Source organism: Streptomyces sp. NPDC031049 (assembly GCF_055571015.1).
In genome coordinates this window covers 283,547-331,021 of sequence record NZ_JBVIGC010000002.1, presented here as the reverse complement: position 1 = coordinate 331,021, position 47,475 = coordinate 283,547, and the positions used below count along the sequence as shown (strand labels likewise).

The window sequence follows — 47,475 nt, the reverse complement described above, 5'->3', positions numbered from 1 at the left end:
GCGACAAAACAAACACACCCCACCACCCAAAAACCCCCCCCCCCCCCCCCCCCCCCCCCCCCCCCCCCCCCCCCCCCCCCCTTTCCCCCCCCCCCCCCCCCCCCCCCCGCCCCGGGTTCAGTGGTTGCGCGGGAAGCCCAGGTCCACGCCGGCCGGGGCCTCGGACGGGTCCGGCCAGCGGGTGGTGACGACCTTGCCGCGGGTGTAGAAGTGCGTGCCGTCGTTGCCGTAGATGTGGTGGTCGCCGAAGAGCGAGTCCTTCCAGCCGCCGAAGGAGTGGTAGCCGACCGGGACCGGGATCGGGACGTTGACGCCGACCATGCCGGCCTCGATCTCCAGCTGGAAGCGGCGGGCGGCGCCGCCGTCCCGGGTGAAGATCGCGGTGCCGTTGCCGAACGGCGAGGCGTTGATGAGGGCCACGCCCTCCTCGTAGGTCTCGGCGCGCAGCACGCACAGCACCGGGCCGAAGATCTCGTCCTGGTAGGCCTTCGCGGTGGTCGGCACCTTGTCGAGCAGCGAGATGCCGATCCAGTGGCCGTTCTCGAAGCCGTCGACGGTGTGGCCGGTGCCGTCGAGGACGACCTCGCAGCCCTCGGCCGCCGCGCCCTCGACGTAGGAGGCGACCTTGTCGCGGTGGGCCTTGGTGATCAGCGGGCCCATCTCGGAGGCCGGGTCGTTGCCGGGACCGATCTTGATCTTCTCGGCGCGCTCGCGGATCTTCTCCACCAGCTCGTCGCCGATCGCGCCGACGGCGACGACCGCGGAGATCGCCATGCAGCGCTCGCCCGCGGAGCCGTAGGCCGCGCTCACCGCGGCGTCCGCGGCGGCGTCCAGGTCGGCGTCCGGCAGCACCAGCATGTGGTTCTTGGCGCCGCCCAGGGCCTGCACGCGCTTGCCGTTGGCGGAGGCGGTGGTGTGGATGTGGCGGGCGATGGGGGTGGAGCCGACGAAGGACACGGCCTTGACGTCGGGGTGCTCCAGGAGCCGGTCGACGGCCACCTTGTCGCCGTGCACGACGTTGAAGACGCCGTCCGGCAGGCCCGCCTCGGCGAGCAGCTCGGCGATCCTCAGGGAGGCCGAGGGGTCCTTCTCGCTGGGCTTGAGGACGAAGGTGTTGCCGCAGGCGATGGCGATGGGGAACATCCACATCGGCACCATCGCCGGGAAGTTGAACGGCGTGATCCCGGCGACGACGCCCAGCGGCTGCCGGATCGCGGCCACGTCGACGCGGGTGGCGACCTGGGTGGACAGCTCGCCCTTGAGCTGGACGTTGATACCGCAGGCCAGGTCGACGATCTCCAGGCCGCGGGCGACCTCGCCGAGGGCGTCGGAGTGCACCTTGCCGTGCTCGGCGGTGATCAGCTCGGCGATCTCGTCGCGGTGCGCGTCGAGCAGCGCCCGGAACCGGAACAGGATCGACGTGCGCTGGGCCAGCGAGGACTGGCCCCAGGTCCGGAACGCCTCCTGGGCGGCGGCGACGGCGGCGTCCACCTCCTCGACCGAGGCGAAGGCGACCTTGGTGGTGACCTCGCCCGTCGCCGGGTCGGTCACCGGCCCGTAGGTGCCCGAGGCGCCCTCGACGGTCTTTCCGCCGATCCAGTGGTTGACGATCTTCGTCATGACCGAGTACTCCTTCGCAGATGGCGGCGTCGGGTCCAGACGTGCCGTTCGTACAGCTCGGGGCCTGGTCCGCGGCGATCGGGCCGCGGTGCCGGCCACGGATACATCCCACCAGTCCCGGGCTTGCCCACGCGCCCGACACAGTGTCTGCGGTTCGGGGGCGCGTGTAGACACATGTTCCGGACGGTCGGGCGGGCGCGCGGGCAGGGCGGGCAGGGTGGGTGGGCAGGGGACGGCAGGGCGGGTGGACAGGCCTCCGGCGCGGTGGCCGTGGCGGGCGGGGAGTCGGCGCCCGCGCTCCGCTCCTGCCAGGGCGGGGCGACCTCCCGCGCCGGAGGCGGTCTCCTCCGGCTTTGTAGTGCGGCGCGACAGACCCTGTCAATGCTTTGTCCGGACATTCGGATGACATTCTGGAGTCACCGATACGGCCCGCGTGTCACAAAGGCCACTGGCGTGTCACAGATGTCTCGGCTACGCGGGCCTTCGGTCACGCGTGCGCACGATCCCTCTCCCCCGCTCACCCAGCGTCGTTGACCGGACACAGTCTTGGTGATCACCAGCGCAGCGCCCGGCTCCCCCGGACGGCCGCCCCCGGCCACCGCCGCGGCGCGCGCGGGGAGGTGCAACACATGACCGACCGCAGGCTCTGGTCGTACAAGGACATCGCGGCCCACATCCGGGTGCAGCCGGACACCGTACGGTCGTACCGCAAGCACGGCCTGCTGCCCCCGCCGGACCACGTGGAGTCGGGCAAGCCCTATTGGTACGCCGACACCATCCGCGCCTGGGTGGCGTCCCGGCCGGGCAACCGCGGCCGCAGGCGGGAGTGACCCTCCGGCGGTGTCGCCGCCGCGGCCGTGAACCGCGAGCCCGGTGCGCGGGCTTGTTACCCCCTAGGGGTATGGTGGGTGGGAACCGGTCCCGGGTCGCCCGGGACCGGGCCATGGGTACCCGCCCCCCACGTCCGACGAGGAGTTGCGACATGACCGCCCACACCGACACCACGGGTTCCGTCACCACCGTCTACAAGGTGAGCGGGATGAGCTGCGGACACTGCGAGGGTGCCGTCTCCGGCGAGATCTCCCAGATCCCCGGCGTCAGCTCGGTCAAGGCCGTGGCCTCCTCCGGCGAGGTCACCGTGGTCTCCGCGGCACCCCTGGAGGAGGAGGCCGTGCGCGCCGCCGTCGACGAGGCCGGCTTCGAGCTCGTCGGCACGGCCTGAGCGGCACGCGCCCGACCGCCACCGCACACCCCCCGACCGGGCCGCGCCACGCACGGCCCGGTCGTCCGTCTGGAGCCCGGACATGACCAGCACCACCGAAGGCACCCCCGCGGGCACCACCTCCCCCGTGACCGGCGCCGAGCCCGGCCGCTCGGAGGTCGAACTGCGCATCGGCGGTATGACCTGCGCCTCCTGCGCGGCCCGCGTCGAGAAGAAGCTCAACCGCATGGAGGGCGTCACCGCCACGGTGAACTACGCCACGGAGAAGGCCCGGATCAGCCATCCGGCGACCGTGGAGGTGGCCGACCTGATCGCCACGGTCGTGAAGACCGGGTACACCGCCGAGCAGCCGCCTCCGCCGGCACCGGCCGAGCCGCCCGGGCGGGCCGGGTCGGCCGGGCCGCCCGGGTCGGCCGACTCCGCGCAGGCCGCGCCCGGCGACACGGCCGCGTCCCCCGGCGCCGGAGCGCACGAGGCTGCCGGGGCCCACGGCGGCGCCGGGGCACGTGAAGGCGCCGGGACACACGGCGCCGAGCCGACCGCCCTGCGGCAGCGTCTCGTCGTCTCCGCCCTCCTCGCCGCCCCCGTGGTCGTGCTCGCCATGGTGCCCGCGCTCCAGTTCGACCACTGGCAGTGGCTCTCGCTCACCCTCGCGGCGCCCGTCGTGGTCTGGGGCGGCCTGCCCTTCCACCGCGCCGCCTGGACCAACCTGCGGCACGGCGCGGCCACCATGGACACGCTGGTCTCCCTCGGCACGCTGGCGGCGTTCGGCTGGTCGCTGTGGGCGCTGTTCTTCGGGGACGCGGGCATGCCCGGCATGCGCCACCCCTTCGAGCTGACCGTCTCCCGCGCGGACGGCGCTTCGGCGATCTATCTGGAGACGGCCGCCGGCGTCACCGCCTTCCTGCTGCTCGGCCGCTATCTGGAGGCCCGCTCCAAGCGGCGCGCGGGCGCCGCGCTGCGCGCCCTGATGGAACTGGGCGCCAAGGACGTGGCCGTGCTGCGCGACGGCCGTGAGGTACGGATACCGGTGGCCCGCCTGGCCGTCGGCGACCGGTTCGTCGTCCGGCCCGGCGAGAAGATCGCCACCGACGGGACGGTGACCGAGGGTTCCTCGGCGGTGGACGCGTCGATGCTGACCGGCGAGTCGGTCCCGGTGGACGTGACAGTCGGCGACGCCGTCACCGGCGCCACGGTCAACGCCGGGGGCCGGCTGGTGGTCGAGGCCACCCGGGTGGGGGCCGACACCCAGCTGGCGCGGATGGCGAAGCTGGTGGAGGACGCGCAGAGCGGCAAGGCCGAGGTGCAGCGGCTCGCCGACCGGATCTCCGGGGTCTTCGTACCGGTGGTGCTGCTGATCGCGTTCGCCACCTTCGGGGGCTGGCTGGGCGCCACGGGGGACACCGTCGCCGCGTTCACGGCGGCCGTCGCCGTCCTGATCATCGCCTGCCCCTGCGCGCTGGGGCTGGCCACCCCGACCGCGCTGCTGGTCGGCACCGGCCGCGGGGCCCAGCTCGGCATCCTGATCAAGGGCCCGGAGGTACTGGAGTCCACCCGGCGCGTCGACACGGTCGTGCTGGACAAGACCGGCACCGTCACCACGGGCCGCATGACCCTGCACGAGGTGTACGCCGCCGGCGGCGCCGACGAGGAGCGGGTGCTGCGCCTCGCGGGGGCCGTGGAGCGGGCCTCCGAGCACCCCGTGGGCCGGGCGGTCGCGGCGGGCGCCGAGCGGCGGCTGGGCACGCTGCCGGAGGCCGAGGACTTCGCGAACGTGCCGGGGCGGGGCGTACGCGCGCGCGTGGAGGGCCATGAGGTGGCCGTGGGGCGTCTCTTCGACTCCCTGCCGGAGGATGTCGCCCGCGCCGTGGACCGGGCCGAGCGGGACGGGCGTACGGCCGTCGTCGTCGGCTGGGACGGCGCGGCACGCGGTGTCGTCGCCGTCGCCGACACGGTCAAGGAGACCAGCGCCGAGGCGGTGGCCGAACTGCGCCGGCTGGGACTGCGGCCGGTGCTGCTGACCGGTGACAACCGGCGGGTGGCCGAGTCCGTCGCCCGGAGCGTCGGCATCGACGAGGTGATCGCGGAGGTGCTGCCGGAGGGCAAGGTCGACGCCGTGCACCGGCTGCGCGCCGAGGGCCGGACGGTCGCGATGGTCGGGGACGGGGTCAACGACGCCGCCGCGCTGGCCACCGCCGACCTGGGGCTGGCCATGGGCACGGGCACGGACGCGGCGATCGAGGCGGCCGATCTGACCCTGGTCCGCGGGGACCTGCGGGTGGCGGCGGACGCCATCCGGCTCTCGCGGCGGACGCTGGGGACGATCAAGGGCAATCTCGTGTGGGCCTTCGGCTACAACGTGGCCGCGCTGCCGCTGGCCGCCGCCGGTCTGCTGAACCCGATGATCGCCGGGGCGGCGATGGCCTTCTCCTCGGTCTTCGTGGTGACGAACAGCCTCCGGCTACGGGCATTTCACCGAGCCGATACGGCAACCCCTCTGGAGTCCGACACGGGCCTCACATAAGCTCTTCACAAGGCTCGCGCATCTTCCTTACGCTGGGTCTCGGACGACGAATCGGGCCCCTTGCGCATCTATAGGACATATGCAAGAGACGCAGATCACAGTGATGCGAACGTAACCATCGAAGGGGTTCGAAGGTCTAAGTTGGCGATGTCGGGGAGCGTCTTGGGGGGCGCGATCCGGCATCTGGGGATGTCTTGGGGGACTTCCCCGGAGATGCGTTGCCGGGACACGTACACCGGGAAGCTTTGAGCGGCCCTCCCGGGCGTGCGCTGTCCCGGCAGACCGCACGCCACAACCACACAACAGCAGTACAGGACGAGTGCGACGGGTTTTGCTCGTTGTGCTCATGCAGCGATTCAGGCGCTGTCCTCACAAGCGCCCGGCCGGATCCCGTGGGGGGAATCCGCACCGGGACACGGGAAGGCGCCCTGGTCGCCGGCCCGTGGGGGGACCGGCGCTCCGGGGCGCCTTCTGCTGTCGCCGCCTGCGCGGGGCGTACGACAAGCCCCGCACCGCCTGTGCGGTACGGGGCTTCTCAGCTGCGGTACGGGCTCTTCAGGCCTGGGGCGCTCAGCGCTCCTCGACCGGCACGAAGTCGCGCTCGACCACACCGGTGTAGATCTGCCGCGGACGGCCGATGCGGGAGCCCGGCTCCTTGATCATCTCGTGCCACTGGGCGATCCAGCCCGGAAGGCGGCCGAGGGCGAACAGGACCGTGAACATCTCGGTCGGGAAGCCCATGGCCCGGTAGATCAGGCCCGTGTAGAAGTCGACGTTCGGGTAGAGCTTGCGCTCGGTGAAGTAGTCGTCGGAGAGCGCGTGCTCCTCCAGCTTCAGGGCGATGTCCAGCAGCTCGTCGGACTTGCCGAGGGCCGAGAGCACGTCGTGCGCGGCGGCCTTGATGATCTTGGCGCGCGGGTCGAAGTTCTTGTAGACCCGGTGGCCGAAGCCCATCAGGCGGACGCCGTCCTCCTTGTTCTTCACCTTGCGGATGAAGGTGTCGACGTCGCCGCCGGTGTCGCGGATGCCCTCCAGCATCTCCAGCACCGACTGGTTGGCGCCGCCGTGCAGCGGGCCCCACAGCGCGTTGATGCCGGCCGAGATCGACGCGAACATGTTCGCCTGCGAGGAGCCGACCAGGCGGACCGTGGAGGTCGAGCAGTTCTGCTCGTGGTCCGCGTGCAGGATCAGCAGCTTGTCCAGGGCGGAGACGACGATCGGGTCCAGCTCGTACTCCTGCGCGGGGACCGAGAAGGTCATGCGCAGGAAGTTCTCCACGTAGCCGAGGTCGTTGCGCGGGTAGACGAACGGGTGGCCGACCGACTTCTTGTAGGCGTAGGCGGCGATCGTCGGCAGCTTGGCGAGCAGGCGGATCGTCGAGAGGTTGCGCTGCTCCTCGTCGAACGGGTTGTGGCTGTCCTGGTAGAAGGTGGACAGCGCGGAGACCACCGACGACAGCATGGCCATCGGGTGCGCGTCGCGCGGGAAGCCCCGGTAGAAGTTCTTGACGTCCTCGTGCAGCAGGGTGTGCTGCGTGATGTCGTTCTGGAACCCGGTGAGCTGGTCGACGGTCGGCAGCTCGCCGTTGATCAGCAGGTAGGCGACCTCCAGGAAGGTGGAGCGCTCGGCCAGCTGCTCGATCGGGTAGCCGCGGTAGCGGAGGATGCCCGCCTCGCCGTCCAGGTACGTAATGGCGGATTTGTACGCGGCGGTGTTGCCGTAACCGCTGTCCAGCGTCACCAGACCGGTCTGGGCGCGGAGCTTCCCGATGTCGAAGCCCTTGTCGCCGACGGTGCTGTCGATCACCGGGTAGGTGTACTCGCCGTCGCCGTACCGCAGTACTACAGAGTTGTCGCTCACGTCTTCCCTCACCGACGTAGTGCCTCATCTTCGAGGTGCCCTGACTGTCTCTACCATCCCCCACTTGGCTGAGGAGAGTGCACTCGGGGTCGACCATCGGGCCTATCGGCGGCACTCAGTGCCGTCAACTTGCTCATCCTGCCCCCTTCCTTCCCCGTCCGGAAGGGCTGTGTGACCTTTGCGACTCATTTGATCGATCATTTTTCGGCGAGCCGGAAGTCCAGCGCCGTGCACCGCCGGCCCGCCGAGACCGTGCGCACCGCCTGTCCGATCGCCTTGCGCGAACCGACGAGGACGACCAGCTTCTTCGCCCGGGTGACCGCCGTGTAGAGCAGGTTGCGCTGGAGCATCATCCAGGCGCCGGTGGTCACGGGGATCACCACCGCCGGGTACTCACTGCCCTGGGAGCGGTGGATGGTCACCGCGTAGGCGTGGGCCAGCTCGTCCAGCTCGTCGAACTCGTAGGCGACCTCCTCGTCCTCGTCGGTCAGCACCGTGAGCCGCTGGTCCACCGGGTCGAGCGAGGTGACGACGCCCACGGTGCCGTTGAAGACACCGTTGGTGCCCTTCTCGTAATTGTTGCGGATCTGGGTGACCTTGTCGCCGACGCGGAAGACCCGGCCGCCGAAGCGCTTCTCGGGCAGGTCGGGGCGGCCGGGGGTGACGGCCTGCTGGAGGAGGCCGTTGAGGGTGCCCGCGCCGGCGGGGCCGCGGTGCATCGGGGCGAGGACCTGCACGTCCCGGCGCGGATCGAGTCCGAACCTCGCCGGGATGCGCCGGGCCGCGACGTCCACCGTGAGCCGGCCGGCCTCCTCGGTGTCGTCCTCGACGAAGAGGAAGAAGTCCTTCATGCCGTCGGTGACCGGGTGCTGCCCGGCGTTGATCCGGTGGGCGTTGGTGACGACGCCGGACTGCTGGGCCTGGCGGAACACGCGCGTGAGCCGCACGGCGGGGATCGGGCCCCCGTCGGCCAGCAGGTCCCGGAGCACCTCACCGGCACCGACGCTGGGCAGCTGGTCGACATCGCCGACGAAGAGCAGGTGGGCCCCCGGCGGCACGGCCTTGACCAGCTTGTTGGCCAGGAGGAGGTCCAGCATGGAGGCCTCGTCCACGACGACGAGGTCGGCGTCGAGCGGGCGGTCCCGGTCGTAGGCGGCGTCGCCCCCGGGCTTCAGCTCCAGCAGGCGGTGGACGGTGGAGGCCTCGGCGCCGGTCAGCTCGGCGAGCCGCTTGGCGGCCCGCCCGGTCGGCGCGGCGAGCACGACCTTGGCCTTCTTGGCGCGGGCCAGCTCCACGATGGAGCGGACGGTGAAGGACTTGCCGCAGCCGGGGCCGCCGGTGAGGACGGCGACCTTCTCGGTGAGGGCCAGCTTGACGGCGGCTTCCTGCTCGGGGGCGAGGTCGGCGCCGGTCCTGCCCTTGAGCCAGCCGAGCGCCCGGTCCCAGGCGACGTCCCGGAACGACGGCATCCGGTCCTCGTCGGTACGCAGGAGGCGCAGCAGCTGGGCGGAGAGGGACAGCTCGGCGCGGTGGAAGGGGACGAGGTAGATCGCGGTGACGGGACCGCCGCCGTCCGGTCCCGGGACCTTCTCCCGTACGACGCCGGGGTCGCCGCCGTCCTCCGGGGGCTCCGCCAGCTCCGCGAGGCACTCGATGACCAGCCCGGTGTCGACCTGGAGCAGCTTGACCGCATCGGCGATCAGCTTCTCCTCGGGGAGATAGCAGTGGCCCTGGTCGGTGGACTGCGACAGCGCGTACTGAAGGCCCGCCTTGACCCGCTCCGGGCTGTCGTGCGGGATGCCGACGGACCGGGCGATCTTGTCGGCGGTGAGGAAGCCGATGCCCCAGACGTCGGCGGCCAGCCGGTAGGGCTGGTTCCTGACGACGGAGATCGAGGCGTCGCCGTACTTCTTGTAGATGCGCACGGCGATCGACGTCGACACCTCGACGGTCTGGAGGAACAGCATCACCTCCTTGATCGCCTTCTGCTCCTCCCAGGCGTCGGCGATCTTCTTCGTCCGCTTGGGTCCGAGGCCGGGGACCTCGATGAGCCGCTTCGGCTCCTCCTCGATGATCTTGAGGGTGTCCAGCCCGAAGTGCTGGGTGATGCGGTCGGCGAAGACCGGCCCGATGCCCTTGACCAGCCCCGATCCCAGGTAGCGCCGGATGCCCTGGACGGTGGCCGGCAGCACGGTGGTGTAGTTCTCCACGTGGAACTGCTTGCCGTACTGCGGGTGCGACCCCCAGCGTCCCTCCATCCGCAGGGACTCCCCGACCTGCGCGCCGAGCAGCGCCCCGACGACGGTGAGCAGGTCACCGGCGCCTCTGCCGGTGTCGACGCGGGCGACCGTGTAGCCGTTCTCCTCGTTGGCGTACGTGATGCGCTCGAGCACGCCTTCGAGGATGGCGAGCCGCCGTTCACCGGGGGCGGCGGGTGGCTGGTTGGGCATGATCCGACGGTACCGGCGGGGTGTGACAGCGGAACCGGCCGCTAGGAGTGCTTCGGCCAGACCACCGCCTGCGCGACGATGACCCGTTCACCGTCGAAGGTGACGGCGGGGCCTTCGTGGAGCTCGTAACCGAGCGCGAGCACTTCGCTCACCCGCCGGCAGAACGAGGCGTCGTCCGGTCCGGTCAGCACCCGGTAGGCGGGCAGTCCGTTCGGCGGGGTGCTCATGCGGAGGGTCCCGCGAGCGGGCCCCTCGCGGGGCTGCCGGTCTGCTTGAGGGCTTCGAGGAACGGGGTGAAGGCGGTGGCAGGGAAGGTGAGGGTGGCTCGGGTGGGGGCCTTGGAGTCGCGGACGGCTATGTGGGTGGGGGTGGCGGCGATCTCCAGGCAGTTGTTGCCGTCGCCGCCGCCGGAGTAGGAGGACTTGCGCCAGTGTTCGAGAGCGGTCACGGACCCTCACAGTTCCTTGGCCAGTGTCTGGATGAAGTCACGCGACCGAGCGGGATCGAGTGACACGCCTTCTACTCTACGGAAGAGCGTTCGAAAAACCCCAAGTTGAGCCTCGGAGTCGATGAAGCCGGTCCCGTGGGGCGCATCGCGTACGGCGGTGTCCAGCCTGGGCACAGCCCCACCTGCCAGCATCATGGGGCTCCAGGTTCCCCCGAAGCCGTCCAGGTCGAAGGGGATGACGCGCACGGTGATGTGGTCCGCTGCGGAGAGTTCCAGCACACGGGCCAGCTGGTCACGCGCCGTAGCCCGGTCTCCGACCCTGATACGCAACGCCGCTTCGTGAACCACGGCCTCGTACGGGACTGGCGCGGAGCCCTCAAGCACCTCCTTGCGTCGCATCCGATGGCGGACGCGCAACTCCAGCTCATCGTCGGGCAGTTCAGGGACCCTGGAGGCGAAGGCGGCGCGAGCATAGCTTTCCGTCTGAAGCAGGCCCGGAACGAACAGGAACTCCACATCCCAGCGGTACGTGGAGTGGTGCTCGAGTTCAGCGAGATCCAGGAAGGGCGTGGGCAGCAGCCCTCGGTACTCCTCCCACCAGCCACGCGTCCGGTCGGTCGCCATGGCCACGAGGGCGTCGATGAATTTCGCGTCCGTGCACGAGTAGTTCGCCGCGAGGCGACGCAACCGCTCTTCACTCACGCCCGCGAGCCCGGACTCGATATGGCTGATCTGCACCCGGCTCACCCCGAGCAGCGCCGCCGCCTCGACGGCGGTGAGTCCCGCCGCGTCCCGCAGCCTGCGCAGTTCGACGGCCAGACGCATCTGTCGTGCGGTGGGTTCGCGCCTCAAGACCATCGACGACTCCTCAGTTCAACGGGCTCCCGATGCAACCCGTTCGAGGGCAGATCAGGCAATCGGCTTGCTAGGTATGACATGTTAGCCCTACCGTCGGTGACGTGGCGCACACACAGCGCACCCGGCGTCCGGAAGCGCACCGCTCCGCCCTGCCACGACGGCTGCGGCAATGACACCGGACCACTCGCTCACCGCCAACTCCCCCCTCCACTTCGAGGAGTCCGCATGCCCGAAACCGAACACGAACCCTGGGAGTACTCCCTCTACATCCCCAACGACGTCCGCGCGGTCACCGTCTGCCGCCGCACCCTCCGCCTCATCCTCACCATGCACGGCCTGATCCGCCTCGCCGACACCGCAGAACTCCTCGCCACCGAACTGATCTCCAACGCCGTACGCCACACCAAAGGACCGGCGGCACTCCGCGTCCGCTGGTCGGGAACCGGCACCCTGCGCATCGGCGCCTGGGACGCCGACCCCTCACCCCCGGAACCCCCGCTCCCGCTCCAGCAGGCAGCGGAACTGGAAGAAGGCCGCGGCCTGGCCCTCGTGCGGGCCTGCGCCGACGTATGGGGCTGGCAACCCCTCGCCAGGGACGGCAACCGAGGCAAATACGTCTGGTGCGAGGTCGGCGCCGGCGCCGGAGCGCCGTTACCGGCCGCTTGACGGAGGGGTGACCGTCGGGGCCGCCCGGAAAGGCGGGTGGCCAACCGGCAAGGCCCCTCCCGTCGGCGGAGCAGTGGACCCGGGCTGCGGGGGCGCGATCGCACCTCGTCGGCACGCCGGGACGGCTCAGCGGCTGCCCGCCGGGCAGTGAGCCGGTCAATCGCGAGCCGTGACCAGGGAGGCTCTGACCCTTCTTTGCCTGGTCTGTGACGTTTGCCACCCGTCCTTTACACATGCATGGGCTGCGACCAAGATCAGCTTTGCCACCGGCGCTGACCACGCCGGTGAGGATCGATCGATTGCACATGGGGGAACGTTGCTTCGAGCAACCCTGCACCGAGGTCCACTCGCTGGACTCGCGGTGATGACAACGACAGCTCTGGTTGCGACCATCGCTCCGGCCGTTGCTGCTGATGGGCCGTCGCCCGGCTCCGTCGAGCAGGCCGCGGTAGTCGTGGAACGTGCTACAGGCACGGAAGACCTTGCTTCGTCTCACGAGCGGCCGAACGCCGCCGCGGAAGCGACGGTCGAGAATGACGCGCAGTCAGTCACCGTCACGGCTCCGATCAAGGCCACCGGCAGGGTGGAGGTGGGGAACACCGGCGGTGACCGTGTCTCTCTCACATTGGCCGGCGCCAAGGGCGTGAACGGGGTCAAGGCAGGCACCGGCACCGTGGTCTACCCTGAGGCCGCTTCCAGCGTGGACCTCGCCGTCCAGCCGACGCGCGACGGCTCCGTCCGGACGCTCGTCACACTCAAGAACAGCGCGGCCTCCACCAAGCACCGGTTCGAACTCGACCTCCCGGATGGGGCGTCACTGCGCCCTAAGGACGACGGCGGGTTCAACATCGTTGAGACTGGCGAGGGAGGAGAGGAGTCGGTCGCCGGCTCCATTGCCGCGCCTTGGGCGAAGGACGCACAAGGTCGGCCCGTGCCGACTCGCTACACGGCAGAAGGCAGTGCCCTCGTTCAGGAGATCGACACGACCCCGGACACTGCCTTCCCCGTGGTGGCCGACCCGAAGATCACCTTCGGCTGGGGCGTCTACATCAACATGTGGGGGCATGAACTCGGTGCGGCCGCGCTGGCCGTCGGCTTCGGAGTGGAAGTCGGGCTGGCCTACATCTGCGGCAAGGCGAAGCTCATACTCGGCACCGCCTGCGGCCTCGCCGTCGGCGGCAAAGTGCTCTTCCCGACGTACGCGGAGGTGAAGAAGCTCAAGCCCAAGAAGTGCTACCAGAACAAGTTCGGTTCCAAGCGCAAGTGGAAGATCGTCAGCGACAAGAACTGCAAGTACTGAGGGGCCATGAAAAACAACGTAGCGGCACTGGTAATTGCTGTCGTAAGCGTTCTCTGCGCGCTGGCGCTTCGCGCGGCCGACGCGCCTGTGTGGGCGTTCGTCCTGGTCGCAGCCGTCCTTGCCGCCTGCATCGGCGGAGTCGCCGTCCTCCGTCGCCGGGCGAACGGGTACCGGATGCGGTGACACGCCTGAAAGCGGTCACATCACCCGGGTGAGCGCCGAATGCCCTTCCACTGAAGGAGGCCGCCTCCACGCTGCGAAGTCACGCGGAGGTGGCTTCCTCAGACCCGATTCGAGGCCAGGGCGCCCCGCTCACGGGCCCCGGCATGTCAATCCGGTGATTGCGGCGGAAGTTCGATGTCCGACCAGGCACCGACCTCGCACTGTCCGTCCGCGTTGCTGCCCGTGGCGACGACCGTCCCGTCGGCGCGCAGGCCGAGGGTGTGTGTCGAGCCGGCCGCCACGGCGACGATGCCGCGCCAGCCGCCGACCCGGCACTGGCCGTGGCTGTCGTCCCCCGTCGCGAGGACCCGTCCGGACGCGGTGACGCCGACGGTGTGGTGGCTGCCCGCGCTGAGCGCCACCACCTCCTCCCACGCGTCGACCTCGCAGGCCCCGGTCGTCCGGTCTCCTGTCGCCACCGCCCGCCCGTCGGTCCGGAGGCCGACGGTGTGCAGGTAACCGGCTGAGACGGCGGCCAGGTCGTGCCACCCTTCGACGGCGCACTGCCCTCGTCGGTCGTTCCCCGCGGCCACCGCGGAACCGTCCGACCGGACGCCGACCGAGTGCCAGTCACCGCACGAGAGGCCGACCACCTCGCGCCAGGACCGCACGTCGCACTGTCCTTCCGAACTCCGGCCGGCCGCCAGCACGCGGCCGTCGGCGAGCAGCCCGAGCGTGCGGCGCCATCCCGCGGCCACGGCCGTGACGCCCCGCCATCCGGCGACGTCGCACTGCCCGTCGCCGTTCCACCCCGTCGCCACCACCGTGCCGTCCGACCGGAGCCCCACCGTGTGGGACCGGCCCGTGTTCCTCGCGGTGTGGACGTTGCCGACCGCGACGGCCACGACGTCGTGCCATCGTTCGACACGGCATTCGGCGGCTGCGGAATCGCCCACGGCGACAACGGTTCCGTCCCGGCGCAGCCCGACCGAGTGACGCCTTCCGGCGGCCAGCGCCGACGAGTTGACGAGCAATCCGCCTCCCAGTACTGGCCGCAGGGCCGCGAGTTCGCGACGCGGGCCCCCACCCTACGCCGGAAGGGGATCGGAGCGGGGCCCCTCGTCGTCGCCGGCGGATGACGGCGCACGGCACCGGCAGCCGCCTCGCCGGCAGGAGGTGCTCGTGCCTCGCGGTCACCGGCGATCCCGCGGTCACGATTGGGTCTCGGTCGCCCCCACCCCCTTGCCCGCAGCGCGTGTAATCGTTTCCAATCGAGCGCTGTAAACGTTTCCACGAGGAGGTGGAACCGCATGGCCGGCATCAAGGACGTCGCCGCCGAAGCGGGGGTCTCCGTCGCCACGGTCTCGCGCGTGCTCAACGGACACCCCGCCGTCAGCGACGCCGCACGCGCCCGGGTGCTCGCCGCCGTCGAGGCGCTGGCGTACCGGCCGAACGTCGTCGCCCGGTCGTTGCGGACGGATCAGACCCGCACCCTCGGGCTGGTCATCAGCGACGTGATGAACCCCTACTTCACCGAGCTGGCCCGGTCCGTCGAGGAAGAGGCACGTTCGCTCGGGTACAGCGTCATCATCGGCAACGCCGACGAGCGGCCCGATCTCCAGGACCACCACGTGACGACGCTGCTGGACCGGCGGATCGACGGGCTCCTCGTCTCCCCCACCGACGGCGGCTCCCCGCGGATGCTGGAGGCCGCGCGGGCCGGGACGCCGATGGTGTTCGTGGACCGGTGGATCCCCGGCGTCGACGTGCCCGTGGTGCGGGCCGACGGCAAGGACGCCGTACGGGATCTCGTCGCGCACCTGTACGGGCTCGGGCACCGGCGGCTGGCCATCATCGCGGGGCCGGCCGCCACCACCACCGGGCGGGAGCGGGTGGACGCCTTCCGGGAGGCCCTGGCGGCCCACGGCCTGACCCTCCCGGACGCCTACGTCGGCCAGGGCGACTTCCAGGCCGAGAGCGGGCGGCGGGTCACCGAGGGCTTCCTCGACCTGCCCGAGCCGCCCGAGGTCGTCTTCGCCGCCGACAACCTGATGGCGCTCGGCGCGCTGGACGCCGTACGCGCGCGTGGCCTGCGGGTCCCGGACGACCTCGCCCTGGCCGCGTTCGACGACATCCCGTGGTTCGTGCACACCGATCCGCCGGTCACCGCCATCGCCCAGCCCACGGGCGAGCTGGGGCGGGCCGCCGTGCGCGCCCTGGTCGACCGGATCGAGGGGCGGCCCGGCCGGTCCGTCACCCTCCCCGCCCGGCTCGTCGTACGCCGCTCGTGCGGCGCGCCCGCACAGGCCTCCCCTCCCCCGTCCCCCTCCCCCGTACGAAGGAGTACGTCGTGAGCAACCCGGACGAGTTGCTGCGCATCGAGGGCATCCGCAAGACCTTCCCCGGCGTGGTCGCGCTCGACGGCGTGGACTTCGCTCTGCGCCGGGGCGAGGTGCACGTGCTGCTCGGCGAGAACGGCGCCGGGAAGAGCACCCTGATCAAGATGCTCTCCGGCGCCCACACGCCCGACGCCGGGCGGATCCTCGTCGGCGGCGAAGAGGTGCGCATCCACGGAGCGCAGGACTCCGAGCGCCTCGGAATCGCCACCATCTACCAGGAGTTCAACCTCGTTCCCGATCTGACGGTCGCCGAGAACATCTTCCTCGGGCGGCAGCCGCGCCGGTTCGGCGTGATCGACCGGAAGCGGATGGACGCGGAGGCGGAGGTCCTGCTCCGGCGGGTCGGTGTCGACGTGTCGCCGCGCGCGCGGGTGCGGGAACTGGGGATCGCCCGGCTCCAGATGGTCGAGATCGCCAAGGCGCTCAGCCTGGACGCGCGCGTGCTCATCATGGACGAGCCGACCGCCGTGCTCACCTCCGAGGAGGTCGAGAAGCTGTTCGCGATCGTGCGGCGGCTGCGGGAGGACGGGGTCGGGATCGTCTTCATCACCCACCACCTGGAGGAGATCGCCGCGCTCGGGGACCGGGTCACCGTCATCCGGGACGGCAGGAGCGTCGGGCAGGTCCCGGCCTCGGCCCCCGAGGACGAGCTGGTACGGCTCATGGTGGGGCGGTCGATCGAGCAGCAGTACCCACGGGAGCGGGCCGACGCCGGCGAGGCGCTGCTGAAGGTCCAGGGCCTGACCCGGAACGGGGTCTTCCATGACGTGAGCTTCGAGGTGCGCGCCGGTGAGGTCGTCGGCGTCGCGGGCCTGGTCGGCGCCGGGCGGACGGAGGTCGTCCGTGCCGTGTTCGGCGCCGATCCGTACGACGAGGGCGCGGTGACCGTCGCCGGGACCCGGCTGCGGCGCCATGACGTCAACGCCGCCATGGCCGCCGGTGTCGGGCTGGTGCCCGAGGACCGCAAGGGCCAGGGGCTGGTGCTGGACGCCTCCGTCGAGGAGAACCTCGGGCTGGTCACCCTGAGGTCGGCCACCCGCGCGGGGCTCGTGGACCTCAAGGGGCAGCGGGCGGCCGCGGCCCGGATCGCCGAGCAGCTCGGTGTGCGGATGGCGGGCCTCGGCCAGCATGTGCGCACCCTGTCCGGCGGCAACCAGCAGAAGGTCGTCATCGGCAAGTGGCTCCTGGCCGACACCAAGGTTCTGATCCTCGACGAGCCGACGCGCGGCATCGACGTCGGCGCCAAGGTCGAGATCTACCAGCTGATCAACGAGCTGACGGCGGCCGGCGCCGCCGTGCTGATGATCTCCAGTGACCTGCCCGAGGTGCTCGGGATGAGCGACCGGGTCCTGGTGATGGCGCAGGGCCGGATCGCCGGCGAACTCACCGCCGAGGACGCCACCCAGGACGCCGTGATGGCGCTCGCCGTCAGCGCCCCCACCGGCAACGGAACCAGCAACGGAACGGAGGCCTCCCGTGGCCACTGACACGCTCAAGAGCAAGCCGGGCGCGCGGGGCGGCGCCACGGGCGGCCTGCGCCGCCTGCTGCTCGACAACGGCGCGCTGACCGCGCTGATCGTCCTGGTCGTCGCGATGTCGGCGCTGTCCGGCGACTTCCTCACCGCCGACAACCTGCTGAACGTCGGCGTCCAGGCCGCGGTGACCGCGATCCTCGCCTTCGGCGTCACCTTCGTCATCGTCTCGGCGGGCATCGACCTGTCGGTGGGTTCGGTCGCCGCGCTGTCGGCCACCGTGCTGGCCTGGAGCGCCACCGAGGCCGGGATACCGGTGCCGGTGGCGGTGCTGCTCGCGATCGTCACGGGCATCGCCTGCGGCCTGGTCAACGGCTTCCTCATCTCGTACGGGAAGCTGCCGCCGTTCATCGCGACGCTGGCCATGCTGTCGGTCGCGCGCGGTCTGTCGCTGGTGGTCTCGCAGGGCTCGCCGATCGCCTTCCCGGAGTCGGTCTCGCACCTCGGGGACACGCTGGGCGGCTGGCTGCCGGTGCCGGTGCTCGTGATGGTCGTCATGGGGCTGCTCACGGCGTTCGTGCTGGGACGGACGTACATCGGCCGCGCCATGTACGCGATCGGCGGCAACGAGGAGGCGGCGCGGCTGTCGGGGCTGCGGGTGAAGCGGCAGAAGCTCGCCGTCTACGCGTTCTCCGGGCTGTTCGCCGCCGCCGCGGGCATCGTGCTCGCCGCCCGGCTGTCCTCGGCGCAGCCGCAGGCCGCGCAGGGCTACGAGCTGGACGCCATCGCGGCCGTCGTCATCGGCGGTGCCTCGCTGGCGGGCGGCACCGGCCGCGCCTCGGGCACGCTGGTCGGCGCGCTGATCCTGGCGGTGCTGCGCAACGGCCTCAACCTGCTGTCGGTGTCGGCCTTCTGGCAGCAGGTCGTCATCGGTGTCGTCATCGCGCTGGCGGTGCTGCTGGACACGGTGCGGCGCAAGGCGGGGGCGACGACGCCCGCGGCGGGTGCGTCCGGCGGGGGCAGGGGCAGGCAGGCGCTGACGTATGTGATCGCGGCCGTGGTGGCGGTGGCGGTCGTCGGGGCGACCTCGCTGCTGCACAACGGTTCCCCGGCGGGGAAGACGCAGAAGGTCGGTCTGTCGCTGTCGACCCTCAACAACCCGTTCTTCGTGCAGATCCGGGCGGGCGCCGAGGAGCGCGCGAGGGAACTGGGGGTCGATCTGACGGTGACGGACGCGCAGAACGACGCCTCGCAGCAGGCCAACCAGTTGCAGAACTTCACCAGCGGCAGCCTGTCGTCGATCATCGTCAACCCGGTGGACTCCGACGCGGCCGGCCCGTCGGTGCGGGCGGCGAACAAGGCCGGTATCCCCGTCATCGCCGTCGACCGCGGCGTCAACCAGGCGGACACGGCCGCGCTGGTCGCCTCCGACAACGTCGAGGGCGGCGCGCAGGGGGCCAGGGCGCTGGCGGAGAAGCTCGGCGGCAAGGGCAGGATCGTCATCCTCCAGGGGCAGGCCGGGACCTCGGCCAGCCGGGAGCGCGGCGCCGGTTTCGCCGAGGGGCTGAAGGACTACCCGGGCATCGAGGTCGTCGCCGAGCAGCCCGCGGACTTCGACCGCACCAAGGGCCTGGACGTGATGACGAACCTGCTCCAGGCGCACCCCGACATCGACGGTGTCTTCGCGGAGAACGACGAGATGGCGCTCGGCGCGATCAAGGCGCTCGGCGCCAAGGCCGGGAAGTCGGTGCAGGTCGTCGGGTTCGACGGCACGCCGGACGGGCTGAAGGCGGTCCAGGAGGGCACGCTGTACGCGTCGGTGGCGCAGCAGCCGAAGGAGTTGGGCAGGATCGCGGTGGAGAACGCGCTGCGCGCGGCCGACGACGAGGAGACCGAGGAGACGGTGAAGGTGCCGGTGAAGGTGGTCACGCGGGAGAACGTGGCCGGTTTCGACGGCTGACACCGGCGTCACGCCGGGATGCGGGCGGGCGGTCACAGTGGACCGCCCGCTTCCGGTCATGATGACTGCGGTCACGAGGACCACGGTCGTCAGGGCCACGAGGGCCATGGGGCCGAGAGGGCCGCATGGGGCCACGAGGGTCATGAGCCCGCCGGAGGACAGCGGGAGAGTGGGGAGACAACCCATGTACGACTACGACCTGCTGGTCGTGGGGTCGGCCAACGCCGACCTGGTGATCGGTGTCGAGCGGCGCCCGGGGGCGGGCGAGACGGTGCTCGGCTCCGATCTGGCCGTCCACCCGGGCGGCAAGGGCGCCAACCAGGCGGTCGCCGCCGCCCGGCTCGGCGCCCGTACGGCGCTGCTGGCGCGGGTCGGGGACGACGACTACGGCCGGCTGCTGCTGGAGTCGCAGCGGTCGTCCGGGGTGGACACGGTGGGCGTGCTGGTCGGTGAGGTCCCGACGGGCGTCGCGCTGATCACGGTGGACCCGTCCGGGGACAACAGCATCGTGGTCTCGCCGGGTGCGAACGGCCGGCTGACGCCGGGGGACGTCAGCGCCGCCGCGAGTCTCTTCCACGCCTCGCGGGTGGTCTCCGTGCAGCTGGAGATCCCGATGGAGACGGTGGTGCAGGTGGTGCGGAGCCTGGCTCCGGGCAGCCGCTTCGTGCTGAACCCGTCCCCGCCGCGCGCCCTGCCGCGCGAGGTGATGGACGCCTGCGATCCGCTGATCGTCAACGAGCACGAGGCGCGGGTGCTGCTCGGCGGCTCCCTGGTGAGCGAGGAGCCCGAGGACTGGGCGCGCATCCTGCTGGCCAAGGGCCCGCGCTCGGTGGTCGTCACGCTGGGCGCCGAGGGGGCGCTGGTGGCGTCGGCGGAGGGCGTCACGCGGGTGCCTTCGGTGAAGGTGGACGCCGTGGACACCACGGGTGCGGGCGACGCGTTCACGGCGGCTCTGGCCTGGCGGCTGGGCACCGGCGCGTCCCTCGCCGAGGCGGCGGCGTACGCGGCCCGCGTCGGGGCGGCGGCGGTGACGAAGGCGGGGGCGCAGGAGTCGTACCCGACGGCGGCGGAGGTCGAGGCGCTGTGAGCGGGACGGCCACGGTGCGGGAGGTCCGATGAAGAAGTCCGGCGTCCTGAACCGCCACCTGGCCGGCGCCCTGGCCGAACTGGGCCACGGCGACGGGGTCCTGGTCTGCGACGCGGGCATGCCCGTACCGGACGGACCGCGCCTGGTGGACCTGGCGTTCCGGGCCGGAGTGCCGTCCTTCGCCGAGGTGCTGGACGGCCTGCTGGCCGAGCTGGTCACCGAGGGCGCGACGGCGGCGGCGGAGATCCACCGGGCCAACCCCGAGACCGCGGCCCTGCTGGCCGACCGCTTCCCGGGGGAGGCCCTCGGGCTGGTCCCGCACGAACGCCTCAAGCACCTCTCGGCGACCGCCCGCCTGATCGTCCGCACCGGCGAGGCCCGCCCCTACGCCAACGTCCTGCTGCGCTGCGGGGTCTTCTTCTGACCCGCGCCACACCCCGGACGGCTTCGAGGGGGCCAGGCCACCGACCCGACCCCCTCGGGGTTCCCCTCCCCACCAGGACCCTCGCGATCCCCCCCGGGTCCCCCCCACCGAGGTGTCCTGACGCCTAGTACGACCGGCGGGGCGGGGGGAGGGTTGCACGGCTCGGCGATGATTCTTTGCGCCGGGTTGCACGGGCCCCGCTGAGCCGACTCATAGGATCATGTGTCAGGGGTGGGCCATCCCAGCCGCTGCGCCGCTGATGAGTCGAGAACGGGGGAACATCATGGGGACGCCCAGTACGCCCACTGGCCAAGGTGGTAAACCCGACCTGCGTGCCTCCAGCACGAGCCTCACCAAGCTCGCCGACGACCTCGACGACATGCAAGATCACTTGGAAAAGCAGATCAAGCGTATGGACGCCGTCGTGGACCGCATCGAGGCGGGCTGGCGCGGCCCGGCTGCCTCAACGTACCGGGCTTTTCACCGAGCAGCGGCCGAAGACGCCGTGCGCATCCGTGAAGTGATGCAGCACCTTGAGCAAGCCGTGCGTCTGAGCCGAGACGGTTTCACCCAGCGCGACCTGGATGTGCTCGCCCAACTGATGCAGATCCAAGTGGACGTCGACAGTGAAGTCGACAGGCTCTCCACACCGAATCCAGCTGATGACCCGGGAGCTGCACCAGTTCGGCATCGAAGCAGCCTCGATTCGTTCTGACGGCCCAAGTCGCTCGAAATATCCGCAGACGCGGTTCCACTGACGTACGGGGAATCACATGCCAGGTGAGAATACTGCCGATGACCACATAGCCGTTTCCTTCGCCACCCTTCACGAACTCGCCTTGGAGTTGGAGGACATACTCAAGAAGCTAAGCGGCAAGCTGGACGACCTTTACGATCGTGTCGTGCCCGTCGTCCTGTCATGGGAAGGTGAGGCCCGTGAGGTATTTGTCGACAAGCTCGATGAATGGGACCGGTCGGCGCAGGACCTACAGGCGGCACAGAAGTGGCTGCACGAGGTGGTCACTACGGGGCAGACGAACTACGCGGCAGCACACCAGGCCGTACTTCGCGGCTGGGGAGCGGCCTGATGGCCACCCCCAGCGTTCCGGAAGGGATCGTCGACGTCACCCCCTCCGTCCTGTACGGGGTTTCAACAACCGTGGCGGACCAACAGGACCAACTGCACCGCGGCATCAAAGCATTCCTGGACGAACTGGCACGTTACCCGGACGGCGGCGGCAGGGGCACGGCCGTCTCCGATTTCACCACCGCTTACAAGGACGTGGGCGAGCGGTTTCTGGACGTCTGGGCCAAGTCGGTGGTCAGTGTAGGCGGGGCCGCGGTCGGTTTCACGACCACGGGAAACAACTATGCGGTAGCCGATGCCGCCACCAACCCCTCCCCCACCGCCAAGCCACACACTCAGCCAGCCCCGGCTGTCATCAAGAGCCCTCCCGCTTACGGTCCCATCACCGACTTCAAGTGGGGCGACTTCGATGACGGTCAAGACTTTGTGCAGCGTGCATTGGAAGGCGTGGAGGCCGTTGTACTGACAGTGATGCGGCCGCTCCTGGAAGACGCGTGCCGTTGGGGCAAAGCGGCGGAGATTCTGCCTCTACCGAACCATCACCGGCTCAAGTCCGTTTCCGAAGCCTGGCGCATGCCGCAGCGGACGCTGTCCTGGGTCGAGACCACGTTGACACATCAGTTGACGCGCATCACCTACCAGAGCAACAGCGAGTGGTATGGCGCCATGCGCACCTTCCTCAGCACTCTGTGGGGCACTTCAGCTTGGGGAAAGGACCGGCATGGCTACAACTGGGCGAACGACACTGCCGGCAACCGGGGGGCGAACCATCCCGTATTTGCGGTTCTCTTCGAAACCTGTGAAGTCATGGTCGACGCCGTCGATAACTTTGCAAAGGCCGCCGAAGACGTCCGCGAGGATCTTCATCGGATCTACCGCAAAGCGGTCCTGGATACGCTGCCCCAGATCGACATCAGCGATGGTGTGGATCTCAAGGACGTCAAGAACCTGGGCAAAGGACTTCTGAGACTCGGCAAGAGCGCGGTCACTGACCTCTCGTCCGGAATCGTACTGAATCTCGACGAAGAGGCCATGAACAATGCCGTCACGGCATACAACAACAGAATCGATCGGCAAACACTCCGGGTCAAAGGTCTTCGGGACGCACTGGACGAGGCCTATGACAGTGCACCGACGTTCGATGCAGAGTCAGCCCGGGCGGAAGCGTTCGGTGCGCGAGCGTTGACGGACTTCAAAGGGAACCCGCTATACACTGTCCCAGGAGACGATGAAGCAAGGCACAAATACCCAGTAGATCTGGCAAACCAAGAGGGCAGGCTGGGTGCTCACGTCATCGACAAGCACGTAGGAAAGACAGACGAGCAACTGGCGCAGCGACTACGCGACCAGGCGAGACTCTACCAAGACGGCATCACCAGGCCAATTGCTGTATCCACGTTCCACAGGCTTGAAGACGCCCAGCGCTACACGCAAGCGGTTCTTGACGACCCGGGCAACCAACGCAAGATCGAAAGATGGCTGAGCAGGAACCCAACCCAGCCCAACCAAACAAGAAACATCGGTCTCGACTTCAATCATCCTGTAGGCCGCTCTTGGACGCGAGGGGACTCTCATGCGCACGACTCCGATATGGTGCTGGTGACTCTTCGCCCCGCTCCTGGAGACCGACCTCCATACGTCGTCCTCACAGCGATGCCCAGTGACAAGCTACCGCCAACCTGACGAGGAAATCCTGTGCACCAAGAGCCTGCTCTCGATGCTGCTTCCTGGAAGTCAGCAGTGCTTGACCTTTTCGGTGGAGGCTGGTCCTTTGCAGCCGTGGGGCCAAGAAGCCGCGAAGACTGGCTCCTTGACGTAGCTGCGGTCATGGCCGTACGGACCACTGACCCGCGGCATTGGCTATCCGTCAACTATGCGCCCGAGATCAACGAGAACCGCAGTGGCATCGGGGCCCCCTTCATGCCGTGGAACGCCGACCAGCTGGCGAGCTCGCTGTACGGAGTTGAAAGAGAACCAGCCAGCCAACTGCTTGTGGCTCTCAAGGGCGAGTGGTATCAAGCTTCTGAAATTCCCGACTTCGAGCAGCGGAAAGATGCCCTCATCAGCAGCTCCCGGAAGATCCTCTCTCGGTTCGGACCGGACGGCCGATTCTTCACTAACGCGTCAGACGCCCAAGACAACCCGAAAGCCGATCTGCTGAACCCGAGCGCGGAGTGGGCCTGTCTCTCTGTGTACACCACCGACTGTGGCCTCGTCGCTGTTTCGGACACTGAGGTCGGCGTCTTCTGGGCGTTCTGGGAAGACTGAAGGGACCTCGGGTTGTCATTTTCAACCCTGCCTGTACCCGCCGAGTGAGCGAGCGATGCAAATTATCGAACTACCCGCATGCGCCAGGCAGCACTTCGACGAGCGTAAGACGTTTATCGCGATTTCGAGCCGACATCATGATGACTGGTCCACGGATGTGTCCCGGTCAGCCAGTTCCACACCTGCGCTACGGAATGCAAGCGCTGCAAATATCAGAAGCAGTGTTCTGGAGGTTTCCCGTAAGGGCGCTTTTGATCTCGCAAAGCTCATCTCCGCGGGCTCTCTGCTCTATGGGCATCAGGATTCACTCAGCACTCCGGATGCCACGCGTGACGACTGCTTGCGAAGGGTGCTCGACTCGCTGGGTGATAATGCCAAGTACTTCACCAACCACGGCGAAGCCGAGGAGGGCGACGAGGCCGACTTTTTGGCCTCGTCCTTTTACGTCAACACGCTCGCTGAAACAACCATCGACGTCTGCCTCATCGGAGTTTCAGACTCTTGTGTTCTGATTCTGTGGCGGTTCGAGGACGATTGACATACCGAAAGGATCCCCAACGTGCGCACCCGCTCCGCCACCTACCCCGACCGAGAAACCGCCCAGTGGGCGACTCAGCAGGTCGTCACTGCCAATGAGCAGGTCATTCATCGCTGGCTGGCTCAGTCCACACGGTCACGGCTGACCATCGAGGCCTCCTGGCCCTCCCGTTCCGAACCCGTGGGGCGTGTGCTGCTCCAGGCGATGATGCTGGCCGGGCGGGAACCCGTGGACGTACGTGCGGCCCGGGTGATCCTCAAGCGGGACGCCGACCAGCCCCACGGCTTCGCCGTGCACGCCACCTTCCCCGTCTACCTGTAGAAGCCGGATCACCATGCCTCTGCCTCCCATCGACCACGACCGCCGCTACGGCGAGCTGGACCAGGTGATCCGCGCCTACCTCGGACAACCTGCCGACGACACCGCGGAACACGCCGGGCCGGCCCTGACCGCCTATCTGCGGCACACCTGGCACACCCGGCCATGGGCCCTGGCCATCGCCGAGCGGCAGCTCCGCGACTATGCCGAGCACCCGCCGGGTCGGCTGCGGCTGAAGCTCGGCGAGTTCTACGACGTTGCCGACGTCGGCCTCGGCGACCGCGAGATCCAGCAGTGGCTGCGCTGTCTGGCCGATCACATCAGGCGATCCGTCGAGCAGGGCGAGGTGCCACCCCCGGCCACGCCGGCCACCCACTGGGAGTGGCATGCCCGCTTCCCTGAGACCGGGCAGTTCCTGGGAGGCTGGTTCTCCCAGGACATGCCGGACGAGTTCGCCGGCCACGACGAAGCCGTCGAGGACTACCGCTCCTCCACCGCGCCACAGCTCGTGGCACGCCTCGTGGGCGAGCTGCGCGAACTGCTTGCACTGGGGCTGGACGAACCGGGCTACGCCCTCGCCGTCGCGGAGCTGGGCATGGAGGTCGACCCGCCGGCGCCGTACGCCCCGGGCGCGTGGCTGGAGCTGGTGGCCCACCGGCTCGGCACGCCACCGGCCCAGTACACGCCCGGAGCGTAGGGGCACGGAGTCGGCGGGGTGGGGACGCATCGGCACCCCCACCCATCGACGGGCTACACCGCGTGCGTCAGGAACCGCTCCGCCGTCTCCGACAGCACCTCGCGGCCGTCGCGGGACCACAGGTTCTCGTTGAACAGTTCCACCTCGATCGGGCCCGTGTAGCCGGCCGACTCCGTGTGTCCGCGCCATTCGCGCAGGTCGATCGCGCCGTCGCCGAGCTGGCCGCGGCCGTTGAGGACGCCCTCGGGGAGGGGGGTCGTCCAGTCGGCGAGCTGGAAGGTGTGGATGCGGTTCTGGGCGCCCGCGCGGGCGATCTGGGCGGGGGCCTGGTCGTCCCACCAGATGTGGTAGGTGTCCACGGTGACGCCGACCTGGTCGGCCGGGAAGCGTTCGGCCAGGTCGAGGGCCTGGGCGAGGGTGGAGACCACGCAGCGGTCGGCCGCGAACATGGGGTGCAGCGGCTCGATGGCCAGGCGGACGCCGCGCTCGGCGGCGTAGGGGCCGAGGACGGCGAGGGCGTCGGCGATGCGTTCGCGGGCCCCGTGCAGGTCCTTGCTGCCGGGAGGGAGGCCGCCGCAGACCAGGACCAGGGTGTCGGTGCCGAGGGTGGCGGCCTCGTCGATCGCGGCGTGGTTGTCGCCGAGCGCCTCGGCCCGCGGGACCGGGTCGATGTCGGTGAGGAAGCCGCCCCGGCACAGGGTGGTGACGGTCAGGCCCGCGTCGCGCATCAGCTTGGCCGTCGCCTCGACGCCGTACGCCTGGACCGGTTCGCGCCACAGGCCCACGTTGCGCACGCCGAGCGCCGTGCAGGCGTCGGCGAGTTCGGGCAGCGACAGCTGCTTGACGGTCATCTGGTTGATGCTGAACCGCTCGAGATCGGTCACTGGTCCACTCCGTGCAGGGCCAAAAGGGTGCGCATCCGGTCCTCCGCCCGTTTCGGGTCCGGGAACAGGCCGAGGCCGTCGGCGAGTTCGTAGGCGCGGGCCAGGTGCGGCAGGGAACGGGCCGACTGGAGGCCGCCGACCATGGTGAAGTGGCTCTGGTGGCCGGCCAGCCAGGCCAGGAGGACCACGCCCGTCTTGTAGTAGCGGGTGGGGGGCTGGAAGAGGTGGCGGGAGAGGGCGACCGTGGGGTCGAGCAGGGCGCGGAAGCCCTGGACGTCCCCGGTGTCCAGGGTCCGTACCGCCTCGGCGGCCAGCGGGCCCAGCGGGTCGAAGATGCCCAGCAGGGCGTGGCTGAAGCCCTGCTCGTCACCGGCGATCAGCTCGGGGTAGTGGAAGTCGTCACCGGTGTAGCAGCGCACGCCCTTCGGCAGGCGCCGGCGCAGGTCGACCTCGCGCCCGGCGTCCAGCAGCGACACCTTGATGCCGTCCACCTTGTCCGGGTGCGCGGCGATGACCTCGAGGAACACCTCCGTCGCCGCGTCCAGGTCGGACGATCCCCAGTAACCCTCCAGGGCCGGGTCGAACATCGGGCCGAGCCAGTGCAGGATCACCGGTTCGGCGGCCTGGCGCAGCAGGTGGCCGTAGACGTCCAGGTAGTCCTCGGGGCCGCGGGCGCCGGCGGCCAGGGCGCGGGAGGCCATCAGGATGGCCTGGGCGCCAGCCTCCTCGACCACCGCGAGCTGCTCCTCGTAGGCCGCCCGGACCTCGGCGGGGGTGCCCGCGCTCAGCTGGTCGGTGCCGACGCCGCAGGCGATCCGGCCGCCCACCGACCTGGCCTCGGCGGTGGAGCGGCGGATCAGCTCGGCCGCGCCGGCCCAGTCCAGGCCCATGCCGCGCTGGGCGGTGTCCATGGCCTCGGCGACCCCGAGCCCGTGCGACCACAGGTGGCGGCGGAAGGCGAGGGTGGCGTCCCAGTCGACGGCGGCGGGCGAGTCGGGCGAGACGTCCGCGTAGGGGTCGGCGACGACGTGCGCCGCGGAGAAGACCGTACGGGAGGTGAAAGCGCTTCCCGGGCCGAGGGTGAGGGGGTCGGTGCGGGGTTCGTAGGCGCGCAGGGTGCCGTCGGGGTTCGGCAGGTGGAGGGTCACGGCGTGATCTCCGGTACGTCGATCCGGCGGCCCTCGGCCGAGGACCTCAGCCCCAGTTCGGCGAGTTGGACGCCGCGGGCGCCGGCCAGCAGGTCCCAGTGGTAGGGCGCGTCGGCGTGGACGTGCTTGAGGAACAGCTCCCACTGGGCCTTGAAGCCGTTGTCGAACTCCTGGTTGTCGGGGACCTCCTGCCACTGGTCGCGGAAGGAGTAGGTGGCCGGGATGTCCGGGTTCCACACCGGCTTGGGCGTGGCGGAGCGGTGCTGGACCCGGCAGTTGCGCAGTCCGGCGACGGCCGAGCCCTCGGTGCCGTCGACCTGGAACTCGACCAGTTCGTCGCGGTTGACGCGCACCGCCCAGGAGGAGTTGATCTGGGCGATCGCTCCGCCGTCGAGTTCGAAGACGCCGTAGGCGGCGTCGTCGGCGGTGGCGTCGTAGGGCTTGCCGTTCTCGTCCCAGCGCTGCGGGATGTGGGTGGCGGTGAGCGCCTGCACGGACTTCACGCGGCCGAACAGCTCGTGCAGGACGTACTCCCAGTGCGGGAACATGTCGACGACGATGCCGCCGCCGTCCTCCGCGCGGTAGTTCCAGGACGGGCGCTGGGCCTCTTGCCAGTCGCCCTCGAAGACCCAGTAGCCGAACTCGCCGCGCACGGACAGGATGCGGCCGAAGAAGCCGCCGTCGATGAGCCGCTTGAGCTTGAGCAGGCCCGGCAGGAACAGCTTGTCCTGGACGACGCCGTGCTTGACGCCGGCCGCGTTCGCCAGCCGGGCCAGCTCCAGGGCGCCGTCGAGGCCGGTGGCGGTCGGCTTCTCGGTGTAGATGTGCTTGCCCGCGGCGATCGCCTTGCGGATCGCTTCCTCGCGGGCGGAGGTCACCTGTGCGTCGAAGTAGATCTCGACGCTCTCGTCGGCGAGGACCGCGTCCAGGTCCGTCGAGACGTGCTCCAGTCCGTGGCGCTCGGCCAGCACGCGCAGCGCGTGCTCGCGGCGGCCGACGAGGACCGGTTCGGGCCACAGCACGGTGCCGTCGCCGAGGTCGAGTCCGCCCTGTTCGCGCAGGGCGAGGATGGAGCGGACCAGGTGCTGGCGGTAGCCCATGCGCCCGGTGACGCCGTTCATGGCGATACGCACCGTCTTGCGTGTCACGTCGTTCCCTTCGTACGTGTCGTACGCGGTCCGCGCGCGCAGCGGCCCGGCGTCGGCCGGTCTGACTGGTGAGCGCGGCAGCAAGCGCTTTCTATCTGTGATGAAGCTAGCCTGTGGGCCGTGGTCTGGACAAGACTGCGGCGGGGGGCGAGTTGTTCGAGGGGGCGAACAAAGGCGGTCGGCGGTCGTAAGGTCCCCCTGTGGGCGACGAGGGCGCGACCGCGTACGACGAGACGCGCGACCGGAGGACGAGGACATGACGGTGACCCTGGCGGACGTGGCGGCCCGCGCGCAGGTGTCCCCCGCGACGGTGTCGCGCGTGCTGAACGGGAACTACCCCGTGGCCGCGTCCACCCGTGAGCGGGTGCTGAAGGCGGTCGACGAGCTGGACTACGTGCTCAACGGACCGGCGAGCGCGCTGGCCGCCGCGACCTCCGACCTGGTCGGCATCCTGGTCAACGACATCGCCGACCCGTTCTTCGGGATCATGGCCGGCGCGATCCAGTCGGAGATCGGCGGTCCGGGCGGCAGAGCCGGCGGGGAGCGGCTCGCGGTGGTCTGCAACACCGGCGGCTCCCCGGAGCGCGAGCTGACCTACCTCACGCTCCTCCAGCGGCAGCGGGCGGCGGCCGTGGTGCTGACCGGCGGCGCCGTGGAGGACGCGCCGCACCAGGCGGCCGTGGCGGCGAAGCTGCGCAAGCTCGCGGACGCCGGGACGCGGGTGGTGCTGTGCGGCCGGCCGCCGGCGCCGGAGACCGGGGCGGTGGCGCTGACCTTCGACAACCGCGGGGGCGGCCAGGCGCTGACCGAGCACCTGATCGGCCTCGGCCACCGCCGCCTGGGCTACATCGCCGGCCCCGAGGAGCGCACGACGACCCGGCACCGCCTGGAGGGCCACCGCGCCGCGCTCGCCGCCCACGGCCTGGCGGACGAGCCGCAGCGCACGGTCCACGGCCGCTACGACCGGCAGTCCGGCTACGAGGCGACGCTCGAACTCCTGCGCAGGGACCCGACGCTGACCGCGGTCGTGGCCGCGAACGACTCCGTCGCCCTGGGCGCGTGCGCCGCACTGCGCGACTCGGGGCTGCGCATCCCCTCGGACGTGTCCGTCGCCGGCTTCGACGACCTGCCGTTCAGCATCGACGCGGTGCCCGCCCTGACGACGGTGCGCCTGCCGCTCGCCGAGGCGGGAGCGCGCGCGGGGCGCATCGCGATGGCACGCGAGGAACCGCCGCCCGGGGGGATCGCCACGGTGCGGGGCGAGCTGATGGTGCGGGGGTCGTCGGCGGCACCGCGGGCCGACGCCTGACCCTCGGTCGCGGGGCCCGGCGGCGCCACGGGCCGGCTGCCGCGCCGCGGTCACGGGGGCCGTCGCAGCGGCACGCGCCGACGCCCACGGCACGGACACGGGACCCGCCGACAGCAACACGCGCCGCCACCCACGCCACGGACACGTGACCTGCCGGCACCACCACGCGCCGCCAGCTGACCCGCGGTCGCGGTGCTCGTCGGTAGCACCACGCGCCGACACCCACGCCACAGACACGAGCCCCGCCGGCACCACCACGCACCGACACCTGACCCGCGGCCGCGCGGCTCGTCAGCGGCCCCACGCGCCGACGCTCGCGCCGAGAACGCGAGGGCCCGTCGGCGGCACCGCGGGCCTCCGCCTGACCCGCGGACGCAGGGCGTGACACCCGAGTGAGCCGCGCCCCAGCGGGTAGTGTCCGACGACATGAAGCTGGCGTTCTCCACCCTTGGTGTCCCCGGCCTGCCCCCGACCGACGTCCTGGGGCTCGCGACCGCCCACGGCTACCACGGCGTCGAACTGCGCGCCCACCCCGAGGAGCCGGTCAACCCCGGCCTGGCCCCGGGCGAACGGGCCGACGTGGCCGAGCGGTTCCGTTCCGCCGGCGTCGAGATCCTCTGCGTCGCCGGTTACGCCCGGGTCGCCGCGCCCGGCGACGACGAGCCGGTGCTCGACGAGATCCGCGCCCTCCTCGGCCTGGCCCGCGACCTGGGCGCGCCGTACGTCCGGGTCTTCCCCGGCGGCGGGGAGCAGAGCCCCGACGAGGCCGACACGATCGCCGCCCGCCGGCTGGGCACGGCCGCCGAGGACGCCACCGAGGCGGGCGTGCGCATCCTGCTGGAGACGCACGACTCGCACCGCACCGGCGCCGACGCGATGCGCGTCCTCGGCCTGGTCGGCCACCGCCGGGTGGGCGCGCTCTGGGACGTCATGCACACCTGGCTCGGCGGCGAGCAGCCCAACGAGTCCTTCGCCGCCCTCTCCCCGCACCTCGGCTACGTCCAGGTCAAGGACATCGCCTCCGCCGAGGACACCACGCCGCTCGCCCTGGGTGCGGGCGTGCTGCCGCTGGCCGAGTGCGTGGAGGTGCTGTCCCGGCACGGCTGGGACGGCTGGTTGTGCTGGGAGTACGAGAAGCGCTGGTACGAGACCGCCGCCCCGCTCCCCGACCTGCTGGCCGGGGGGCGGGAGCACCTCACGCGGCTGCTCAGCGAGTCGGCCTGACCGGGTCCCGGGTCACTCCCGGGCGGGACGGCGGGCGGCCCGCGTCCGCCGGGCCGGTCCGGACGTCGCTGATCACGTACGTCCCGGGGCCCGGGTGCGGGGCCCGCGGGGCGGGCCCCTGCGGTCGCGGCCTCGGGACGCCGCCGGCCGCAGCGGACGGTGTGCCCGGCGGCGCCGGGGCGTCCGCGTCGTCGCCGGGTGCGGTCCGCTCCGCGGTCTCGGGGGCCCCCTCCGGTGCGGTCGGCCGCAACCGGTGGCGCGGCGCCGTGCGGCGGGGCGGCCGGGTCAGGGTGATCTGGCGTACGAGCTGCTGGAAGCAGGCCAGGGACGCGAGGCCCGGCAAGGCCGCCGCCGCGATGTCGGTGGCGGTCCTGGGCGCCTGGGCGACGCACAGGAGCATGCCGATCACCGAGAAGGCCAGCACCACGCACCACGAGTGCGTCGCACGGCGCTGGTAGAGGGCGGCCCGCAGCACGGACAGCGAGGCCACGAGCCACGGCCCGAAGACCAGCAGGGGCCACCAGGCCACGGCACCCACCTGGAGCCGGGACTCGGCGACGGCGCGCAGCGGGTCATAGGCGACCGTGGCGCTGAACAGGCTCACCGCCGAGGCGCCGACGGCGACGAGCGCGGCGAAGACCCGGCCGACGGCCCGGACCACGCCCACCCGGCGGCGCTGGCGCACCTTGCGATGGCTGCGAGCGGCCTCCCTCAGCGGCGGCAGCTCCGCGGTGATCTCCTGGAGCACCCCCATGGGGCTGCCGGGGGCCGGGGCCGCGACCGAGACCTCGTCACGCGGCGGGGGGATCCGTGGGCCCTCGTGCTCCATCGCGTCCCGGAGCATGAAGGCCAGTTCTTCGGCCGGGTCCCACAGCGGGTCCGGGGGCACCAGGGGCACCGGGTCCTCCTCGGCGGGTGCGCGATGCCGCCCGGTTCCCGCCGCGCCGGTCCCGCCATAGGGGCCGGGATACTCCGGGGAATTCTCCATGTATCCGTCGTACACAAGGTGACCCGATCACTCGGCTCCGGGGAAGGCGGTCCATGAGTCCGTCTCGCCCCACCGCCGAGTGGCCTCCGCCTGAAGGTCGCCCATGACGTCCAGGAAATCCCGCAGAATATTTTCCGTTTCCATGAGCGTAATGAGGCGTCCGTCTTTTGTGAGGGCCCCTCTCATCGCGCCCGTGGACTGCTTCGGCGCCGGAATGTACACATAGGGCCCCGCCGGGACCGCCCGCGCTGTGGTCACTTTCTCCCGCCCGAAGTTCCGGGGGCGCATTTTTCCCCAGCCGCCATGGTCATATCCCGACTAACGCGGCCCAGATCCCGCAGATGCGCGGCAATCGAGTGAAGGGTTTTGCGGACAAATAGTTTCAGCGGGGCGCACCGAAGACGGTAGGAAAGGCCGCTGATCCATTTCTCCGCGGGTTGTGCGCCGGGCGCGGAAAGGGCGCCGCCGGCGCCGTGGCCGTACGCCCCGGCCGGGGAACCGGGTCCCGCCTTTGCACGTCCAAGCACGGTCCGCCGGACGAGTCCCGTGGTGCGGTGTCGGCCTCGCTGCTGGCTGCGATCGCTGACCACCCTCTCCGCCGTACCGCGGCCGGCGGCACGCCGCCATCGGCGCGCACCCCTCCCACAGCGCCGGTGGCGGCACCGCGCGGCTCCTGTGCGCTCCCTTGACTGGCAGAAACTTCCCGGATATTGGTGACTCCTCGGAAGTTTCCTTCAACCCGGCCCCGGCCGGCCGCCGACCCGGCCCCGCCCCGTCCCAGCACGCTCCCGCACGTATCCAGCCAGCCTCCCCTCCGGAAGGAGCGCACGTGCACGACAGCAGCACGGGAAGCACAGGAAGCACCGCCCAGCCCTCCAGACGCGCCGTCCTCGCCGCCACCGCGGGCCTCACCGCCGCCGTGACGGCCGCCGGCACCGTCACCGCGCACGCCGGCCCCGGCCGGCCCGACGACGACCGGCTCCGCGCCCTCATCTCCCGGATGACCCTGGAGGAGAAGGTCGGACAGCTCTTCGTCATGCGGGTCTACGGGCACTCCGCCACCGCGCCCGACCAGGCCGACGTCGACGCCAACCTCCGGGAGATCGGCGTCCGCACCGCCGCGGAACTGATCGCCAGGTACCGGGTCGGCGGCATCATCTACTTCGCCTGGGCGCACAACACCCGCGACCCGCACCAGATCGCCGACCTGTCCAACGGCATCCAGAAGGCCTCCCTGGAGCTGCCGCGCGGGCTGCCCGTGCTGATCTCCACCGACCAGGAGCACGGGATAGTGGCCCGCGTGGGCCGGCCGGCGACGCTCTTCCCCGGCGCCATGGCGATCGGCGCCGGCGGCTCGCGGTCCGACGCCCGCACCCTCGGCCGGATCGCGGGCGCCGAACTGCACGCCATGGGCATCCGGCAGGACTACTCCCCCGTCGCCGACGTGAACGTCAACCCGGCCAACCCGGTGATCGGCGTGCGCTCCTTCGGCGCCGACCCGCGGGCCGTCGCCGGGCTGGTGGCCGCCGAAGTGACGGGTTATCAGCGCTCCGGCGTCGCCGCCTGCGCCAAGCACTTCCCCGGGCACGGGGACACCGCCACCGACAGCCACACCGGGTTCCCGGTCATCACCCACAGCCGGCAGCAGTGGGAGGAGCTGGACGCGCCGCCGTTCCGGGCGGCGATCGAGGCGGGCATCGACTCGATCATGACCGCGCACCTGATGGTCCCGGCGCTGGACGACTCCGGCGACCCGGCCACCCTCTCCCGGCCCATCCTCACCGGCATCCTGCGCGAGGAGCTGGGTTACGACGGGGTGGTGGTCACCGACTCCCTCGGCATGCAGGGCGTGCGGACCAAGTACGGCGACGACCGGGTGCCGGTGCTGGCGCTGAAGGCGGGCGTGGACCAGCTGCTCAACCCGCCGGACCTGGACCTCGCCTGGAACGCGGTCCGCACGGCCGTCCGCGAGGGCGAGCTGACCGAGGAACGGCTCGACGAATCGATCCTGCGGGTGCTGCGGCTCAAGGCGAAACTGGGGCTGTTCTCGGACGCGTACACCTCCTCCCGGGACGTGGACCGCACCGTCGGCACCCGCGGGCACCTCGCGGCGGCCGACCGGATCGCCGAGCGGACCACGACGCTGCTGGTGAACGAGGGGCGGCTGCTGCCGCTGTCGAGGCGCCGGACGCCGAACCTCCTCGTGGTGGGCGCCGACCCGGCCTCGCCGTCGGGCACGACCGGGCCGCCGACCGGAGTGCTCGCCGCCGCCCTGACCGAGCAGGGCTTCACGGCCACCGCCCTGTCCACCGGCATCTCCCCGTCCGCGGCCGCCGTCGACGCGGCCGTCGCGGCGGCCCAGGACGCCGACGCCGTCGTGGTCGCCACGTACAACGTCACCGCGCGCAGCAGCCAGCGGACGCTGGTCGAGCGGCTGCTGGCGACCGGACGGCCGGTCGTCGCGGTGGCGATCCGCAACCCCTACGACGTCGCCCAGCTGCCCGGCGTGCCCGCCTGCCTCGCCGCCTACTCCTGGACGGACGTCGAGGTGCGGGCGGCGGCCAGGGTGATCGCCGGGCGGGAGAGCCCGCGCGGGAAGCTGCCGGTGCCGGTGGTCCGGGCGGACGACCCGGCGACGGTGCTGTATCCCGTCGGGCACGGGCTGTCGTACCGGTCCTAGCCGCCGGCGCGGGGTGCGGGGACGTAGTGCGCGTACGACACGCGCCGGGAGCGCCCCCCGCACCCTGCGCAAAGCAACCCGCGCGTCTGGCGTGCGCCCGCTGCGGCGGGTCACGCTGGACGCGGGCTCGGGGGAGCCCTCGGGGGGTCGGCGATGCGTGGGCGAGGGACGGCGCGGGCCGCGGGTGCGGTACTGGGCGTGCTCGCGGCGGTGCTGACGGGCTGCCAGAGCCCGTCGGGCGCGGCGGACGGCGTGCGGCCGGGCGGCCCGGAGACGACGGTTCCGGCGGTGAGCCGGCCGTCGGGGCACGGGGCGGTGTTCCTGGGCCCCGACGAGTGCAGTTCGTTCGGGCGGACCAGTTTCACCGAGGTGCCGTGCACCAGCGAGCGGGCCGCGGCCCGGGTGGTCGCCCGGCACGACGGCCGGGCGCGCGGCGGCCCGCTGTGCCCGCCGAGAACCGACTTCGTGCTGCACATCAGCGAACGGCGCCCGTCCTTCGACGAGGACGGCGACGGCGCCGTCCCGGGCGGCTACGCCTGTATGCGCAACCTCCAGCCGCCGCACCCCGGCGACCCCGGCGGCGGGGGCGGCCCGCGCACCATCGTCGGCGACTGCGTGTACGAGGCCGGGGACGGCGAGGTCCGGGAGACGGCCTGCGACGGCGAGGGGAGGCGGAAACCGCAGTACGAGGTGACGGACGCGGTCGACGAGCGGGCGCGGTGCCCCTCGTCGACCGCTCTGTACGTCCGGTTGGGCGGCGACCGCCCGGTGGGCTGCGCCCGGCCGCTGTGATGCTGCGTCACGGCCGGGCGCGGTCACGGTGTCACGGGCGCAGCGCGGGCTCCCGCTCGACGTCCCGCTTGTCGAGCTTGGCGTCGAACTTCGCCAGCGGCTTCGCGGCCGACGGGTCCGCCTGGACCTTCGCCGGGGCGACGCCGGCCCACTGGAGGATGCGGGCCATGGCGAAGGCCTTCTCCTCGGGGACCAGTCCGGCGACGTTGGCGCCGTGGTTCATGCCGGGCGCGGTCATGACGTAGGAGTCACGCGCGCCGTGGCCGAGGCGGAACGGCTCGGCGCCCCACGGGTCGTTCTCGCCGTACACGAACAGCATGTGACGGGCGTTGTGCCGGACCCAGGTGTCGACGTCCCGCATGGCCCACGGCTGGAAGCGCATCTCGATGTCGCGCGGCACGAAGTTGCGCGGCGGCTGGTAGCCGTAGCGGATGTACTTCTTCTCGATGTGCGGGAAGTGGATCGTCGGCGCGCCGAGCTGCGTGCCGGCCTGGTAGTAGTACGGCGTGTACGGGGCGAGGCCCTGGTCGGTGTAGAAGGAGAAGCCGGAGATCGTGTCGACGGAGTCCCAGATCTCCTGGTCGGTGGCGTTCTTCGCGTCCGCCGGGATGCCGGCGCAGTCCTTGAGGGTGCTGTACTGCCAGAAGCCCCAGACGTAGTCCAGGACGACCGCCTCGTAGGCGCGGTCGAGGCTGCCGACGGTGGTGAAGGTGTAGCCGTTCTCGGCGGCGAGGGCCTCGTACTTCTTCTTCAGCGGCGCCCGGCGCACCAGCGCCTCGCGCTGCACGGCGTTCAGCTTGTCGCGGCACTCCTTCGTGCCGACGGTGGCGAAGAACCGGTCGTAGGCCGAGTCCTCCCTGTTCACCACGTCGTTGGGGGCGACGTAGGCGACGACGCCGTCCATGTCGCGCGGGTAGAACCGCTCGTAGTACGTGGCGGTCATGCCGCCCTTGGAGCCGCCCGTGGAGATCCAGTTCTCGTCGTAGATCGGCTTCAGGGCCTTGAAGATGCGGTGCTGGTCGCTGGCGGCCTGCCAGATGTCCAGCTTGGACCAGTCGGCCGGGTCGGGCCGGGACGGGGTGAAGAAGCGGTACTCCATGGAGACCTGGTTGCCGTCGACGATCTGCGTCGGCTCGCGGCGGCTGGGGTTGGTGGAGACGCTGTAGCCGCCGGTGTAGAAGACCGTGGGGCGGTCGACGTCCTTGTGCAGCACGGTGATCCGCTGCTGGAACGTGCCCTCGGACGGACGGCGGTGGTCGACCGGCTGGGTGTAGTTCAGCACGAAGAAGCGGTAGCCGGGGTACGGCTTCTCCTCGATCAGGCTCATGCCCGGTATGGAGAGCAGCCTCTCCTCGATGTCGGTGGAGCCGGTGGCCTCCGGCTGGGCGGCGGTGGCCGTCCCGGCCGTGCCGACGGTGCCTATGAGCACCGCCAGCGCCAGCAGCCATCTGAGCGCCTTGCGCATGCCTTCTCCCCTGTGAGACAGATGTGCGCCCGGAAGCTATCGGAGCAACTCGGGTGCGCACCAGGGGAGATCGGCAAATGGAGGAGAACCCCTCGGTCGGTACCGGCCGGTCAGCACAGGATCCAGCCGGAGCTGACCGCTCCCCGGCTCACCTTGCCCCGCACCCACACGCAGCGCTGGCCGGCGTGCACGGTCACCGGGCCGGCCAGGTAGGCGAAGCGGCCCTCGTCCACCACCGGGCGGCCGCCGCGCGGCTGGACGCTGACGGACATGAACCGCTTGGTGCCGGGCTTCTTGGGGGTGGTGTAGGCGCAGACGTAGCTTCCGCTCCTGTGGACGTACGCGGTGCCGGTGGAGAACGGGAGCGTACGGACCTTCCGGCCGGGGCAGGGAGCGGCGGCGTGCGCCTCCTGCGGCGCCGCCAGGGCGAGCAGCCCCGACGACGTCAGCACGGCCACGCCGAGTGCCAGTCGCCTGCGTATCGCAGCGCCTCTGCCCACTGTCGCCCCTCCCGTACAGCGCCGATCGACGTACGCGTGTACGGACGCCGGGCGTAGGCCGAATGGTTGCGCGACTGTGGCGACGCCGTGGCGCTGCCGTCGCACGGCGGGCGCAGGCCGGGCGGGCGCCCGGCCCCCGCGCGCCGTGTGCGGCGTGCGGTCACCGGGAGGCGCCGACCGGCTCCTCCGGCTCGGCGGCGCCGACGAAGGTCCGCCACAGCCGGGCGTAGTGCCCGTCGCGGGCGAGCAGTTCGTCGTGGGTGCCGTCCTCCGCGATGCGCCCGTGGTCCATGACGACCACCCGGTCGGCGCGCGCGGCGGTGGTCAGGCGGTGCGCCACCACCAGCGTGGTGCGGCGGCCCGCCAGCCGGTCGGCGGCCTGGTTGACCTGCGCCTCGGTCGCCAGGTCCAGGGCCGCCGTCGCCTCGTCCAGCAGCAGCACGTCCGGGTCGACCAGCTCGGCGCGGGCCAGCGCGATCAGCTGCCGTTGCCCGGCGGAGAGGTTGCGTCCGCGCTCGGCGACCTCGTGGAGGTAGCCGCCCTCCAGGGTGGCGATCATCTCGTGGGCGCCGACCGCCCGGGCCGCCGCCTCCACCTCGGCGTCGGTGGCGTCGGGCCGGCCGTAGGCGATGGCGTCGCGGACGGTGCCGGGGAAGAGGTAGGCCTCCTGCGGGACGACGCCCAGCCGGTGCCGGTAGGAGGTGAGGTCGAGGGTGCGCAGGTCCTGGCCGTCGACGGTGACCCGGCCGCCGGTCGGGTCGTAGAAGCGGGCGACCAGCTTGACGAGGGTGGACTTGCCGGCGCCGGTCTCGCCGACGAAGGCCACGGTCTGCCCGGCGGGGACGCGCAGGTCGATGCCGCGCAGCGCCTCCTCGTCGTCGCCGTACGCGAAGCGCACGTCCTCGAAGGCGATCTCGCCGCGCAGGGCGCCGACCTCGCGGGGCCGCTCGGGGCTCCTGGTGGAGGTCGGCTCGCGCAGCAGCTCCTGGATGCGGCCGAGGGAGACGGAGGCCTGCTGGTAGCCGTCGAAGACCTGGGAGAGCTGCTGGACGGGGGCGAAGAACAGGTCGATGTAGAGCAGGTACGCCACCAGCGCGCCCGTGGTCAGCGTGGCGTCGTCGATGCGGTGGCCGCCGACGACCAGCACCGCCGCCGCGGCGGCGGCGGACAGCAGCTGCACGAACGGGAAGTAGACGGAGATCAGCCACTGGCCGTGGATGCGGGCCTGCCGGTAGGCGGCGCTGCGCTCGGCGAACGCCCGCCCGCCGTCGTGCTCGCGCCGGAAGGCCTGCACGATCCGCAGCCCGGACACCGACTCCTGGAGGTCGGCGTTGACCGCGGAGATCCGCTCCCGGGCCAGTTCGTACGCCTTCACGCTCGCCCGGCGGAAGAAGTACGTGGCGACGATCAGCGGCGGCAGGGTCGCGAAGACGACGAGCGCGAGCTGGATGTCGATGACCAGCAGGGCGACCATGATGCCGAAGAAGGTGACGAGCGAGACGAAGGCGGTGACCAGGCCGGTCTGGAGGAACGTCGACAGCGCGTCGACGTCGGTGGTCATCCGGGTCATGATCCGGCCGGTCAGCTCGCGCTCGTAGTAGTCGAGCCCGAGCCGCTGGAGCTGCGCGAAGATCTTCAGCCGCAGCGCGTACAGGACCCGCTCACCGGTCCGACCGGTCATGCGGATCTCGCCGGTCTGCGCCGCCCACTGGGCGACCACGGCCAGCAGTCCCAGCAGGGACGCCGCCCACACCGCGCCGATGGCTGCCTGCGTGACGCCGTCGTCGATGCCGTGCCGGATCAGCACCGGCAGCAGCAGGCCCATGCCGGCGTCCAGGGCGACCAGGCCGAGGCTGATGAGCAGCGGCAGCCCGAAGCCGCGCAGCAGGCGGCGCAGCCCGTAGGACGCCTCGGGCCGTACGGCCTGCTCCTCGTCGACGTCCGGGGTGCCGGTGGCCGGGGGCAGCGCGTCGACCTGGGCGAGCAGTTCGGGCGTGGCCGGGCTGCCCGCCATGGCCGCGTCCCTCGGGCGGCGCTCCCCCGCCCACAGCCGGGGGGTGATGCCGCGTTCGGCGTCGAACTCGGCGTCCAGTTCGTCGCGGACGGAGGTGTCCTCGGTGGGTGCGGCGGGGCGGGTGTGGCCGGGCGAGACCCCGCCCAGTTCGTCGGGGTCGGTGAGCAGTCGCCGGTACAGGGCGCAGCGCTGCTGGAGTTCCTCGTGGGTGCCGAGGTCGACGAGGCGGCCGTGGTCGAGGACGGCGATGCGGTCGGCGAGGTTGAGGGTGGAGCGGCGGTGGGCGATGAGGAGGGTCGTCCGCCCCTGCATGACGTGCCTGAGCGCCTCGTGGATCTCGTGCTCGACGCGGGCGTCCACGGCGGAGGTGGCGTCGTCCAGGACCAGCAGCCGGGGGTCGGTGAGGATGGCGCGGGCCAGGGCGACGCGCTGGCGCTGGCCGCCGGAGAGGGTGAGGCCGTGCTCGCCGACCTTGGTGGCGTAGCCCTCGGGCAGGTCGGTGATGAACCCGTGGGCCTGCGCGGCCCGCGCGGCGGCCTCGACCTGCTCGTCGGTGGCGTCGGGCCGGCCGTAGGCGATGTTGTTGCGGACGGTGTCGGAGAAGAGGAAGGAGTCCTCGGGGACGAGCCCGATCGCGGCGCGCAGCGAGTCCAGGGTCAGTTCGCGCACGTCGTGGCCGCCGACGAGGACGGCGCCGCGGGTGGCGTCGTAGAAGCGCGGCAGGAGCAGGGAGACGGTGGACTTGCCGGAGCCGGAGGAGCCGACGACGGCGAGGGTCTCGCCGGGCCGGATCTCGAAGGAGAGGCCGTCGAGGACGGGGCGGTCGGGGTCGTAGCCGAAGGACACGTCGTCGAACTCGACGGTGGCGGGCGCGTCGGCGGGCAGTTCCCTGGTGCCGTCGGCGAGGGTCGGCTCGGTGTCGATCAGCTCCAGGACGCGCTCGGTGCCGGCGCGGGCCTGCTGGCCGACGGTGAGCACCATGGCGAGCATGCGGACCGGGCCGACGAGCTGGGCGAGGTAGGTGGAGAAGGCGACGAAGGTGCCGAGGGTGATGCTGCCGCGCACGGCCAGCCAGCCGCCGAGGGCGAGCATGGCGACCTGCCCGAGGGCGGGGACGGCCTGGAGCGCCGGGGTGTACACGGCGTTCAGCCGGATGGTGCGCAGCCGCCCGGCGAACAGCTTCCGCCCGACCTCCTTGAGCTTGCCGGTCTCCTGCTCCTCCTGCCCGAACCCCTTGACCACGCGTACGCCGCCGACGGCGCCGTCGACGACGCCCGCGACGGCGGCGGCCTGGGCCTGGGCGTACCAGGTGGCCGGGTGCAGCCGGGTGCGGCTGCGCTTGGCGATGATCCACAGGGCGGGGGCGACGGCGAGCGCGACCAGGGTGAGCGGCGGCGACAGCCAGGCCATGACGCCGAGGGAGATCAGGAACAGCAGCACGTTCCCGATGGTCATCGGGAGCATGAACAGCAGGCTCTGGATCAGCTGGAGGTCGGTGGTCGCCCGCCCGATGACCTGCCCGGTGGACAGCTCGTCCTGCCGCCGGCCGTCGAGCCGGGTGATCGTGGCGTACATCGCCGTCCGCAGGTCGTGCTGGACGTCGAGGGCGAGCCGGCCGCCGTAGTAGCGGCGGATGTAGGTGAGGACGTAGACGGCGAGGGCGGCGCCGATGAGCAGCCCCGCCCAGACGGCCATGTCCCTGGTCTTGTCGCCGATGACGTCGTCGATGATCACCTTGGTGATCAACGGGACGAGGGCCATGACGCCCATGCCGGCGAGGGAGGAGCCGAGGGCGAGGACGACGTCCTGCGGATGGCGCCAGGCGTAGGCCCACAGTCGTTTCGCCCATCCCCGTTGCGCGTCCACGCGGGTGCCCTCCGTGCTCGTCGGTCTGCCGGTCCTGCCGGACCGGTTCTGCCTGGTCTACCGGAAGGCACCAACGCGGAGGGGCGGCGATTTCATCCCGTGGTCATGTCCCTGCCTGCATGGGCGGCCGTGGGGGCCCGGCGTCGGACTGGATGGGACCGAGAGGTGAGGGGCGGCGGCGGATCCGGGGACCGGGGGTCCGGGGATCCGGTCTACCGGCAGACCCGCTCGCCTGCCCCTCCGCTACCAGAGCCCGTCGATCACTTCCTCCAGGATGAGACTCCACTGCGAGTTCTCCTCCTCGAACGGAGCCGGATCGACGGCTGCGATCTGTCTCCGCAGACGGTGGACCACCTCCTCCATGTCCACGGGGTCCTCTTCCTCGAGCTTCGCGAAGAGATACATGGCGTGGACCAACGACTCGACACCGCGGTGGAGCAACATGTATGAATCGAGCGGTTCACCTTCACCAAAGGCGTAGACCTTGCCGTCCGCGGGGTCGAGCGCAGGCACCGATGCTGCGAAGTAGCCGAGCACCAGCCATGAACGGCACTCGTCAGGAAGGCTCGCGCCCCGGCCCTCCGCGTACCACTCATCCAGCAGAATCGATTCCTGCTGACCCACGCTTGCCTTCGACTGAAAGTATTCCGTGTCGGGCAGGCCCACACAGCTCAGGAAGTCACGCGTTCGGGGATCGAGCGAATTGCCAGGGGAATTGCAGCTCGGAAAATAGACAACGCTCGTCAGACCGAACACCCGGAGCAACTCACATGGCGCTTCATGCACGGCTGCCCCGACCCCGGACGCTCACCACATGCCCTTCTCGAGCTCCTCGATCGACAAGCTCCACTGCGAGTCCAGCGCCACGGCGCCCACCAGGGCCGCGAGGCGTCGTCTGCCCTTCCACCATCCGTTCACGCTCTGCGAGACAGCGCCCGCCGCCGAACGGTTGTACGTTCCGTACTCGGGTCACCGATGCGTCGGCGCGAACATCCGCAGCACCGCCGGGAGGACCACGACCGACGGACCCGGGGCCGACAGGGCCTTGGTCAGGTCGGCTTCCAGGGTTTCCGGTGACGTCCGTACCGCCGGGACGCCGAAGGACTCCGCCAGGGCGACGTAGTCCGGGCGGGTCAGTTCGGTCGCCGTGGCCTGGCCGAAGGCGTCGGTCATGTACTCGCGGAGGATGCCGTAGCCGCCGTCGTCGACGATGAGCCAGGTGACCGGCAGGTCGTACTGGCGGGCCGTCGCCAGTTCGGCGATGGAGTAGAGGGCTCCGCCGTCGCCGGAGACGGCGAGGACCGGGGTCGTCGGGTCGGCCGCCGCCGCGCCGAGGGCGGCGGGGAAGCCGTAGCCGAGGCCGCCGGCGCCCTGGGCCGAGTGCATGGTGTTGGGGCCCGCCGCGTCGAAGGCCGACCACGCCCAGTAGGCCAGGATCGTCATGTCCCAGAAGGACGGGGAGTCGGCGGGCAGGGCGCGGCGGACCGCGGCCAGGAGCTGTTGTTCCAGGGTGAGGTCCTGGGCGGCGATGCGGTCGCGGATGCGGCCGAGGACCTCGCGGACGCGGGCCGGGGCCGTCGAGTCCTCTCGCGCCTCCACCGTCTCCAGCAGGGCCTGGAGGGCCGGGCGGGCGTCGGCGTGGATGCCCAGGGCCGGGTGGTTGGACTCCAGTTTGCCGAGGTCGGCCTCGATCTGGACGACCCGGCCGCGGGGCTTGAACGTGTGGTAGTTCGAGGAGAGTTCACCGAGGCCCGAGCCGACCACCAGCAGGACGTCGGCGTCCTCCAGGAAGTCCGTCATGTGGCGGTCCTCCAGCCAGGACTGGAGGGAGAGGGGGTGCTCCCAGGGGAAGGCGCCCTTGCCGCCGAAGGTGGTCACGACGGGGGCGTTCAGGCGTTCCGCCAGCTGCCGCAGCTTGCCCGAGGCGTCCGCGCGGACCACTCCCCCGCCGGCGATGATCGCGGGGCGGGCGGCGCGGGAGAGGAGGTCGGCCGCCACCGCCGTCAGCTCCACCCGGGGGGCCAGGTCGTGCGGTGTCGCGTCCACGGCCGTCACGACGGGCAGCGCGGTCTCGGCCAGCAGCACGTCCTGCGGGATCTCCACCCACACCGGGCCGTGCGGGGCCGTCAGCGCCGACGTCCACGCCTCCGCGATCGCCGACGGGATCTGGGACTGGGTGCGGACGGTGTGGACCGACTTCACCACGCCCCGGAAGGACGCCGCCTGGTCGGGCAGTTCGTGGAGGTAGCCGTGGCGCCCGCCGCCCAGGCCCGCCGTCGGGACCTGGCTGCTGATCGCCAGGACGGGGGCGGAGGCGGCGCGGGCCTCCTGGAGGGCGGCCAGGGACGTCAGCGCGCCCGGGCCGGTCGACAGCAGCAGCGGCGCCGCCTCGCCCGTGATCCGGCCGTAGGCGTCCGCCGCGAAGCCCGCGTTGTTCTCCACCCGCAGGCCGACGTACCGCAGGTCCGAGCGGTGCAGGGCGTCGAACATGCCGAGGGCGTGCTGGCCGGGCAGGCCGAAGACGGTGGTCGCGCCGAGCCCGGCCAGGGTCTCCACGACCAGGTCTCCGCCGTTGCGGCCGGGGGGAGGATTCAGCGCTGCCTCCGCCTGGGCGGGGGTCGGGCGGAGCACCAGGTCGTGGTCGTGGGTCACTTGCCCTCGTTCTCCTTACCGGCCGCGCGGGCCGCGGCGATCTGGCGGGACATGATCGTCGTGAGTTCGTACGCCGTGTGGGACGCCGCCACCGACGTGATCTCCGCGTGGTCGTACGCGGGGGCCACCTCGACGACGTCCGCCGACACCAGGTTGCAGGAGGCCAGGCCGCGCAGGATCTCCAGCAGCTCGCGGGAGGTCATGCCGCCCGCCTCGGGCGTGCCGGTGCCCGGCGCGTGGGCCGGGTCCAGGCAGTCGATGTCGATGGAGATGTACAGCGGGCGGTCGCCGATGCGCCGGCGGAGCTGGTCGGCGACCTCGTCGGCGCCGCGGCGGTAGACGTCGGCCGACGTGACGATGCCGAAGCCCATCTTCTCGTCGTCGGTCAGGTCCTGCTTGCCGTACAGCGGGCCGCGGGTGCCGACGTGGGAGAGGGCGGAGGTGTCGAGGATGCCCTCCTCCACGGCCCGGCGGAACGGGGTGCCGTGGGTGTACTCGGCGCCGAAGTAGGTGTCCCAGGTGTCCAGGTGGGCGTCGAAGTGGAGCAGGGCGACCGGGCCGTGCTTCTTCGCCACCGAGCGCAGCAGCGGCAGCGCGATGGTGTGGTCGCCGCCCAGGGTCATCAGGCGGGCGCCGGTGCCGAGCAGGTCGTCGGCGGCGGCCTCGACCGTCTCCACGGCCTCGTTGATGTTGAACGGGTTCACGGCGATGTCGCCGCCGTCCGCGACCTGGGCGAGGGCGAAGGGGGAGGCGTCCTGCGCCGGGTTGTACGGGCGCAGCAGCCGGGACGCCTCGCGGATGGCGTTGCCGCCGAAGCGGGCGCCCGGCCGGTAGGAGACGCCGGAGTCGAACGGCACGCCCACGACGGCGACGTCGGCGCGGCCGACCTCGTCCAGGCGGGGCAGCCGGGCGAAGGTCGCGGGGCCGGCGTACCGCGGGACGCGGGAGGAGTCGACGGGGCCGCGGGGCGTCTCGTTGCTGCTCATGAACTGCCTTCCTTCGTACGCTTCGTCGCGTATGTACTACTTACCGGAGGACTCTACTGGGGAGTCGGCACCGCTTCGGACACGGGTTCGGGGGCGGCTCGGCCCGCGAGGCGCTCGCGCCAGGCGGCGAGGACCGCCGGGTCGGTGGGCCTGGTCGCCAGGGAGACGACGACGTAGGCGGCGAGGGAGGCGAGCAGTCCGTAGTAGACGGGCTCGTTGGCGAGGATGCCGAAGGCCGCCATCAGGCCGACGACGGCCAGGCCGCCGACCGCGACCGCGGCGAGCGCACCCTGCACGGTGCCGCGCTTCCACAGCAGGCCGCCGAGGATCGGGACGAGCAGGCCGCCGACGAGCAGGTTGTAGGCGACGGTCAGCGCCTCGACCACGTCGTTCACCGCGATGGCCGCGACGATCACCGCGGCGCCCATCAGCAGGATGAACGCGCGGTTGCCCTTGACCTCGTCGTGGGCCTCGCCGTCCCCCGCGCGGACCACGCCGCGCAGCCGGGCCCAGATGTCGTTGTTGGCGACGGTCGCGCAGGCGATCAGGGCACCGGAGGACGTGGACATCACGGCGGCCAGGGCGGCGGCCAGGACCAGGCCGCGCACGCCGATCGGCAGCTCGTCCTTGACGATCGTGGCGAAGGCGTCGTCGGCGTTGGCGAGGTTCGGGTACAGCACCTTGGCGGCGGTGCCGATGATCGCGCCGGCGACGGCGTAGGCGAGGCAGTAGGTGCCGGCGATGGTGCCGCCGTACCTCGCGGTCCGGTCGCTGCGCGCGGTGAAGACGCGCTGCCAGATGTCCTGCCCGATGAGCATGCCGAAGGTGTAGATCAGCACGTACGTGAAGATCGTCTCGCCGCCGACGCCCAGCGGGTCGAAGTACGAGGTCGGCAGCTGGGCCTTCATCTCGCTGAAGCCGCCGGCCTTGACCACGGCGACGGGCAGCAGCAGGAGCAGCACGCCGATGGTCTTCACCACGAACTGCACCATGTCGGTGAGGGTGATCGACCACATGCCGCCGAGCGTGGAGTAGGCGACGACGATCGAGCCGCCGAGGACGATCGCGAGCGTGCGGTTCACGTCGAACAGGACGTCGAAGATGGTGGCGTAGGCGATGGTGGAGGTGACGGCCAGCATCAGGGTGTACGCCCACATGACCACGCCCGAGATCACGCCGGCCCGGCCGCCGTAGCGCAGGTCCAGCATCTCGGAGACGGTGTAGACCTTCAGGCGGGCGATGCGCGCGGAGAAGAAGACGGACAGCGCGAGCAGCCCGAGGCCGATGGTGATCACCATCCAGGCGCCGGACAGGCCGTACTGGTAGCCGAGGCCGACGCCGCCGATGGTGGACGCGCCGCCGAGGACGATCGCCGCCATGGTGCCGGAGTACATCGCGGGGCCGAGGCGGCGGCCCGCCACGAGGAACTCGCTCTTGGACTTGGCGCGGCGCATGCCCCACCAGCCCATGGCCAGCATGCCGGCCAGATAGACGACGATCACGATGTAGTCGACGGCCATGGGGCCCTCCTTCGCGCACTCTCGGTGGCGTGTCGTGCTGATGGGGATGGACCGGTGGCGCGCTCGCGGGGACATCCGCCCGTACCCGCGGCAGCCGGTGTGTGTGACGTCCGGTCCGGATTGACAGTAGGTGGCCGAAAAGCGGCTGCGAAGTGTACGTTTCATCCACCGGGGGCCGCTGAAGTGGAAGGAACGTCCATCATGCAGGAACCGGCCGTTCCGCCGACGCCTCCGGTGCCCCTCGCGGCCCTGCTGTCCCGGGAGGATCTGGCCCTGCGCGAGGTCGTCGCCCCCGCCGGTCCCGGCGTGGTGATCCACGCCGCGCACACCTCGGAGATGTCCGACCCGTATCCGTATCTGCTCGGCGGCGAGCTGCTGCTGACGGCGGGCGTGCACATCCCCGCGGACGCCGACGAGGGCGCGTACTTCGACGGGTACGTCGCCCGGATCGTGGCCGCGGGCGGCGCCGCCCTGGGCTTCGGCGTGGCGCCGGTGCGCGACACGGTGCCGCCGGCGCTGGTCGCGGCCTGCGAGCGGCACGGGCTGCCGCTGCTGGAGGTGCCGCCGCGGACCACGTTCGCGGCTGTGGCCCGCGCGGTGTGGCAGCTGATGGCGCGGGCGCGGCTGGCGGAGCTGCGCCGGGTGTCGGAGGCCCAGCAGAGCCTGGCCGCCGCGGCCTCCTCCGCCGACCCGGTGCCGGCGGTACTGCGCCGCCTCGCCGCCCGCCTCGGCGGCCGGGCCGTGCTGTACGGACCGGACGGCGCGGAGATCGCCTCGGCGGGGCGGGTGCGGGCGGAGGGGGCGCGGGCCGGCGGGACCCGGGCCGGCCGGGCTCGGGCGGAGGAGGCGCCGACCGGCGGGGCCCGGGCGGAGGGGCCTCGGGCGGAAGCGACGCGGAGGGAGGGGACGCTGACCCAGGGGGCCCGCGTGGAGGGGGCC

General features: G+C 71.4%; 40 protein-coding genes (1 of these 40 running past the window's edge). 22 read left to right on the top strand and 18 right to left on the bottom strand.

Features of this window, described 5'->3' with window-relative positions; translation table 11 throughout:
- Positions 1-117: 117 nt before the first annotated feature.
- The gene (gene mmsA / locus ACZ45Q_RS04950) at positions 118-1,620 is read right to left on the bottom strand and encodes a CoA-acylating methylmalonate-semialdehyde dehydrogenase (protein WP_468254975.1); all 1,503 of its coding nucleotides are present in this window, start codon (positions 1,618-1,620) and stop codon (positions 118-120) included.
- A gap of 629 nt (positions 1,621-2,249) precedes the next feature.
- On the opposite strand from mmsA, the gene ACZ45Q_RS04945 reads away from it, so the two are divergent.
- The 3 genes from ACZ45Q_RS04945 (at position 2,250) to ACZ45Q_RS04935 (ending at position 5,366) form a co-directional block, all read left to right on the top strand.
- The gene (locus ACZ45Q_RS04945; protein ID WP_468254972.1) at positions 2,250-2,450 is read left to right on the top strand and encodes a helix-turn-helix transcriptional regulator; all 201 of its coding nucleotides are present in this window, start codon (positions 2,250-2,252) and stop codon (positions 2,448-2,450) included.
- A 152-nt stretch (positions 2,451-2,602) separates the two neighbouring features.
- Positions 2,603-2,842: a heavy-metal-associated domain-containing protein gene (locus ACZ45Q_RS04940; RefSeq protein ID WP_468254969.1), complete on the top strand. Its 240-nt coding sequence runs from the start codon at positions 2,603-2,605 to the stop codon at positions 2,840-2,842.
- An 82-nt stretch (positions 2,843-2,924) separates the two neighbouring features.
- Entirely contained in the window at positions 2,925-5,366 is a 2,442-nt protein-coding gene (locus tag ACZ45Q_RS04935) for a heavy metal translocating P-type ATPase (protein ID WP_468254966.1), read from the top strand.
- A 570-nt stretch (positions 5,367-5,936) separates the two neighbouring features.
- Here the strand turns inward: ACZ45Q_RS04935 and ACZ45Q_RS04930 are convergent.
- From ACZ45Q_RS04930 to ACZ45Q_RS04910, 5 genes are all read right to left on the bottom strand, one after another.
- Positions 5,937-7,226: a citrate synthase gene (locus ACZ45Q_RS04930; protein ID WP_468254963.1), complete on the bottom strand. Its 1,290-nt coding sequence runs from the start codon at positions 7,224-7,226 to the stop codon at positions 5,937-5,939.
- Between the two features lie 197 nt (positions 7,227-7,423).
- Entirely contained in the window at positions 7,424-9,676 is a 2,253-nt protein-coding gene (gene recD2, locus ACZ45Q_RS04925; RefSeq protein ID WP_468254960.1) for an SF1B family DNA helicase RecD2, read from the bottom strand.
- Positions 9,677-9,717: 41 nt separating this feature from the next.
- Positions 9,718-9,903, bottom strand: coding sequence for a DUF1737 domain-containing protein (locus ACZ45Q_RS04920; protein WP_468254957.1), 186 nt, complete (start codon positions 9,901-9,903; stop codon positions 9,718-9,720).
- Positions 9,900-10,124 (bottom strand): DUF397 domain-containing protein, encoded by a 225-nt coding sequence (locus tag ACZ45Q_RS04915; protein ID WP_468254954.1) that lies wholly within the window; start codon positions 10,122-10,124, stop codon positions 9,900-9,902. The genes ACZ45Q_RS04920 and ACZ45Q_RS04915 overlap by 4 nt, the downstream gene beginning before the upstream one ends.
- Positions 10,125-10,130: 6 nt before the next feature.
- Positions 10,131-10,982, bottom strand: coding sequence for a helix-turn-helix domain-containing protein (locus ACZ45Q_RS04910; RefSeq protein ID WP_468254951.1), 852 nt, complete (start codon positions 10,980-10,982; stop codon positions 10,131-10,133).
- A 225-nt stretch (positions 10,983-11,207) separates the two neighbouring features.
- On the opposite strand from ACZ45Q_RS04910, the gene ACZ45Q_RS04905 reads away from it, so the two are divergent.
- Positions 11,208-11,648, top strand: coding sequence for an ATP-binding protein (locus ACZ45Q_RS04905; RefSeq protein WP_468254948.1), 441 nt, complete (start codon positions 11,208-11,210; stop codon positions 11,646-11,648).
- Between the two features lie 364 nt (positions 11,649-12,012).
- Positions 12,013-12,948 (top strand): hypothetical protein, encoded by a 936-nt coding sequence (locus ACZ45Q_RS04900; RefSeq protein ID WP_468254946.1) that lies wholly within the window; start codon positions 12,013-12,015, stop codon positions 12,946-12,948.
- Positions 12,949-13,277: 329 nt separating this feature from the next.
- Here ACZ45Q_RS04900 and ACZ45Q_RS04895 read toward each other — a convergent pair whose 3' ends face one another.
- Positions 13,278-14,144, bottom strand: coding sequence for an RCC1 domain-containing protein (locus tag ACZ45Q_RS04895; RefSeq protein ID WP_468254943.1), 867 nt, complete (start codon positions 14,142-14,144; stop codon positions 13,278-13,280).
- A gap of 276 nt (positions 14,145-14,420) precedes the next feature.
- Here ACZ45Q_RS04895 and ACZ45Q_RS04890 point away from each other — a divergent pair, with 276 nt between their 5' ends.
- The 12 genes from ACZ45Q_RS04890 to ACZ45Q_RS04835 all read left to right on the top strand — a co-directional run bounded on the left by ACZ45Q_RS04890 (position 14,421) and on the right by ACZ45Q_RS04835 (position 25,360).
- Entirely contained in the window at positions 14,421-15,464 is a 1,044-nt protein-coding gene (locus ACZ45Q_RS04890) for a LacI family DNA-binding transcriptional regulator (protein ID WP_468254940.1), read from the top strand.
- Complete coding sequence (locus ACZ45Q_RS04885) at positions 15,461-16,996, top strand: sugar ABC transporter ATP-binding protein (protein ID WP_468254937.1); 1,536 nt, start codon at positions 15,461-15,463, stop codon at positions 16,994-16,996. The genes ACZ45Q_RS04890 and ACZ45Q_RS04885 overlap by 4 nt, the downstream gene beginning before the upstream one ends.
- The gene (locus ACZ45Q_RS04880; protein WP_468254934.1) at positions 16,986-18,941 is read left to right on the top strand and encodes an ABC transporter permease/substrate-binding protein; all 1,956 of its coding nucleotides are present in this window, start codon (positions 16,986-16,988) and stop codon (positions 18,939-18,941) included. Before ACZ45Q_RS04885 ends, ACZ45Q_RS04880 begins: the two co-directional genes overlap by 11 nt.
- Before the next feature lie 184 nt (positions 18,942-19,125).
- Positions 19,126-20,028, top strand: a complete 903-nt coding sequence (locus tag ACZ45Q_RS04875; protein ID WP_468254931.1) for a ribokinase — start codon at positions 19,126-19,128, stop codon at positions 20,026-20,028.
- A gap of 28 nt (positions 20,029-20,056) precedes the next feature.
- Complete coding sequence (gene rbsD / locus ACZ45Q_RS04870; protein WP_468254928.1) at positions 20,057-20,452, top strand: D-ribose pyranase; 396 nt, start codon at positions 20,057-20,059, stop codon at positions 20,450-20,452.
- Between the two features lie 283 nt (positions 20,453-20,735).
- Positions 20,736-21,167, top strand: coding sequence for a WXG100 family type VII secretion target (locus ACZ45Q_RS04865; RefSeq protein ID WP_468254925.1), 432 nt, complete (start codon positions 20,736-20,738; stop codon positions 21,165-21,167).
- Positions 21,168-21,225: 58 nt separating this feature from the next.
- Positions 21,226-21,540, top strand: a complete 315-nt coding sequence (locus ACZ45Q_RS04860; RefSeq protein WP_468254923.1) for a WXG100 family type VII secretion target — start codon at positions 21,226-21,228, stop codon at positions 21,538-21,540.
- On the top strand, positions 21,540-23,222 hold the full coding sequence (locus ACZ45Q_RS04855) for an RNase A-like domain-containing protein (RefSeq protein WP_468254920.1): 1,683 nt from the start codon (positions 21,540-21,542) through the stop codon (positions 23,220-23,222). The genes ACZ45Q_RS04860 and ACZ45Q_RS04855 overlap by 1 nt, the downstream gene beginning before the upstream one ends.
- Positions 23,223-23,366: 144 nt before the next feature.
- On the top strand, positions 23,367-23,807 hold the full coding sequence (locus ACZ45Q_RS04850) for a hypothetical protein (RefSeq protein ID WP_468254917.1): 441 nt from the start codon (positions 23,367-23,369) through the stop codon (positions 23,805-23,807).
- Between the two features lie 55 nt (positions 23,808-23,862).
- On the top strand, positions 23,863-24,345 hold the full coding sequence (locus ACZ45Q_RS04845) for a hypothetical protein (RefSeq protein WP_468254914.1): 483 nt from the start codon (positions 23,863-23,865) through the stop codon (positions 24,343-24,345).
- A gap of 21 nt (positions 24,346-24,366) precedes the next feature.
- On the top strand, positions 24,367-24,666 hold the full coding sequence (locus ACZ45Q_RS04840; RefSeq protein WP_468254911.1) for an RNase A-like domain-containing protein: 300 nt from the start codon (positions 24,367-24,369) through the stop codon (positions 24,664-24,666).
- 13 nt (positions 24,667-24,679) lie between these two features.
- On the top strand, positions 24,680-25,360 hold the full coding sequence (locus ACZ45Q_RS04835; RefSeq protein ID WP_468254908.1) for a contact-dependent growth inhibition system immunity protein: 681 nt from the start codon (positions 24,680-24,682) through the stop codon (positions 25,358-25,360).
- A 53-nt stretch (positions 25,361-25,413) separates the two neighbouring features.
- Here the strand turns inward: ACZ45Q_RS04835 and ACZ45Q_RS04830 are convergent, their stop codons facing one another.
- Genes ACZ45Q_RS04830 through ACZ45Q_RS04820 form a run of 3 tightly spaced genes read right to left on the bottom strand, consistent with a single transcriptional unit; the run spans position 25,414 to position 28,540 of the window.
- On the bottom strand, positions 25,414-26,244 hold the full coding sequence (locus ACZ45Q_RS04830) for a sugar phosphate isomerase/epimerase family protein (protein WP_468254905.1): 831 nt from the start codon (positions 26,242-26,244) through the stop codon (positions 25,414-25,416).
- Entirely contained in the window at positions 26,241-27,392 is a 1,152-nt protein-coding gene (locus ACZ45Q_RS04825) for a dihydrodipicolinate synthase family protein (RefSeq protein WP_468254902.1), read from the bottom strand. Before ACZ45Q_RS04825 ends, ACZ45Q_RS04830 begins: the two co-directional genes overlap by 4 nt.
- On the bottom strand, positions 27,389-28,540 hold the full coding sequence (locus ACZ45Q_RS04820) for a Gfo/Idh/MocA family protein (RefSeq protein WP_468254899.1): 1,152 nt from the start codon (positions 28,538-28,540) through the stop codon (positions 27,389-27,391). The genes ACZ45Q_RS04825 and ACZ45Q_RS04820 overlap by 4 nt, the downstream gene beginning before the upstream one ends.
- Positions 28,541-28,796: 256 nt before the next feature.
- Here ACZ45Q_RS04820 and ACZ45Q_RS04815 point away from each other — a divergent pair, with 256 nt between their 5' ends.
- Both ACZ45Q_RS04815 and ACZ45Q_RS04810 read left to right on the top strand, forming a co-directional pair.
- Positions 28,797-29,849 carry a LacI family DNA-binding transcriptional regulator gene (locus ACZ45Q_RS04815; RefSeq protein ID WP_468254896.1) on the top strand — a complete coding sequence of 351 codons (1,053 nt, stop codon included), beginning with the start codon at positions 28,797-28,799 and terminating at the stop codon, positions 29,847-29,849.
- A gap of 426 nt (positions 29,850-30,275) precedes the next feature.
- Positions 30,276-31,073 carry a sugar phosphate isomerase/epimerase family protein gene (locus tag ACZ45Q_RS04810; protein WP_468254894.1) on the top strand — a complete coding sequence of 266 codons (798 nt, stop codon included), beginning with the start codon at positions 30,276-30,278 and terminating at the stop codon, positions 31,071-31,073.
- Here ACZ45Q_RS04810 and ACZ45Q_RS04805 read toward each other — a convergent pair.
- Positions 31,057-32,061: a DUF2637 domain-containing protein gene (locus tag ACZ45Q_RS04805; protein WP_468254891.1), complete on the bottom strand. Its 1,005-nt coding sequence runs from the start codon at positions 32,059-32,061 to the stop codon at positions 31,057-31,059. The genes ACZ45Q_RS04810 and ACZ45Q_RS04805 overlap by 17 nt on opposite strands.
- A gap of 829 nt (positions 32,062-32,890) precedes the next feature.
- Between ACZ45Q_RS04805 and ACZ45Q_RS04800 the strand changes: the two genes are divergently transcribed.
- Both ACZ45Q_RS04800 and ACZ45Q_RS04795 read left to right on the top strand, forming a co-directional pair.
- The gene (locus ACZ45Q_RS04800; protein ID WP_468254888.1) at positions 32,891-34,741 is read left to right on the top strand and encodes a glycoside hydrolase family 3 protein; all 1,851 of its coding nucleotides are present in this window, start codon (positions 32,891-32,893) and stop codon (positions 34,739-34,741) included.
- Positions 34,742-34,894: 153 nt separating this feature from the next.
- Complete coding sequence (locus ACZ45Q_RS04795; protein ID WP_468254886.1) at positions 34,895-35,533, top strand: hypothetical protein; 639 nt, start codon at positions 34,895-34,897, stop codon at positions 35,531-35,533.
- Between the two features lie 31 nt (positions 35,534-35,564).
- Here ACZ45Q_RS04795 and ACZ45Q_RS04790 read toward each other — a convergent pair whose 3' ends face one another.
- The 7 genes from ACZ45Q_RS04790 to ACZ45Q_RS04760 all read right to left on the bottom strand — a co-directional run bounded on the left by ACZ45Q_RS04790 (position 35,565) and on the right by ACZ45Q_RS04760 (position 46,536).
- Positions 35,565-36,998, bottom strand: coding sequence for a S28 family serine protease (locus tag ACZ45Q_RS04790; RefSeq protein ID WP_468254883.1), 1,434 nt, complete (start codon positions 36,996-36,998; stop codon positions 35,565-35,567).
- A gap of 110 nt (positions 36,999-37,108) precedes the next feature.
- On the bottom strand, positions 37,109-37,498 hold the full coding sequence (locus tag ACZ45Q_RS04785; RefSeq protein WP_468254880.1) for a hypothetical protein: 390 nt from the start codon (positions 37,496-37,498) through the stop codon (positions 37,109-37,111).
- A 160-nt stretch (positions 37,499-37,658) separates the two neighbouring features.
- Positions 37,659-41,378: an ABC transporter ATP-binding protein gene (locus ACZ45Q_RS04780; RefSeq protein WP_468254878.1), complete on the bottom strand. Its 3,720-nt coding sequence runs from the start codon at positions 41,376-41,378 to the stop codon at positions 37,659-37,661.
- 243 nt (positions 41,379-41,621) lie between these two features.
- Positions 41,622-42,134, bottom strand: a complete 513-nt coding sequence (locus tag ACZ45Q_RS04775; RefSeq protein WP_468254875.1) for an SUKH-4 family immunity protein — start codon at positions 42,132-42,134, stop codon at positions 41,622-41,624.
- A 213-nt stretch (positions 42,135-42,347) separates the two neighbouring features.
- Entirely contained in the window at positions 42,348-44,030 is a 1,683-nt protein-coding gene (locus ACZ45Q_RS04770) for a thiamine pyrophosphate-binding protein (protein WP_468254873.1), read from the bottom strand.
- On the bottom strand, positions 44,027-45,016 hold the full coding sequence (gene speB, locus ACZ45Q_RS04765) for an agmatinase (protein ID WP_468254871.1): 990 nt from the start codon (positions 45,014-45,016) through the stop codon (positions 44,027-44,029). Before speB ends, ACZ45Q_RS04770 begins: the two co-directional genes overlap by 4 nt.
- Before the next feature lie 53 nt (positions 45,017-45,069).
- The gene (locus ACZ45Q_RS04760; protein ID WP_468254869.1) at positions 45,070-46,536 is read right to left on the bottom strand and encodes a sodium:solute symporter family protein; all 1,467 of its coding nucleotides are present in this window, start codon (positions 46,534-46,536) and stop codon (positions 45,070-45,072) included.
- Between the two features lie 201 nt (positions 46,537-46,737).
- On the opposite strand from ACZ45Q_RS04760, the gene ACZ45Q_RS04755 reads away from it, so the two are divergent.
- A protein-coding gene (locus tag ACZ45Q_RS04755) for a PucR family transcriptional regulator (protein WP_468254866.1) crosses the window boundary here: on the top strand, positions 46,738-47,475 show its beginning. 975 nt of this gene lie beyond the right edge of the window; 738 of the gene's 1,713 nt are visible here — the first part of the coding sequence; the start codon lies at positions 46,738-46,740; its stop codon lies off the right edge, out of view.

Bases quoted from the DNA above. Each gene is read 5' to 3' on its own strand.
- ACZ45Q_RS04805 (WP_468254891.1), bottom strand. From the start codon at position 32,061: ATGGAGAATTCCCCGGAGTATCCCGGCCCCTATGGCGGGACCGGCGCG.
- ACZ45Q_RS04795 (WP_468254886.1), top strand. From the start codon at position 34,895: ATGCGTGGGCGAGGGACGGCGCGGGCCGCGGGTGCGGTACTGGGCGTG.
- mmsA (WP_468254975.1), bottom strand. From the start codon at position 1,620: ATGACGAAGATCGTCAACCACTGGATCGGCGGAAAGACCGTCGAGGGC.
- ACZ45Q_RS04935 (WP_468254966.1), top strand. From the start codon at position 2,925: ATGACCAGCACCACCGAAGGCACCCCCGCGGGCACCACCTCCCCCGTG.
- ACZ45Q_RS04790 (WP_468254883.1), bottom strand. From the start codon at position 36,998: ATGCGCAAGGCGCTCAGATGGCTGCTGGCGCTGGCGGTGCTCATAGGC.
- ACZ45Q_RS04855 (WP_468254920.1), top strand. From the start codon at position 21,540: ATGGCCACCCCCAGCGTTCCGGAAGGGATCGTCGACGTCACCCCCTCC.
- ACZ45Q_RS04835 (WP_468254908.1), top strand. From the start codon at position 24,680: ATGCCTCTGCCTCCCATCGACCACGACCGCCGCTACGGCGAGCTGGAC.
- speB (WP_468254871.1), bottom strand. From the start codon at position 45,016: ATGAGCAGCAACGAGACGCCCCGCGGCCCCGTCGACTCCTCCCGCGTC.
- ACZ45Q_RS04815 (WP_468254896.1), top strand. From the start codon at position 28,797: ATGACGGTGACCCTGGCGGACGTGGCGGCCCGCGCGCAGGTGTCCCCC.
- ACZ45Q_RS04945 (WP_468254972.1), top strand. From the start codon at position 2,250: ATGACCGACCGCAGGCTCTGGTCGTACAAGGACATCGCGGCCCACATC.
- recD2 (WP_468254960.1), bottom strand. From the start codon at position 9,676: ATGCCCAACCAGCCACCCGCCGCCCCCGGTGAACGGCGGCTCGCCATC.
- ACZ45Q_RS04875 (WP_468254931.1), top strand. From the start codon at position 19,126: ATGTACGACTACGACCTGCTGGTCGTGGGGTCGGCCAACGCCGACCTG.
- ACZ45Q_RS04850 (WP_468254917.1), top strand. From the start codon at position 23,367: ATGGCCGTACGGACCACTGACCCGCGGCATTGGCTATCCGTCAACTAT.
- ACZ45Q_RS04865 (WP_468254925.1), top strand. From the start codon at position 20,736: ATGGGGACGCCCAGTACGCCCACTGGCCAAGGTGGTAAACCCGACCTG.
- ACZ45Q_RS04920 (WP_468254957.1), bottom strand. From the start codon at position 9,903: ATGAGCACCCCGCCGAACGGACTGCCCGCCTACCGGGTGCTGACCGGA.
- ACZ45Q_RS04890 (WP_468254940.1), top strand. From the start codon at position 14,421: ATGGCCGGCATCAAGGACGTCGCCGCCGAAGCGGGGGTCTCCGTCGCC.
- ACZ45Q_RS04810 (WP_468254894.1), top strand. From the start codon at position 30,276: ATGAAGCTGGCGTTCTCCACCCTTGGTGTCCCCGGCCTGCCCCCGACC.
- ACZ45Q_RS04860 (WP_468254923.1), top strand. From the start codon at position 21,226: ATGCCAGGTGAGAATACTGCCGATGACCACATAGCCGTTTCCTTCGCC.
- ACZ45Q_RS04940 (WP_468254969.1), top strand. From the start codon at position 2,603: ATGACCGCCCACACCGACACCACGGGTTCCGTCACCACCGTCTACAAG.
- ACZ45Q_RS04905 (WP_468254948.1), top strand. From the start codon at position 11,208: ATGCCCGAAACCGAACACGAACCCTGGGAGTACTCCCTCTACATCCCC.
- ACZ45Q_RS04845 (WP_468254914.1), top strand. From the start codon at position 23,863: ATGCAAATTATCGAACTACCCGCATGCGCCAGGCAGCACTTCGACGAG.
- ACZ45Q_RS04910 (WP_468254951.1), bottom strand. From the start codon at position 10,982: ATGGTCTTGAGGCGCGAACCCACCGCACGACAGATGCGTCTGGCCGTC.
- ACZ45Q_RS04900 (WP_468254946.1), top strand. From the start codon at position 12,013: ATGACAACGACAGCTCTGGTTGCGACCATCGCTCCGGCCGTTGCTGCT.
- rbsD (WP_468254928.1), top strand. From the start codon at position 20,057: ATGAAGAAGTCCGGCGTCCTGAACCGCCACCTGGCCGGCGCCCTGGCC.
- ACZ45Q_RS04760 (WP_468254869.1), bottom strand. From the start codon at position 46,536: ATGGCCGTCGACTACATCGTGATCGTCGTCTATCTGGCCGGCATGCTG.